45 protein-coding genes and 1 pseudogene (2 of these 46 cut by a window edge) are annotated in these 57,671 nt (G+C 73.3%); 23 read left to right on the forward strand and 23 right to left on the reverse strand.

Translation table 11 applies throughout. From position 1 onward, the window contains the following. Positions 1-951: the 3' portion of a citrate/2-methylcitrate synthase gene (locus LZG04_RS16490; RefSeq protein WP_233817846.1), read on the forward strand. 210 nt of this gene lie to the left of the window's left edge; the window shows 951 of its 1,161 coding nt (coding positions 211-1,161); its start codon lies beyond the left edge, outside the window; the stop codon is at positions 949-951. A 78-nt stretch (positions 952-1,029) separates the two neighbouring features. Beyond that, a complete protein-coding gene (locus LZG04_RS42570; RefSeq protein ID WP_233817848.1) occupies positions 1,030-1,749 on the forward strand; it encodes a VOC family protein in 720 nt (239 codons plus the stop codon). Here LZG04_RS42570 and LZG04_RS16500 read toward each other — a convergent pair. Then, positions 1,746-2,330, reverse strand: coding sequence for a helix-turn-helix domain-containing protein (locus LZG04_RS16500; RefSeq protein ID WP_233817850.1), 585 nt, complete (start codon positions 2,328-2,330; stop codon positions 1,746-1,748). The two genes, LZG04_RS42570 and LZG04_RS16500, sit on opposite strands and share 4 nt — an antisense overlap. 98 nt (positions 2,331-2,428) lie before the next feature. Here LZG04_RS16500 and LZG04_RS16505 point away from each other — a divergent pair, with 98 nt between their 5' ends. Further along, a complete protein-coding gene (locus tag LZG04_RS16505) occupies positions 2,429-3,037 on the forward strand; it encodes a trans-aconitate 2-methyltransferase (protein WP_233817852.1) in 609 nt (202 codons plus the stop codon). Positions 3,038-3,047: 10 nt separating this feature from the next. Here LZG04_RS16505 and LZG04_RS16510 read toward each other — a convergent pair whose 3' ends face one another. Continuing rightward, positions 3,048-3,365 carry a hypothetical protein gene (locus LZG04_RS16510; protein ID WP_233817854.1) on the reverse strand — a complete coding sequence of 106 codons (318 nt, stop codon included), beginning with the start codon at positions 3,363-3,365 and terminating at the stop codon, positions 3,048-3,050. A gap of 181 nt (positions 3,366-3,546) precedes the next feature. On the opposite strand from LZG04_RS16510, the gene LZG04_RS16515 reads away from it, so the two are divergent. Continuing rightward, positions 3,547-4,047 carry a universal stress protein gene (locus tag LZG04_RS16515; RefSeq protein WP_233817856.1) on the forward strand — a complete coding sequence of 167 codons (501 nt, stop codon included), beginning with the start codon at positions 3,547-3,549 and terminating at the stop codon, positions 4,045-4,047. A 12-nt stretch (positions 4,048-4,059) separates the two neighbouring features. Here LZG04_RS16515 and LZG04_RS16520 read toward each other — a convergent pair whose 3' ends face one another. After that, positions 4,060-5,238 (reverse strand): CdaR family transcriptional regulator, encoded by a 1,179-nt coding sequence (locus tag LZG04_RS16520; RefSeq protein ID WP_233817858.1) that lies wholly within the window; start codon positions 5,236-5,238, stop codon positions 4,060-4,062. Positions 5,239-5,527: 289 nt separating this feature from the next. Between LZG04_RS16520 and LZG04_RS16525 the strand changes: the two genes are divergently transcribed. Next, on the forward strand, positions 5,528-5,893 hold the full coding sequence (locus LZG04_RS16525; RefSeq protein ID WP_233817860.1) for a DUF5684 domain-containing protein: 366 nt from the start codon (positions 5,528-5,530) through the stop codon (positions 5,891-5,893). 64 nt (positions 5,894-5,957) lie between these two features. Here LZG04_RS16525 and LZG04_RS16530 read toward each other — a convergent pair whose 3' ends face one another. Continuing rightward, positions 5,958-6,977: a carbohydrate-binding protein gene (locus LZG04_RS16530; RefSeq protein ID WP_233817862.1), complete on the reverse strand. Its 1,020-nt coding sequence runs from the start codon at positions 6,975-6,977 to the stop codon at positions 5,958-5,960. 240 nt (positions 6,978-7,217) lie between these two features. Between LZG04_RS16530 and LZG04_RS16535 the strand changes: the two genes are divergently transcribed. Next, positions 7,218-8,018 carry a GNAT family N-acetyltransferase gene (locus LZG04_RS16535; protein ID WP_233817864.1) on the forward strand — a complete coding sequence of 267 codons (801 nt, stop codon included), beginning with the start codon at positions 7,218-7,220 and terminating at the stop codon, positions 8,016-8,018. Here the strand turns inward: LZG04_RS16535 and LZG04_RS16540 are convergent. Then, positions 8,008-8,373 (reverse strand): MerR family transcriptional regulator, encoded by a 366-nt coding sequence (locus tag LZG04_RS16540; protein WP_233817866.1) that lies wholly within the window; start codon positions 8,371-8,373, stop codon positions 8,008-8,010. The two genes, LZG04_RS16535 and LZG04_RS16540, sit on opposite strands and share 11 nt — an antisense overlap. A gap of 51 nt (positions 8,374-8,424) precedes the next feature. On the opposite strand from LZG04_RS16540, the gene LZG04_RS16545 reads away from it, so the two are divergent. Together LZG04_RS16545 and LZG04_RS16550 are read left to right on the forward strand one after the other, a co-directional pair. After that, positions 8,425-9,255, forward strand: a complete 831-nt coding sequence (locus tag LZG04_RS16545; RefSeq protein ID WP_233817868.1) for an NAD(P)-binding domain-containing protein — start codon at positions 8,425-8,427, stop codon at positions 9,253-9,255. Between the two features lie 9 nt (positions 9,256-9,264). Next, positions 9,265-9,582, forward strand: a pseudogene (locus LZG04_RS16550) (hypothetical protein); the annotation flags it as partial. A gap of 103 nt (positions 9,583-9,685) precedes the next feature. Here the strand turns inward: LZG04_RS16550 and LZG04_RS16555 are convergent. Continuing rightward, on the reverse strand, positions 9,686-11,962 hold the full coding sequence (locus tag LZG04_RS16555) for a hypothetical protein (RefSeq protein ID WP_233817870.1): 2,277 nt from the start codon (positions 11,960-11,962) through the stop codon (positions 9,686-9,688). A gap of 44 nt (positions 11,963-12,006) precedes the next feature. Beyond that, positions 12,007-21,129: a LamG-like jellyroll fold domain-containing protein gene (locus LZG04_RS16560; RefSeq protein ID WP_233817872.1), complete on the reverse strand. Its 9,123-nt coding sequence runs from the start codon at positions 21,127-21,129 to the stop codon at positions 12,007-12,009. Positions 21,130-21,260: 131 nt separating this feature from the next. Between LZG04_RS16560 and LZG04_RS16565 the strand changes: the two genes are divergently transcribed. Together LZG04_RS16565 and LZG04_RS16570 are read left to right on the forward strand one after the other, a co-directional pair. Beyond that, positions 21,261-21,854 (forward strand): cysteine hydrolase, encoded by a 594-nt coding sequence (locus LZG04_RS16565; protein ID WP_233817875.1) that lies wholly within the window; start codon positions 21,261-21,263, stop codon positions 21,852-21,854. A gap of 189 nt (positions 21,855-22,043) precedes the next feature. Further along, complete coding sequence (locus tag LZG04_RS16570; RefSeq protein WP_233817877.1) at positions 22,044-22,766, forward strand: hypothetical protein; 723 nt, start codon at positions 22,044-22,046, stop codon at positions 22,764-22,766. An 11-nt stretch (positions 22,767-22,777) separates the two neighbouring features. On the opposite strand, the gene LZG04_RS16575 is transcribed toward LZG04_RS16570, so the two are convergent. The 3 genes from LZG04_RS16575 to LZG04_RS16585 form a co-directional block, all read right to left on the reverse strand. After that, positions 22,778-23,044, reverse strand: coding sequence for a response regulator transcription factor (locus tag LZG04_RS16575; protein ID WP_233817879.1), 267 nt, complete (start codon positions 23,042-23,044; stop codon positions 22,778-22,780). Positions 23,045-23,142: 98 nt separating this feature from the next. Next, a complete protein-coding gene (locus tag LZG04_RS16580) occupies positions 23,143-24,093 on the reverse strand; it encodes an amidohydrolase family protein (protein ID WP_233817881.1) in 951 nt (316 codons plus the stop codon). Next, positions 24,093-24,512: a cupin domain-containing protein gene (locus tag LZG04_RS16585; protein ID WP_233817883.1), complete on the reverse strand. Its 420-nt coding sequence runs from the start codon at positions 24,510-24,512 to the stop codon at positions 24,093-24,095. Before LZG04_RS16585 ends, LZG04_RS16580 begins: the two co-directional genes overlap by 1 nt. 251 nt (positions 24,513-24,763) lie before the next feature. Between LZG04_RS16585 and LZG04_RS16590 the strand changes: the two genes are divergently transcribed. The 3 genes from LZG04_RS16590 to LZG04_RS16600 all read left to right on the forward strand — a co-directional run bounded on the left by LZG04_RS16590 (position 24,764) and on the right by LZG04_RS16600 (position 29,217). Then, complete coding sequence (locus tag LZG04_RS16590; protein WP_233817885.1) at positions 24,764-26,374, forward strand: FAD-binding oxidoreductase; 1,611 nt, start codon at positions 24,764-24,766, stop codon at positions 26,372-26,374. Positions 26,375-26,393: 19 nt separating this feature from the next. Continuing rightward, positions 26,394-27,626, forward strand: a complete 1,233-nt coding sequence (locus tag LZG04_RS16595) for a 3-hydroxybenzoate 6-monooxygenase (protein ID WP_233817887.1) — start codon at positions 26,394-26,396, stop codon at positions 27,624-27,626. Positions 27,627-28,044: 418 nt separating this feature from the next. Further along, on the forward strand, positions 28,045-29,217 hold the full coding sequence (locus LZG04_RS16600; protein WP_233817889.1) for a transposase: 1,173 nt from the start codon (positions 28,045-28,047) through the stop codon (positions 29,215-29,217). A 232-nt stretch (positions 29,218-29,449) separates the two neighbouring features. Here the strand turns inward: LZG04_RS16600 and LZG04_RS16605 are convergent, their stop codons facing one another. Next, a complete protein-coding gene (locus LZG04_RS16605; RefSeq protein ID WP_233817891.1) occupies positions 29,450-29,785 on the reverse strand; it encodes a helix-turn-helix transcriptional regulator in 336 nt (111 codons plus the stop codon). A gap of 135 nt (positions 29,786-29,920) precedes the next feature. Here LZG04_RS16605 and LZG04_RS16610 point away from each other — a divergent pair, with 135 nt between their 5' ends. The 6 genes from LZG04_RS16610 to LZG04_RS16635 all read left to right on the forward strand — a co-directional run bounded on the left by LZG04_RS16610 (position 29,921) and on the right by LZG04_RS16635 (position 38,063). Then, positions 29,921-31,342 (forward strand): MFS transporter, encoded by a 1,422-nt coding sequence (locus LZG04_RS16610; protein WP_233817894.1) that lies wholly within the window; start codon positions 29,921-29,923, stop codon positions 31,340-31,342. Positions 31,343-31,551: 209 nt separating this feature from the next. Continuing rightward, positions 31,552-32,730: a 3-deoxy-7-phosphoheptulonate synthase gene (locus LZG04_RS16615; RefSeq protein WP_233817896.1), complete on the forward strand. Its 1,179-nt coding sequence runs from the start codon at positions 31,552-31,554 to the stop codon at positions 32,728-32,730. 1 nt (position 32,731) lies between these two features. Then, a complete protein-coding gene (gene dhbA / locus LZG04_RS16620) occupies positions 32,732-33,487 on the forward strand; it encodes a 2,3-dihydro-2,3-dihydroxybenzoate dehydrogenase (RefSeq protein ID WP_233817898.1) in 756 nt (251 codons plus the stop codon). Between the two features lie 46 nt (positions 33,488-33,533). Then, on the forward strand, positions 33,534-34,184 hold the full coding sequence (locus LZG04_RS16625; protein ID WP_233817900.1) for an isochorismatase family protein: 651 nt from the start codon (positions 33,534-33,536) through the stop codon (positions 34,182-34,184). Then, the gene (locus LZG04_RS16630; protein WP_233817902.1) at positions 34,181-36,064 is read left to right on the forward strand and encodes an anthranilate synthase family protein; all 1,884 of its coding nucleotides are present in this window, start codon (positions 34,181-34,183) and stop codon (positions 36,062-36,064) included. Before LZG04_RS16625 ends, LZG04_RS16630 begins: the two co-directional genes overlap by 4 nt. A gap of 334 nt (positions 36,065-36,398) precedes the next feature. Further along, complete coding sequence (locus LZG04_RS16635; RefSeq protein WP_233817903.1) at positions 36,399-38,063, forward strand: FAD-binding protein; 1,665 nt, start codon at positions 36,399-36,401, stop codon at positions 38,061-38,063. A 41-nt stretch (positions 38,064-38,104) separates the two neighbouring features. Here LZG04_RS16635 and LZG04_RS16640 read toward each other — a convergent pair whose 3' ends face one another. The 4 genes from LZG04_RS16640 to LZG04_RS16655 all read right to left on the reverse strand — a co-directional run bounded on the left by LZG04_RS16640 (position 38,105) and on the right by LZG04_RS16655 (position 44,252). After that, positions 38,105-39,610, reverse strand: a complete 1,506-nt coding sequence (locus LZG04_RS16640; protein ID WP_233817906.1) for an FAD-dependent monooxygenase — start codon at positions 39,608-39,610, stop codon at positions 38,105-38,107. A 130-nt stretch (positions 39,611-39,740) separates the two neighbouring features. Then, entirely contained in the window at positions 39,741-41,459 is a 1,719-nt protein-coding gene (locus LZG04_RS16645; protein ID WP_233817908.1) for an ABC transporter ATP-binding protein, read from the reverse strand. After that, on the reverse strand, positions 41,456-43,258 hold the full coding sequence (locus LZG04_RS16650; RefSeq protein ID WP_233817910.1) for an ABC transporter ATP-binding protein: 1,803 nt from the start codon (positions 43,256-43,258) through the stop codon (positions 41,456-41,458). Before LZG04_RS16650 ends, LZG04_RS16645 begins: the two co-directional genes overlap by 4 nt. Next, positions 43,245-44,252: an alpha/beta hydrolase gene (locus LZG04_RS16655; RefSeq protein WP_233817912.1), complete on the reverse strand. Its 1,008-nt coding sequence runs from the start codon at positions 44,250-44,252 to the stop codon at positions 43,245-43,247. The genes LZG04_RS16650 and LZG04_RS16655 overlap by 14 nt, the downstream gene beginning before the upstream one ends. A gap of 69 nt (positions 44,253-44,321) precedes the next feature. Here LZG04_RS16655 and LZG04_RS16660 point away from each other — a divergent pair, with 69 nt between their 5' ends. Further along, entirely contained in the window at positions 44,322-44,882 is a 561-nt protein-coding gene (locus LZG04_RS16660; RefSeq protein WP_233817914.1) for a TetR/AcrR family transcriptional regulator, read from the forward strand. Between the two features lie 22 nt (positions 44,883-44,904). Here the strand turns inward: LZG04_RS16660 and LZG04_RS16665 are convergent, their stop codons facing one another. Beyond that, entirely contained in the window at positions 44,905-46,257 is a 1,353-nt protein-coding gene (locus LZG04_RS16665; protein ID WP_233817915.1) for a cytochrome P450, read from the reverse strand. Between the two features lie 373 nt (positions 46,258-46,630). Between LZG04_RS16665 and LZG04_RS16670 the strand changes: the two genes are divergently transcribed. The 3 genes from LZG04_RS16670 to LZG04_RS16680 are packed head-to-tail and all read left to right on the forward strand — an operon-like array spanning position 46,631 to position 51,380. After that, the gene (locus LZG04_RS16670; RefSeq protein ID WP_233817917.1) at positions 46,631-48,520 is read left to right on the forward strand and encodes an ABC transporter ATP-binding protein; all 1,890 of its coding nucleotides are present in this window, start codon (positions 46,631-46,633) and stop codon (positions 48,518-48,520) included. Then, entirely contained in the window at positions 48,517-50,304 is a 1,788-nt protein-coding gene (locus LZG04_RS16675; RefSeq protein ID WP_233817919.1) for an ABC transporter ATP-binding protein, read from the forward strand. The genes LZG04_RS16670 and LZG04_RS16675 overlap by 4 nt, the downstream gene beginning before the upstream one ends. After that, entirely contained in the window at positions 50,301-51,380 is a 1,080-nt protein-coding gene (locus LZG04_RS16680) for an alpha-hydroxy acid oxidase (RefSeq protein ID WP_233817921.1), read from the forward strand. The genes LZG04_RS16675 and LZG04_RS16680 overlap by 4 nt, the downstream gene beginning before the upstream one ends. Positions 51,381-51,383: 3 nt before the next feature. On the opposite strand, the gene LZG04_RS16685 is transcribed toward LZG04_RS16680, so the two are convergent. The 7 genes in view from LZG04_RS16685 to LZG04_RS16715 are tightly spaced (at most 11 nt apart) and all read right to left on the reverse strand, a layout consistent with a single transcriptional unit that may run on beyond the window. Further along, the gene (locus tag LZG04_RS16685; RefSeq protein WP_233817924.1) at positions 51,384-52,316 is read right to left on the reverse strand and encodes an alpha/beta hydrolase; all 933 of its coding nucleotides are present in this window, start codon (positions 52,314-52,316) and stop codon (positions 51,384-51,386) included. Next, positions 52,313-53,281, reverse strand: a complete 969-nt coding sequence (locus tag LZG04_RS16690) for an alpha-ketoacid dehydrogenase subunit beta (protein ID WP_233817926.1) — start codon at positions 53,279-53,281, stop codon at positions 52,313-52,315. The genes LZG04_RS16685 and LZG04_RS16690 overlap by 4 nt, the downstream gene beginning before the upstream one ends. Continuing rightward, positions 53,281-54,261 carry a thiamine pyrophosphate-dependent dehydrogenase E1 component subunit alpha gene (locus LZG04_RS16695; RefSeq protein WP_233817928.1) on the reverse strand — a complete coding sequence of 327 codons (981 nt, stop codon included), beginning with the start codon at positions 54,259-54,261 and terminating at the stop codon, positions 53,281-53,283. The genes LZG04_RS16690 and LZG04_RS16695 overlap by 1 nt, the downstream gene beginning before the upstream one ends. Positions 54,262-54,266: 5 nt before the next feature. Beyond that, positions 54,267-55,166: a phytanoyl-CoA dioxygenase family protein gene (locus LZG04_RS16700; RefSeq protein ID WP_233817930.1), complete on the reverse strand. Its 900-nt coding sequence runs from the start codon at positions 55,164-55,166 to the stop codon at positions 54,267-54,269. An 11-nt stretch (positions 55,167-55,177) separates the two neighbouring features. Next, complete coding sequence (gene hppD, locus LZG04_RS16705) at positions 55,178-56,266, reverse strand: 4-hydroxyphenylpyruvate dioxygenase (protein WP_233817932.1); 1,089 nt, start codon at positions 56,264-56,266, stop codon at positions 55,178-55,180. After that, positions 56,247-56,501, reverse strand: a complete 255-nt coding sequence (locus LZG04_RS16710) for a hypothetical protein (protein WP_233817934.1) — start codon at positions 56,499-56,501, stop codon at positions 56,247-56,249. Before LZG04_RS16710 ends, hppD begins: the two co-directional genes overlap by 20 nt. Further along, on the reverse strand, positions 56,498-57,671 hold the 3' portion of the coding sequence (locus tag LZG04_RS16715) for a class I adenylate-forming enzyme family protein (RefSeq protein WP_233817936.1). The gene runs 230 nt beyond the window's last position; 1,174 of the gene's 1,404 nt are visible here — the last part of the coding sequence; its start codon lies off the right edge, out of view — the gene reads right to left on this strand; its stop codon occupies positions 56,498-56,500. Before LZG04_RS16715 ends, LZG04_RS16710 begins: the two co-directional genes overlap by 4 nt.

Below are 57,671 nucleotides of genomic sequence, written 5' to 3' on the forward strand. Positions count from 1 at the left end.
CTGCGGCACGTGCCGGACGAGGTGCGCGAGGTGCTGCCCGCGATCGCCCGCGCCGGCGACCGGTTCACCCCGCTGGCCGGTCTGCGCACGGCGTTGTCGCTGCTCGCCGCCGCACGCGGGCTGCCGCCGGTGTGGGACGTGACGCCCGAGCGCCGTCGGGCCGACGCGTTGCTGGTCAGCGCCGTGACGCCGACCATCCTCGCGGCGCTGCACCGGTTGCGGGCCGGGCTGCCGCCGCTGGAGCCCCGCGCGGACCTGTCCGCGGCGGCGAACTGGCTGTACATGGTCACCGGCGAGGTGCCCGACGAGGCACGGGCCGCCGCCGTGCAGAGCTACCTGGTCTCCACCGTCGACCACGGGTTCAACGCCTCCACGTTCACCGCCCGGGTCGTCGCGTCCACCGGGTCGGACGTCGTCTCCGCGATCGCCGCGGCCGTCGGCGCGTTCGTCGGTCCGCTGCACGGCGGCGCGCCGGACCGCGCGCTCGACAGCCTGGACGAGATCGGCTCGCTCGACCGGGTCGACGCCTGGGTGCGGGACAAGGTGCGCTCCGGCGACCGCATCATGGGCTTCGGCCACGCGGTCTACCGCACCGAGGACCCGCGCGCCCGGATGCTGCGGGAGATCGCGCTCGACCTCGGTCGCCGCGGCTTCGACCCGGCGCTCGCCGAGTTCGCCACCACCGTCGAACGCCGGGTGGTGGAGGTCCTCGCCGAGCTGAAGCCCGGTCGCGAGCTGTACGCGAACGTCGAGTTCTACGCGGGCGTCGTGATGGAGCAGTGCGGCATACCCCGGTCGATGTTCACGCCGACGTTCGCCGCGAGCCGGGTCATCGGCTGGTCGGCCAACGTGCTGGAGCAGGCGGCCGGCGGCAAGGTGATCCGCCCGGCGGCCCGCTACGTCGGCCCGCCCGCGCCACGACCGCTGCCGGCGGCTGCGGTGCGGCGCTAATTCCTTTGCGCGACCGGCGTCCTCCTCCTAGCGTCCGCGCCGAGTCCGCGCCCGTGCGGGCGGAACGGGGGGTCGCCGGTGGCCAGTCAGCTCGTCGCGCTCTGCTTCGACGCGAACGACCCACCCGGCCTCGCGCGCTTCTGGGCCGGCCTCCTGGGCTGGGAGGTCGCCGAGAGCCCCGGGGACGGCGTCGAGCTCCGGCCGGACGACGACACGGGCTTCTCCCTGCGGTTCCTCCCGACCGACGAGCCCAAGGCCGGCAAGAACCAGGCGCACTTCGACCTGACCAGCGCATCCCCGGAGGACCAGCGGCAGACCGCGGCGCGAGCGCTGGACCTCGGCGCTCGGCACGTCGACGTCGGTCAGCGCCCGGAGGAGCCGCACGTCGTCCTGGCCGATCCGGAGGGCAACGAGTTCTGCGTCATCGAGCCGGGCAACGACTTCCTGGCCGAGTGCGGCTTCGTCGGCGCGCTGGCGTGCGACGGGTCGCGGGAGGTCGGGTACTTCTGGGCTGAGGCGCTCGGGTGGCCGTTGGTCTGGGACCGGGACCAGGAGACCGCGATCCGCTCGCCGCACGGCGGCCCGAAGATCACCTGGGGCGGGCCGCCGGTGCCGCCGAAGGTCGGGAGGAACCGGCTGCGCTTCGACCTCGTGCCGGTGGACGGCGACCAGGGGGCCGAGGTCGACCGCCTGGTCTCACTCGGCGCGACCCGCCTGGACGTCGACCGGGACGAGGCCGGCCGGGTGGTCCTGGCCGATCCGGACGGCAACGAGTTCCACGTGCTGCCCCGGCGTTAGGGCGGCGTCACGGCCCTGATGTGGGCGCGTTCGCCCTGCCTGCCGACGAGGCTGAGGAACTCGACGGGGCCCGCTGCGGTGGCGCCGAACCAGTGCGGGGTGCGGGTGTCGAACTCCGCCGCCTCGCCGGGGCGCAGGCGCAGGTCCTGCTCGCCGAGGACCAGGCGCAGCGTGCCGTTGAGGACGTAGACCCAGTCGTGGCCCTCGTGGGTGCGCAGGTCGGGCGCGCGGTCGTCGTCGCCGGTCCGCAGGACGAACTTGTACGCCTGGATGCCGCCGGGTCTGCGGGTCAGCGGCAGGACGGTCGCGCCGTCGCCGCACGCGATGGGGCGCAGGTTGATCCGAGGGTCGCCGGTCGGCGGCGCGCCGACGAGTTCGTCGAGGGTGACGCCGTGCACGCGGGCCAGCGGCAGCAGCTGCTCCAGCGTGGGGCGGCGCAGGCCCGCTTCGAGCCGGGAGAGCGTGCTGGTGGAGATGCCGGTTTCCGCCGCCAGCTCGGCGAGCGTGATCTCGCGGCGCTGCCGCAGGTGCTTCAACCTCGGGCCGACGGCGTCGAGCGTGCGGTCCGCGTGCTCGTCCATCCGGCCAGTTTGCCATTCGGCAAGAAGTTTTGCGGTTCCGCGTCGTGCGGGGTCACCATCGGCGGCGACCCACCGCGACGACGAAGGAGCAGGTCACGATGGCCGGATTCGACCAGGACTACTGGGAGCGGCACTGGCGTGAGGCGCACCACGGCGGCCACACGGCCACCGGCGCACCCAACCCGCACCTGGTCGCCGAGGTCGGCGACCTGGAGCCGGGCACCGCGTTGGACGCCGGGTGCGGCACGGGCGCGGAGGCCGCCTGGCTCGCGTCACGCGGCTGGCGGGTCACCGCGGCCGACATCTCCGCCGAAGTCCTCGCCCGCGCCGCCGAGCGCGCCACCACCGACGTGCGGTGGGTCGAAGCGGACCTGACCACCTGGCGGCCGGACACCTCTTTCGACCTCGTCACGACGCACTACGCGCACCCGGCGATGCCGCAGCTCGCGTTCTACGGCCGGATCTCCGAGTGGGTGTCCCCCGGCGGCACGCTGGTGATCGTCGGGCACCTGCACACCGCGAACGCCACCGGCCACGAGCACCACCCGCCCGCCGAGGCATCGGTGACCCTCGCCGACATCACGGCGGTGCTGGACCCCGCGCACTGGCGGATCGTCACCGCCGAAGAACACCGCCGCACGCTCGACCACGACGGCCGGTCGACCCCCTTGCACGACGTCGTCGTCCGCGCCACCCGCCGTCCGTGACGGCACCGCGTCACCCGGTCGGTCCCTGGTCGTCGCCCAGCCTCAGCGACCTCAGGAACGCCACGGCGGCCCGGTGGGCGGGCCCATCCGGTGGCACGACCTCCAGCAGGGCCACCAGCTCGAGCAGGCGGTCCTTGTCCACGGCCGCGAAGTACCGCACCAGGTAGGCGTTCCACCGGCTGTCCAGGTGCAACAGCACGCCACCGCTGCCGAGCACGTCGTCGACCAGCACCGGCGGACCGTCGTGCTCCTGGATGCTCCAGGCCGGCAGCGGCGCCACCAGGCGCCGGAACCGGTCGACCATCCGCTCGTACTCACGCCGATCCACACGTCACCCCTGACCACCGGGAACACCGCACCACCCGCTTCGCCAGCGGGTCCGGCGGTCGGGGAAGGACCGCAGCGCGATCGTCGCACACGCGTTCGAATCCCGGTCAAGTGGACTGAGCGGCGCGGCCGGGAGCCCGTCCCGGGCTGCGATCGTGGGCCGGCGGCGGGAAGGTGGTCGGGTGGACGCCCCGGATCACGAGGAGCGCCGGCTGAGGTTGCCCGTCGGTGGCGACGAGCGCGGCGGTGCGCCGGTCCTCGTGGTCGGGTTCGACGGTCAGGCGGCGAGCCTGGCCGCGTTGCGCACGGCCGCCGACCTGGCACGTCGCCTCGGCGCGGACCTGCACGTGGTGCACGGCGTGGACGTGCGGGACTACCCGATCGACTCCGACGCCGCGGTGGAGGTGTGGGAGGGCCACGCGCGCGAGGCGCTCGAACACCTGCTCGTCCTGGTCCGCGAGGCGTTGGCGCGGCACCCCGGCAGGTGGACCTACCACGCCTGGAACGGCGAGCCGGTGCGGCTGCTGGTCACCGTGGCCGACGAGCAGGACGCCTTGATGATCGTGGTGGGCACGCACCGGCACCGGCCGCTGAGCCGGATGGTGCGGCGCTCGGTCAGCCGCGGCCTGCCTCGGGCCGCCCACCGGCCCGTGCTGCTGGTCGCCGACCCCGCCGACCGGTGACCACCCCGGGCGTCAGTCGGCGGACGACGGCCAGTCCAGCAGCTTCGCGCCGAGCACGGCCACGTGCAGCGACAGCGCCTGGGCGTGGTCCTCGACGTGGTAGCCGGTGAGCTCGGCGACCCGCTGGAGGCGGTAGGTCACCGTGCGGACGCCCAGGTGCAGCTCGCGCGCGCAGGCCGCCGCGACCTGCCCGTTGGCGAAGTAGGACGCGAGGGTGTCCAGCAGCGGCCCGGGCCCGCCCCGCGCGCCGCGCAACGGTTCGAGGACGACCGACACCAGGTTCTCCAACGCGGCGCGGTCGCGCAGCAGCACCCGGTACACCAGCAGGTCGACGGCCTTGTGCAGGCGACCGGGCAGGCCCAGCCGCTCGGCGATGTCCAGGGCGTGCCTGGCCTGCTCGAACGACCGCACGACGCCGCCGGGGCCGGAGTGGGCGCGACCGAGCCCGACCCGCCAGGCGGAGTCCGGCCCCAGCGCCGCCGCGACCTGGCGCACGAACTCGTCCGGCACGTCGGTCATCGCCTCGGGCGCGACGCAGACGAGCAGGCCCTCCTTGGTGGTGACCAGCACGTCGCGGGAGTCCAGGCGCAGGCCCAGCGACGTCTCCACCGCGCGGAACACCGCGCCGCCGTCGACCACCGGGTGCGCGGAGCGGACGGCCGCCACGACGTTGCTGCCGGCCAGCCGGAGCCCGAACCGCTCGGCCCGCTCGGCGAGCTGCCCGAGGTTGCGCCCGTCGAGCAGGTCGTCGACGAACTCGCGGCGGAACGACTCCTCCTGGCGCACCGACCAGCGCTGCGCCTCCTCGTAACCCTCCGCGATCGCCGTGACGGCGGCGTCGGCGGCTTTGAACACCGCCTCCCCCGCGGCGCGCACGGCGTCGGCCCCGGTCGCCCGCCGCACCCCGGACAACGACCGCCACGCCAACCAGGTGGCGCTCAGGTGCAGGTCGATCACCCCGTGCAGGGACACGCCCCGCTCGGCCGCGCGAGCGCCCACCTCGCGCCGGACCCTCAGCCGGTCCGGCCGCAACGGCTGCCTCGTCGTGCTGACCTCGTCCAGCTCCGCGAGGTACCCGTCGAGGAGGTCGGCGGGCACCCCCTGCGCGTCGGCGCTGGCCCGTTCCGCGATCCCGGCCAACGGGTTCGCGCCGTCCTCGGGTGCGGGAGCCGCCCGCCTGGTTCGTGCCATGGCCGTGAGTCTGACAACCGCCGGGGCACCGGCCACGACCGAGTGCCGCACGGGCGGTCGTGGTGGTGCTCGGTGGGGGGCGGGTGAGGCACGTCCACATCGGACGGAACCCGGGCTGCCCGTGCCGGTGACCGGGCAGGCACTGGATTGATCTCGAACAGCTCACGAAAAGGTCAACCGGACGCCGCCCGCGCACGCGGACTGGGAAAGTCCCGCGCTGCGACCGGCAGGGGAACCCCGATGCGTGCGATGAGCGCCCGCACCCCGCCGGTTGCCGGAAGGAACCGCGGTGAACCAGACCGACTCGTCCCTCTTCGTCGTCCCCGCCCTCATCGGCGCGGCGATCGGGATCTTCATGATCGTGGCCCTGTGGAAGGTCTTCACGAAGGCGGGCCGGCCCGGCTGGGCGGCGATCATCCCCATCTACAACCTGTACGTCCAGCTCAAGATCGTGGGCCGCCCGGGCTGGTGGCTGATCCTGTTCATCATCCCGTTCGTCAACATCGTCGTCTCGTTGATCGTCGCGATCGACCTGGCGAAGTCGTTCGGGAAGGGCGCCGGGTTCGGCGTCGTCGGCCTCTGGCTGTTCGGGATCATCGGCTACCCGGTGCTGGCCTTCGGCAGCGCCACCTACCGCGGTCCCGCGGCGGCCTGACCGCCGCGCGCGGCCGGGCGTCCTCCGTGCGAGGAAGCCCGGCCGCGCGGACCGGTCGCGGTGATCAGTGGGAGACCTGCCAGTGGCTGTTGGCCGTCTGCAGGGTGAACGACAGACCGTAGCAGCCGAAGTCCGCGCTGGACACGCTGCCCGGTGGCGTCACCGACGAGTTGCCCGGGGTCAGCGGCGTCCACGTGCCGTTGACCTTGATCTGCAGGTTGGCGGCGTGGAACTGGGTGCCGTAGGTCTCGGTGCAGTAGTAGCCCTCGCCGGTGGCGGGGTTGTAGTCGGTGTAGACCTCGAACATGCTCCAGCCGCCGTGCGGGTCGACCAGCTTGCTGGTGTCGGCGCTGGTGAACAGCGCGTCCCAGGTCGAGGTCGTGTAGTTGTACAGGTAAGCGGTCCACGAGTTGGTCACGGCGTTGGTCTGCACGTCCAGCACGGTGTAGGCGGGCAGGCCCTGGAACGTCGTGGTGTACGTGCTCAGGAACGACGAGTTGATCCAGGCCACGGCGGCGAAGCCGGGCGAGGCGGCGCACCAGTCCCACGCGCCGACGCCGTTGCCGCCCTGCCAGTAGAACGTGGTGACCTCGATGCACGTCTTGCCGCTCGGGACGAGCGTCGGCGCGTACACCACGTCGGGGTTCCCGGACGGGATGCTGATGCCGGGGTTGATGGTGTGGGTGGCCTGGGCGCCGTCGGAGACGACGGTCGGGAACGCGCCCCAGACGGTGTGCAGCGAACCGCTCCACGGCGGGAGCGGCACCGAGGACGATGCCTGCCGGCGTGTTTGGGCCGCCTTGAAGTCCTCGCCCCGCTTGAGGACCTGCTCGCCGAGCTTCGCGCCGGCCGCCGCCTTCGCCGCCTCACCGCGTAAAGCCGGCACCGACTTCCCGCTGATCGGCGAGTCCGGCGTGGGCGGGGTGACCTTGCCCGGCCGGGTGACCCGGCCCGGCTGGTCGGCCGCGACCGCCGCCGCGGGCACGGCCGGGGCCAGCAACGCGCCGGCGGCCAGCAGCGCGATCGCGGCCCGGCGGAGCCGGGAGCGGCGCGGGACAACAGGTGGGAGCGGTGATGACGGCACAGCCGTTTCCTTTCGACACAAGGGATCTGCCCACCGCGGACGAAGAAGGACCACGCGAACGACACGTGCCGTGTCCCCCCAGGACGTCGCGGTGATCCCAGACTGCTCCTCCCCCGCGATCACGGCTATACGACGACCGGCTGACGCGGTTGTGTCCAACGCCATACGTGATCATGTCCTCTGCGGGGCCCCGAACCCCCTCGCTAAAGTGCCGGAATTCCCTCAGGACAAGGAGACCCGATGACGGACCTCTCGGCCTCGGTCGAATCGGTGGAGCAGCTCGCACTGGTCTGGCGGGGCATGGTGCTCGACCGCGATCCGGACGCCGACGTGCGGGACCTGCCGGGCATCGCGGTCCGCTGGGCCGACTGCCGGTTCGCGTTCTGGAACTGCGTCACGCTGACCGACGTCGGCGCGGACGCCGAGCTGCTCGGGCAGCGCCTGGCCCAGGTCGCGGAGATCATGCGCGCGAAGCGGCAGCCGGGGTTCCTGTGGCTCTTCGAGGACCTCCTGGCCGAGGACGCCCGCGCCGGGCTGGCGGAAGCCGCCGAACGCGCGGGACTCCAGCACGCCTTCCCCGGCACGGGCATGGCGGGCGACCTGCTGCCGCTGGACGAGCCGACCCACCCCGACCTGACGTTCGCGCGCGTGACGACCGACGAGCAGCTGCTGGCCTACGCGGACCTCAACTCGCGCGCTTACGGCTTCCCGCTGGAGGACGGCCGCGACGGCATCGCCGGCTCCACCCTGTGGAAGCAGGACGTGCACGCCTACCTGGGCTTGCGCGACGGCGTGCCGGTGACGTGCGCGGCGTCGGTCGAGGCGGGCGGCAGGCTGTTCGTCGCGCTCGTCGCCACCGACCCGGCCTGGCAGGGCAAGGGGTACGGCGAGGCCGTGACGCGCAAAGCCCTGCACGAGGGCGGTCGGGCCACCGGTCTGACCCGCGCCACGCTGCACGCCACCCCCGCCGGTGCGCCCGTGTACCTGCGGATCGGCTTCGAGCCGAACTCCACGGTGCACTTCTACGGCCTCAAGGGCTGAGGCGGGGCACCTCGGCGGCGAGGATCGCGTCGAGGTTGGCACGGGTGGCTTCGAGCTCGTCGATGGCCTCGCCGATCCGGTCGCGGTGCTCGACCAGCGCGGCGACCAGCTCCGGGCAGGTCGGGGCGAGCAGGCCGTCGTCGTCCACCATGCACGGCAGGGCCTGGGCGATCTGCGCGACGCCCAGGCCCGCGGCCAGCAGCACGCGGATGCGGCGCACCGCCGGGACGTCCGCGTCGCGGTACACGCGGTAGCCGCTCGGGCGGCGTTCGGGGCGCAGCAGGCCCTGTTCCTCGTAGTAGCGCAACGCGCGTTCGCTGACGCCCGTCCGCCGCGACAGTTCCCCGATCCGCATCCACGTCCCGCCTTGACTTTGACGTCAACGTCAAGGTTTAGCTTAGCCGGCATGACACCTGTGACCGTCCTCGGACTCGGCCCGATGGGGCGGGCGGCGGCGACCGCGTTCGCCGCCGCCGGCCACCCCACCACCGTGTGGAACCGCACGCCCGGCAAGGGGGACGACCTCGACGCCGAGGTGGCCGGCACGGCCGCCGAAGCGATCGCCGCCGGCCCCCTGGTCGTCGTGTGCGTGCTGGACTACGAAGCCGTGCGATCGATCCTCGACGCCGACGCGCTGAAGGGCCGCACGCTGGTCAACCTCACCGGCGGCTCGCCCGCCCAAGCCCGCGCGATGGCCGCGTGGGCGGTGGAGCACGGCATCGACTACCTCGACGGCGTGATCCTCAACGGCGTGGTCGGCGGCCCGGAGGCGGCTCTGCTGTACAGCGGGCCGGACGAGGTCTACCGGGCGCACCGGTCGACGTTGGCCGCGCTGGGCGAGAACGGCCGTCACGTCGGCGTGGACCCGGGGCGGGCGGCCGCGTTCAACGTGTCCCTGCTCGACCTGTTCTGGACGTCGATGTTCGGGGTCGTGCACGCGTTCCGACTGGCCGCCGCGCAGGACATCGCCGCCGCCGACCTCCGCGACCAGGCGAAGCTCATGGCCGGCCTGCTGCCCGAGCTGGTCGACGTGGTCGCCGAGCACATCGCCGCGGACCGCTTCCCCGGTGACGCCTCCACGATCACCTCGGCGGCCGCGATCCTGACCGACGTCGTCGACACCGTGCGGGCGCACGGCCTGGACGACGGCGTGCTCGACGCCGGGCTGGCCGCCGTGCGCCGGGCGGTCGAGGCCGGGCACGGCGCGGAGGGCTTCTCCCGACTGGCCGTGCTCTAGCTCCGGGCGGAGAACCCGAAGTCGGTGGACGAGCTGATCGACGCGCCGGCCGCCCGGTCCGCCGCCGCGCAGCGCATGACGAACTCGATGTCGGAGCAGCAGCGCCAGGAGCTGTCGGCGCTGTCGCAGCAGGCTTTCGGCGACTCCGGCGTCGGCGCGCGGTTGTCGCAGTCGGACGCCTTGTTGCAAGGGCAGCGGCCGGGCGAGGACTGGAACGGCTCGGCGCGGTTGCGCGGCAACAACCCGCTGGGGCTGGGCGAGGGCGCGCGGGCGATGGCGGACCTGGCCGAACTGGACGCGCCGGCCGAGCAGCTCGCGCAGTCCTGGGGTCGCCTGGGCATCCGCCGCCGCTTCACCGGAACCGGCTCAGTACAGCCGACCCGGTCACCGTCCACCCGGCGGGCAGGCCCGCCGGGTGGACGTGGCCGCGTTATCGGGGAGCCGCCAGCACGGTCGGTTCGCCGAACGTCGCCAGGCCCGGCACGCCCCGCCGGTCGTAGACGACGACGGTGCCGTTGGGCGTGCGGTAGGTGATCGTCCACAGTGGCGTGCTGCCGTTGTCCACCGTCGTCGTGGTCGGGTCGGTGGCCGACGCCAGGTCCGGGGTGTTGACCGGCGACCAGTCGCCGAACACGCCCGAGCCCGAGGTGGTCTCGAAGCTCGCGTGCACGATGCCGTCCGCGGCCCGGGCGACGACCGCCGTGCGACCCAGCTGGGGGTCGAGGACGGCCGACGGCGCACCGTCCGCGACGAGCGTGCCGACCGCGTCCCACTCCGCCGGGAACACGCCGGTCGTGTCCTGGACCTTCGTGGTGACGGTGCCGTCGCCGGACGTGGCGAACACGCGCAGCCGGTAGCCGGGGTACACCACGACCGATGGGGTGCCCCGGCCCGTGCCGCCCAGGCCGGTCCACGCGGTGGTGGTGCCGTCGGTGCGGTACAGCAGGGTGCCGACGGTGCCGTCGCTCGCCCGGCCGAACACCTGGACGCCGTCGCGGACCCGCACGGCGACCGGCGTGCCGGTGAGGTTCACGTCGCCGAGGTTGCGCCACGCCGATCCGCCGTGCACCCACAGCTTGCCGTCCACGTCGGCGGCGAACAGGGCGGTCGAGCCGTTGTCGAGGGTGACGGCGGTGGGTGCGGCGGCCAGGGAGCCGCCGAGGTCCGACCAGCCGGTCCAGGTGGCCGCGCGGGGCGCGGTCTGGCCGCTGGACCACACGTCGCCGCCGTCGGTGTACTGGGCGAACACGGCCAGCGAGCCGTCGGGCCTCGCGTTGAGCGCCGGACGTCCGGTGAACGCCTCGTTGCCCGAGATCACGGTGTACTGGACGGTGCTGAAGTTGTCCAGGTTCTCCTGGTGGCCGATGACCACGCGGCCGATGTTGTCGACGTAGGCGTACTCCAGCGCGCCGACGAGCTGCCCGCCGGTGGCCGGGGCCTGCACGACGGCGACGGGCGTGTCGGGCACGACCGGGAGCACCGGCTGGGGTTCGGCGAACCAGCCCTCCAGGTCGATGTAGACGGTGATGGCGCTGGTGCTGATGTTGCGGACGCGGACCTTGCCGTCCGTGCCGGGCTTGATGACGGTGGACGACCGGTGCGCCGAGCCGGCCGCGAACTGGGTCAGCGTCGCGGCCGGTTCGGCGGTGCCGGTGCCCCACGCGCGCAGCGTGCCGGCGACGGTGCTGCCCGCCGCTTCCAGGCTCAGCGCCGCGCCCGCGATACCGCGCGTCGGCAGGCCGTTGGTGCCGCCGACGGGGAGGTCGATCGAGGAGGCGGCGGCGATCTGACCCGCGTAGAGCCGGGCGGTGACCGGTCGCAGGCCCGCGCCCGCGGTGGACGTCTTGGTCGCGTAGCCCATCAGGTCGATGACCAGGTGCGCGGCACCACCGCCCTTGTTGGTGACGGTCACCTTGCCGTCCGCACCGAGCGTGATGGCCGCGCCGGAGGCGTTGTTGATGCCGTTCTCGTAGTTCATCAGGGACTGGACGCCGGTCGTGCCGGACGCGGTGGCCTGGAAGTAGCCCGCCGCGGCCGGCGGGGACAGCGTGATCTGGGCGAACACGGCCGCCGCGCCCACCGGCACACCGGCGGTGGCCAGGCTGATGGTGCGGCTGGCGCCGGCCGGGATCGCGCCCGCCGTGATGCCGAGGCCCGTGTTGGTGTTGATCACGCGGCTCGGGGCGACCGGGACGAACCCGCCGTTGGTCGTGCCGGTGCCGGTGGTGAAGTAGCCGTGCACCTCCACCAGCAGGTGCGTGGTGCCGGCGTTGTTGTACACCGAGACCTTGCCGTTCGCGCCCGGCCGCACGATCGCGCCGTTGGACAGCGTCTGCGTCGCCATCACGTTGACCATCGCCACGCCGGGCATGGTGGTGCCGTCCGGCCACGCCTTCAGGTAGGTGTTGGCGGTCGGCCCGATGGCCACGATCCGCAGGTACAGGGCGCTGACGCCGGTGGTCGGGATGCCGCCGACCCCCAGCACCGGGAACGTGGTGACGCTGCGCGCGCCCCGCGTGCCGCCGGCCGCGCCGACGCCCGTGCGCGTGTCGAGCACGGACCTGGCGGCGGTGAACGGCACGTAGTCGCCGCCCCGGCCCGCCGCGTCGGCGTGCGCGGCCGGTGTTGCGGGCACGACGGCCAGTGCCAGCGCCACGAGCGCGGCGACGAGCACCGCGACCCCTCGACGCGACTCCACTGTGGACATTGCTCTCCCTCTCCTGCCGGCGCCGCCGCTTCCGGGCGTCACCGCTATGAACCTTCCGGGCAGCCGATGAGGCACTTCGAGTTCGACACCGAGAAGCCCGCGTCGACGCCGCCCTTGCTGGGCACGCCCACGGACACGCCCGCTTCGTAGGCGTACTCCTGCCAGTCGGGCAGGGTGTGCGACGTGCCGCCGGCGGGCATGACCCACCAGCGCTGCGCGGTGGCCGTCCACCCGATCGACGGGCCGACCGCGAAGCCGTTGATGTCCTCCTTGGTGGGGTTGGCCTTGTTCAGCCAGCCGCCGCGCACGCCCAGCCCGACACCCGGCGTGGACACGCCCGCGCCGGTGCCGCCCGACACCTGGCCGTGGCTGGTGACGGTGAGGCTGACGCCGACCGAGTCGCCGAACGGCAGCGGGCCCCACTTCTTGGCCGCCGAGAGGTCGATCGTGATGTAGTCGGGCGCGGTGTCACCGCCGACCAGGCTGAGCGGCGCGCTGCCCAGCACGCCCCGCCAGGCGCAGTTGAACGCGCCGTCGCACGGCAGGGACTGGAACACCGGCATCTCCGCGATCACCCGTGCGCTCCCCACGATGCCCTCACCGGGCGCGCGTGCCGCCGCGGTGGCCGCCTTGACCAGGTCCCGGGCCACCCGAGCCACGCCGGACGGGTCACCGCGGAAGACGCCGACGACGGCGGCCGGCACGTGCGCGACGGCCGACACCAGCGGTTTCACCACCGACATCACCGGCTTGAGCGCGGCGGCGACGATCTTCACCGGGACCGTCTTCGCGACCCGCTCGATGACCTCGCGGGCGATGCGGCTGACCTTCTCCCGCGCGGCCTTGCGCGCCTTCTCCAGGCGCCGCCGGGTCTGCTCGACCAGTTCCCGCGCGCGTTCGGCCTTCTCCTTCGCGTCGCGGATCATCCGCCTGCCGCGTTCCTCGGCTTTCCTGATCAGCCCGCCGACACCGCGGCGCACCTTGTCGATCCCGCCCTTGAACCGCGTCCACTGGCGACCGGCCCACGAACGGGCGCTGCGCCACTTCTTGGAGACCCACCGCTTGGCGCTGTCGAACTTGCGCTTGCCCCACGCCTTGGCCTTGTTGAAGAGCTGCTTGCCCTTGTTCACCAGGCCGGTGACGTGCTTGACCGCGCTCTTGAACATGCGCTTGCCGAAGTCCTCCAGCCGCCGCAGGCCCGACGAGCCGAAGTTTCCGATGCCGCGGACGGCGTCGCTCGCCCGCTCCACGGTGGAGCCGACGAACTCGCCCACCTTCTTGCAGATGCCGCAGGAGAACTTGGGCCAGTGGCCGTCGGGGTCCTCGTTGCCCAACGGGTCGGCCGCGCCGTAGGTGTACCGGTTGGCCAGCACCGAGTCGCCCTGGTCGTAGTCGAGGGCGTCGCGGGACAGGAAGGTGCCGGTCTCGGGCGAGTACCACCGCGCGCCCATGTCGACGTCCCCGGTGTCGGGGTCGGTCCAGTCGCCCTGGAAGCCCAGGTTGCCGGTGTCGCCGGTGGCGGCCAGCACCTTGCCGAACGGGTCGTAGGTGGTGGTGTCGGTCAGCCGCGGCAGCGCCAGGTCGGCCGCCAGGAACGCGCCGACCACGTCCCCGTGCTCGTCGCCGAGCGCGATCCGGTCGCCGACGGCCAGCAGGTCGTCGGACGGGCCGCGGGCGTACTTCTCCACGCCGTCGGACACGGGCTCGTCGGACAGCCCGGCATAGGTGAACCGGCCGGTCCCCCGTTGCACGAGCCGGTCCAGCGCGTCGTAGGCGTAGGTGCGGCTGCCCGCGCGGACGAGCTGGTCGAACGCGTCGAACTCGTAGGTGACGTCACCGCGCGAGGCCAGCGTGCCGCGCGGGGTGTAGGTGTGGGCGCGGTCGCCGTCGTGGACCAGCCGGTTGCGCTCGTCGTAGGTGGCGGTCTTGCCGCCGGCCCGGACCCGGTTGCCGGCGGCGTCCCAGGCGTAGTCGACGGTGCCGGTCGGGCTGGTCCACGCCGTGAGGCGGCCCGCGAGGTCGTAGCGGTAGGTCTGCTCGCCCGCGGCCGTGGTCTTGCCGGTCAGCCGGTCGTTGTCGTCGTAGCGGTAGGTGACGGCCGAGACGGTCTGGTTCCCGGCGTTGCGCAGCACGTCGGAGGCGACGCGGCCCAGCTCGTCGAACCCGTAGGTCCGCACCCGGCCGCTCCCGTAGTCCACCGCGGACAGTCGGCCCGCGGTGTCGTAGGCGTAGCGCTGGGTGGTGCCGGTCAGGCCGTCGGTGACGGTGGACAGCCTGCCCCGGCTGTAGCCGAACGTGGACGTGCCCGCCGCGTCGGTGCGGCTGGTCGGGCGGCCGTCGGCGTCGTAGGCGAAGTCGGCGTCGCCGGACGGGCCGCGCGCGGCGAGCAGGTTGCCGCGGTCGTCGTAGGTGAACGTGTTGTCGCCGTCCGGGCCGCCCGCCAGGACGGGCCGGTCCAGCGCGTCGTAGGCGCGGGTGCGGGTCGGGGTCGGCACGGACGCGCCGGTGCCGGAGCGGGTGGTCGGGCGGCCCGCCGCGTCGTAGCCGACCTCGGTGGCCACGCCGCCGGGCGCGGCCATCCGCACGAGGTTGCCGCCCAGGTCGTAGGTGGCGGTCCAGCTCCGGTCGGCCGGGGCGGGGTGCGCGGTGGTCGACGGCTCGATCAGCGACTCGACCAGGCCCAGCGCGTTGAAGGTGAAGACGGTGGAGTTGCCCCGGCCGTCGGTGTAGCGGGTGCGGCGGCCGGCGGCGTCGTAGCCGAACGAGGTGGTGATGGACCCCGTGGCCGACACCGGCTCGACCTGGCGCACCAGGCGGTCGTCCGCGTCGTACTCGAACGTCGCCGTCACACCCAGGGCGTCGGTGGAGGACGTCCGGTTGCCCTCCAGGTCGTAGGTGTGCCGCTGGGCGCGGATCGTGGCGCCGTCGGGGCGCAGGTCGGCCTGCGCGACCAGCCGACCGGCGGTGTCGTAGGTGCTCTGCGACGTGCGGCCGGTCGCGTCGGACTGCCGCACGAGCCGGCCGCTCGCGTCGTAGCCTTGGTGGGTCACCACACCGGCCGGGTCGGTCGTGCGGGTCACGCGGCCCACCGAGTCGTACGCGGTCAACGTCACCGCGCCGGTGGGGCTCTGCTCGCGCACCACGTTGCCGGCGTCGTCGTAGGTGAACCGGGACACCAGGTTGTCGGCCACGGGACGGCGTTCGACCTGCGTGCTCGTCACGCGCCGGTCCAGGTCGTCGTAGGTGGCGCGGGTCTGGCCGCCCAGCGGGTCGGTGCCGGTCAGCTCCTGCCCGGTGCGGGTGTAGGTGTGCCGCCACACCGCGCGGTCGTCGTCGCTCGTCATCGGCCGGTCGACCGCGACGAGCCGGTTGAGCTGGTCGTAGGTGTGGCGCACGGAGTGGCCACGCGGGTCGGTGACCTCCACGACGTTGCCGAGCGCGTCGTAACGGGTGCGGGTCGTGGGCGTGGCGGTGTCGGTGGCGCCGGGCGCGCGGTAGCCGGGTTCGGAGGCGGTGACCTGGCGGCCGAGCCGGTCGTGGGCGAACCGCCGCACCTGGCCCACCTCGTCGGCGGACGCGACCTGCTGCCCGAACGCGTCGTAGCCGGTCCGGGTGGTCGGTCGGACGACCCCGGGCGTGCCGCCGGAGCTCTCGGCGCGCACCGGTGGCGAGGTCTGCACGACCTCGCGGCCCAGCTCGTCGTAGGTGGTGTTCGTGGTGAACGCCGCCGGGTCGGCGCCGGGCGCGTTGCCGCGGGGCGAGGTCTCGGCGACCTGGTGGCCGCGCTGGTCGTACCCGGCGGTGGTGATCATGGTGGTGCCGCCGGCCGTGACGGTCTCGCGGACGGCGTTGCCGGCGTCGTCGTAGGCGTAGTCGACGACCTCGGGTGCGGTGGACATCGGCCACGGCACGTTGGACGCCTTGCCCGACCGGCTGACCCGCGTCACGTTGCCGCCCGCGTCGTAGGCGGTGACCGTGGTCAGCGCCAGGCCGTCCGGGTCCTGCACCACTGCGGTGCGGTTGCCGGAACGGTCGTAGGCGGCGGTCGTGGTGGACGTGCCGTCGCCGGACACCGTCCGCGTCACGTTGCCCGCGGCGTCGTAGGTGTTCTCCTTGAGCACGTAGTCGCGCGTGCTGCCGTCGGGGTTGTGGAAGTTCTTCAGCACCACCTTGTGCGGCCGGTCGTCGCCGAAGTAGGTGAACTCCACGCGACGGCCCATCGCGTCGGTCTCGCTCGCCTTGCGGCCGGCGAAGTCGTAGGAGTAAGACCGCAGCACCAGGTAGTCGCCCGTCAGCCCGCCCTCGGCGTCGCCGCGGTAGTCGCGCAACCGGACCTCGGCGATCGCGTTGCGGGCGGTGTAGGCGAAGTCGTAGCGGTTGCCGCCCGCGTCGGTGGAGGACACGACGTTGCCGAAGCGGTCGTAGTCCCGGGTGGTCTCGCCGCCCTCGGCGTCGGTGACCCGGACCGGTCGCCCGGCCTCGTCGTAGGCGGTGAGGGTGGTGCGGGCCGGCCCGCCGCCGAGCACGTCGGTCTCCTCGACCTTGGTCCGGTTGCCGTCGGCGTCGTAGGTGACGGTGACCTGCCGCTGGTGCTTCGTGCCGTCCACGACGTTCGTCGTCACGGGCTCGGTCACGCGGGTCTGCCGCGACAGGGCGTCGTAGCCGTAGGTGGTGGTGACGCCGGCCGGGAACGTGTCGGAGACCTCCGTCTCGGTGGTCAGCCGGCCCAGCACGTCGTAGGAGTAGTTGGTGACCAGCCCGGACGGCGTGGTCAGGCGGGCCAGGTCGCCGTTGGCGTAGTAGGCGTACCGCGTGGTCTTGCCGCGCGCGTCCGTCGTCGTCAGCGGCAGGCCGGCCGGCACGATGCCGCCGCCCACGGCCGGTTCCGCGCCGTTGGTGTAGGTGTTGCGGACCGTCGAGCCGTCCGGCTCGGTCTGCGTGGCCACCTCCCCGGTCGCGGTGTAGGTGTAGGACGTGCGGTAGGTCGGGTCGGTGGCGTCGGCCGACCGCGCGTCGCGGGTCTCCGCCGGCTGGTCGGCCCTCGGGTCCGCCGCGCCGCCCGCCGGGTAGGCGGTGTGGCTGGTGTGGCACTCGCCGGCGCGGCGGCAGGTCTTGGTGGAGGTGGCGTTGCCGCGCTCGTCGTAGGTCATGGTGACCGCGTCGCCGTTCTCGTTGGTGACGACGGCCAGGTTGCCGCTCGCGTCGTACTGGTAGGAGCGGATCGCCATGCCGTCGACGGGGTGCCGCACGAACACCGGCCCGCCCGCGTCACCGGGGATCACGGTGCAGAACTTCGGGTCGTTCGGGTCCGGTGCGCTGCACTGCTCCACCGGTTCGGGCTCGGGCGCGGGTCGGTCCTCGTCGCGCAGCTCCAGGCCCAGCGGCGTGCCGGTCCGCAGCGGCTTGCCGGTGAGGCCGTCGAACTCGTACAGCGCGGGCCGGTTGCCCGGGTCCAGCACCTGCACGCCGCGGCGCAGGTCGGCGTCGCCGCCGTAGACCACGGGCGGCCCGATCTTCCAAAGGCCGCCGTCGCGGTCGGTGTAGGTCGCGACCCGGTCGAGGTTCACGTCGTAGGTGGCGCGGGAGGACACCGCGCCGCTCGGCCGGGTCACCGAGGCGAGCTGGTCGGCGGCCGTCGTGCCCTGCCGGTGGTGCGTCGCCACCGCGGTGGGGCCCAACGGGTGCGAGTAGACCGCGACCTCGTCCAGCGAACCGCTGAACGACCGCTGACCCGCCGTGCCCCACGCGGGCCACGACCCCGGCGTGCTGACCGACGCGGCGCCGACCTGGTTGAACGTCAGCAGCGCGTGGTCCAGCGCCACGCCGGTCGCCCTGGCCACCTGAGCACCGTCCAGGTACAGCGTCTGCGTCGTGCCCATCAGCGACAGCACGACGTGGTGCCAGCGGCCGTCGTTGACGGTGTTCGGCGAGGTCAGCGGGGCGATCGAGGTCGCGCCGAACTGGCCGCGCAGCTTGCCGTCCACGCCGACGTACAGCACCGGGACCCCTCGACCCGGTGCGGTGCCGAACGCCTTGTCCTGGTAGCCCAGCAGCGGGCCGCCGGTGCCGGTGGTGTTGGCCTTGAACCACAGCTCGACCGCGCCGTCGCGGCTCTTCTTCAGCAGGCCCTTCGGCAGGTCCAGCCGCGAGGTCGTGCCGTTGAACGACGCCGCCGTGCCGGTCGCGCCCGCCAACGCGCCCGCCGTGCCCAACGCCGCGTTGACGTAGGACCCGGCGTCCTCGCCCAGGTTGGCCGAGACCTCGCTGCCCGCGGCCGTGCCCTGCGCCTCCCCCAGCCGCCAGTACGACTCCGGCAGCGAGTCCAGCACGGCGCTGCGGTAGTGCGACCCGGTGCTGTAGGCGTACTTGGTGCACAGGCCGCCGGGCGCGCACGCCTGGGTCAGCACGTCCCCGGTGTAGCTGTAGGTCCAGGTGGTGTTCGCGTCGGTGGTGACGGCGGTGATGTGCCCGCCGGTCCAGGTGAACCGCAGCGAGCGGCCCGCGGTGTTGCTCTGGCTGTTGGACACCTGCGCCTTGGCCGGCTTGCCGTCCGCCGAGTTGTAGGTGAGCACCACCGAGCGGCCCGCGCTGTCGGTGGTGCGGCTGAGCAGGCCGGCCGCGGTGAACAGGTGCACCGTGCCCGACCGGTCGGCCAGCTTCCAGCCGCCCGCCTCCTGCGTCAGCGCCGCCACCCGGCCCGACGGCGGGGCGTAGGTGCCGTCGGGGTTGCGGCCGAACCGCACCGCCTGGCCGTCGGGGAAGGTGACCACGACGTTGCCCGTGCCGTCGTCGTCCGGGGTCAGGCGCATGTCGAAGCGGCTGGTCCAGCCCGCGCCGAACACGCCGTCGCGACGCGGGTCGAGGCTGTTGTAGGTGCGCACCACGTTCAGCTCGGGCCCCGCGGTGGCCACCGTCGCGTCCACCGCGACGTTCGACACGCCGCCGGTCTGCGGCTCGAACTCCTGCTCGTCCGACGCGCCGGCCGCGCGCGAGGTCAGCTCCGGCTGCGGCACGTCCGCGTCCAGACCGGACTGCGGTGACGCCACCTCGTTGCCCGCGTCGCGCACGATGACCCGCCACGCGTAGCTCCTGCCCCAGAAAAGCTTGCCGTCCGGGACGGTCCACTGCGGACCGGGCTGGAAGCCCGAGGTGAAGCACAGCTTCGGGTCGTCGGCCCGGCACACCTCGAAGTTGAAGCTCAACGACGACCCGGGCGGCGCGTCGACGTCCAGCGCGCGGCCCCACAGCAGGGGCGTCAGCGTGGGCGTGCGGTAGCCGTTCGGCGGGTGCAGCTCCTGCACGACCGGCGCGAGGTCGTGCACGTCCAGCGCCAGCCGCGCCGGCGGCACCTGGTGGTCGGTGAACACCACACCACCGGTGCGGACCATGGTGAAGTCCAGGAAGTACGAACCGGGCGGCAGCGCCTTGACCGTCGCGTCGAGCGTGGCCTTCGCGCCCCGCGCCACCGTGCCCGGCAGTGATGCCGCCCGCTGCTGGCCGACCGCCGCACCGGTCTTCGCGTCGTACGCCCGGTACGCCAGGTAGTAGTCCGCCGGCGCCCACGCCTGCGCGCTCTTGTTCGTCACGGTGACCTTGACCTTGCCGTCCTGGTTCTGCAGCACGGGCGGGGCGGGCACCGGATCGGGGATGGCGTACTCGGCGTTGTAAGGGCTGTGCGTGACGAACAACCGGGGCGGGTTCGCCGTGCCGGTGCCGGTGAACCGCTTGCCCGACAACGCGTCCGACACGTCCGCGCGCAGCGACAGGCCGTTGTTCGCGGCCGTGCCGTCCACCCAACCCTGCACCAGCTTCGTGCCGTCACCGCCGAGGTCGAACACCTCGGCCGCCGCCGGGCACTGCGACGACGGCTGGCCCGTCGCCACGTAGCCGTGCGCGAAGGACCGGCTCGCCAACGACGCGCCCACGGCCGGGCCGGGGTAGCTGTAGGAGCCGGTGGCCGTCCACGCCTGCGTCACCGGGTGCACCGTCACGGGCCGGGCGCGGCACGAGTTGGCGTCGAACTCCACCACCTGCACCTGCGCGCCGAACACCACGTGGTCGCGCAGCCGGTCCACCAGGCTGCCGAACCGCACGTAGGAGGCCGTCGACACGCCGGCCACCTGCCCGACCCGCAGCTCCGACCCGCCCGCGACCGAGGTCGAACCGCGCACCGACATCGCCGCGTCCGCCGCGCCGCTGTCCACCGGCAACGCCACCGTGGGGTCGACCTCGACCGGGAACACCCGCGCCGGGTCGTCCAGCCACGCCTGGTCCAGCGAGACCTCCAGCACACCGTCCACCAGCGCGTACGTGACACCGCGGGACACCGCGCCGGCCGCGTCCACCATGTCGCCGGGTGGCACCACGGCGTGGACGACGTCACCGTCGGACAGCACGAGGGTCTGGCCGTCGAGCTCGGCCCGCAGGTTGCGCAGGGTCAGCGGGAAGCCGAACGCGCGGGTCGCCTTCGCGTCCTTGACGACCAGGGTTTCCTTCAGCCCGCCGGGTCGCGCCTGGAGCAGCAGGTCGACGCCGGGTCGGGCATCGGGGTAGCGGACCCGGTCGTGCTCGGCCCGGCCGGGTTGCGGGGAGGCGTCGCGCAGGCGGTAGCCGAACGTGTGCCGGGCGTCCAGCTCGACCCGCTGCTCGCCGTCCGCGTGCGGGGCCAGCGTCAGCGCGACGGTGTTGGTGGTGTTCCGCCAGCCGTCGTCGGTGCTGGCCAGCGTGGTGTCGATCGGCTCGAACGCGCCGGCGGGGGTCCGGTAGTTGACCGGGGCGGCGGAGAACTCGGTGGTCTCGGTGCCGTCGGTGTTGGTGTAGACCCGCTCGTGCGGGCCCCGCGCGTCCACCCGCTCGCGGCTGGTGGCCCGGTCGAAGCCGGTGCGCGCGGCGGTCGGCCCGGTGGTCACCGACGCGGTGTTCGCCGGTGGCGGCGGCGCCTGCACGCGGGGGTGCTCGCCGCGGTGCGACCGGGGCAGCGTCCGGTTGACCGCACCCGGCTCCAGGTGCGGCCGACCGGCCGCCGACCCCCACCGCTGCTCCGGCGCCGCGTTCGCCCGCGTGGGGAACACCGGCCCGCCGGGCCCCGCCACGTCACCCGCGGCGTACCCGGCCACCAGCAGCGCCAGCAGCGCGAACACGCACGCACGGACTCGGTTCCGCCTCACGGGCCCCTCCCACCGGGCCAGTCCTCGCCGTACACCGACCTCCGGTGTCCCCCCGGACTGCCCCAGGCCCGACGACCGTAGGAACGGCCTCTAACAACTCCCTAATCGACGGCCGGGCACAATCGGCGGCCATGAGCCTCGATCCACAGCGGGCAGCGGTGCTGGCGCTGCACTGGCAGGTCAACGTCATCAAGCCGGAGGGCTTCTTCGGCCCGATGCTCGCCGAGCCGGTGGCCCGCAGCGGCGTCGTCGACCGGGCGGTCCGCTTCCACGCCGAAGCGGGCGTCCCGGTGTTCTTCACCCGGTTCACCATCCCCGAGGGCGAGGGCGGGCTGGTGCGCAACACCGGGTTCATGCGGGCGGTCGGCGAGGCGCAGGAGGCGTTCCGGCCGGACGCGCCCGGCGCGCGGCTGATCCCGGAGATGGCCGACGGCGCGGTGGCCGTGGTCGACAACCAGAAGCTCTCCGGCCTGGCCGGGAACGACCTGGCCGCCCGGCTCTCGGCGCGGGGCGTCGACACGCTGCTGCTGACCGGCGTGGCCACCAACCTGACCGTCGAGCAGACCGCCCGCCACGCCACCGACCTCGGCTTCACCGTGCACGTGGTCAGCGACTGCGTGACCGCCGCCGACGACGCGGCGCACACCGCCTCGCTGGCGAACCTGGAGCTGACCACCGCGGGCTGCCTGACCTCCGAGGAGGTGCTGGCACGGCTGCGGTCGTGAGCGTGGTCCGGGTGGCCGTGGACGATCTTCCGCCCGTCCACAAAGGACGGATGCCGCTCGTCGGTTTCCTCATTCCCGCCTCCGCGGCACGGCGGACCGGTACCGTCGGCACGGCGTGACCGGAGATTCGGGAGGCACAGCCATGCACCGACCGCCAGCGATCCGCTCCACCGAACCGGAGGTCGTCTCGTGAGCACCGGGAAGACCACCCGCCGCCGGCTGCTCACCGCGGGCGCGGTCGCGGTCGGCTCCACGTTGTTGACCGCGCCGGAGGCGTTCGCCGACGGCTACGGCTCCGGCGCGCTGGGCCCGTGGGAGAACCTGTCCAAGGCGATCTCGACCCTCACCCAGATCCGGCCGGTGCTCGACACCGACGGGCTGTTCATGTTCGGCGACAGCATCTCCGTGCAGGACGGCTACTCGCTGGCCCAGCGGCTGAACAGCCGGACCGGCGACGTCATCGCCGTGCACAACTGGTCCGGCCGCCCGACCGCACCCGCCGTCGACGCGCTGGCGCAGTGGGCCCAGACCTACGGCCTGCCCGGCCGGATCCTCATGGCCACCGGGTCCAACGACATCTTCACCCCACCGGCGTTCGCCGCCCAGGTCGACCGCACGATGGGCATCGTCGGCCCGACCCGCACGGTGTACTGGGTGAACGTGCAGGTCGCCCGCACCAGCCAGACCGCCGCCGTGCAGCTGGCCGACCAGCGCAACAGCGCGTGGATCAACCTCCAGCTCGCCGACGCCCAGCGCAGGCACCCGAACCTGCGCATCATCCGCTGGGCCGAGTTCCTGGCCGCGAAGCCGACCCGGCTCACGGCCTACCTGCGCGACGGCGTCCACACCACCGAACCGCTGGGCCAGGACGCCCGCAACGAGCTCATCGTGCAGACGATCGAGGCGGGCTGACGCCGACCGGGTCAGGCGTCGACGCGGGCCGGCGCGGCGTGGTCGCGGGAGAGGACCGCCCTGGTCAGCTCCACGCGGCTGCGCACGCGCAGCTTGCCGAACACCCGGCGCAGGTGGGTGTCGACGGTGTGCGGGGAGATGGCCAACCGGCGGGCCACCGCGCGGTTGGTCAGCCCCTGCACGACCAGCGTCGCGACCCGCGCCTCGGCGGGCGTGAGGCTGGTCCAGCCTCCCCCGTCGGCCCGGTCGAGCGTGATCGGTTCCAGCGTGTTCGACATCCGAGTCCCCCCTGGTGGCTGAACGGCCTGGTGCCACTGTGTGCCGGGGCGGCTCGACGGGTCAACGAACCGGTCGCCAGTTCGTGAGGACGCCGGGATTAAGTCACAATCCGCGTCCGCAAGGCCGGGAACAGGTCCAACGCGTTGCCGCCCGCGATGCGCGACCGCTGCGCGCTGGTCCACCCCGGGTGACCGGTGAAGCCGCCCACGTTCTCCTCGGTGTGCCAGTCCGGCATGAACGGGTAGTCGCTGCCGAACAGCACGTGGTCCGCGCCGGCCAGCTCGGTCAACGCGGGCAGCGCGTACGGGGTGGCCGACATGGCGATGTCGTAGTGCAGGCGGCGCAGCGAGGCGAGCACGTCCACGGGCGGCTTGCCGCGCAGGTAGGAGCCGATCGTCGGGCCGTAGGTGAGCCGCTTGGCCAGGAACGGCAGCGCGCCGCCCGCGTGCGACAGGATCAGCCGCAGGTCGGGCAGCCGGTCGAGCAGGCCGCTGAACAGCAGGCTCACCGCGGTGCGGGTGGTCTCGAAGGTGAACTCGTACAGCGACGGAGGCAGGCCGAAGGTGGCCAGGTCGCGCGCGGGCGGCGCGGCCGGGTGCACGTGGACCACGATGCCGCGGTCGGCGATCTCCGCGAACAGCGGCTCGAACTCCGGCGCGCCCAGGTACTCGCCGCCGTAGCTGGTGAGCATGTTGACCCCGTCGAGGCCGAGCTGGTCCACCGCGTAGGACAGCTCGTCCTTGGCGGCGGCGACGTCCGGCAGGGGCAGCACGGCGAACGCGCCGAACCGGGTCGGGTGCGCCGCGACCAGCTCGGCGAAGTACTCGTTGACCTGCCTGGCCAGCGCGGGCGCGGCGGCGGCGCCGGCGAACGTGACGCCGGGCGCGGTGATCGACAGCAGCGCGGCGGTGATGCCGTTGCGGTCCATCACCTCCAGGCTCGCGCCCGGTTCCCACTCGGGGTAGTCGACACCGGGGATCGGGTCGATGCCGCGCAACGCGTCCCGGTACACCGGGGGGATGGCGTGGTGGTGCACGTCGATGAGCATCAGATGTACTCCTCCCCGTACTTCGGCGCGAGCCTGATCGCGTTCTCCCGGTCGACCAGGTACTGCTCCGGCGGTGGCGGCGGTGCGCCGTCGTCGGCCGAGACGCCCATTTCCAGGAAGAACCGCTCCTTGCCGGCGGGCAGGAACATCAGCAGCATTCGGCAGTCCGCCTCGAACGCGTTGGTGAACGAATGGGTGACGCCACGCGGCACGTAGATGAACGCGCCGGGCTCGGCGATCACGGTCTCCTCGCCGGTGAACAGCTCCAGGCGGCCGTCGATCACGTAGAACAACTCGTCCTCGTGGTAGTGGATGTGCTTGGGCGGCCCACCGCCCGCGGGCACGACGGCCTCCACCAACCCGAACGCCGGGCCCGTGTTGTGCAGACCCGACTTCAGCGTGTACCGATCGCCGAACACCCACCTGCTCGGCCCTGCCCCGGGTGGCACGTGCACCGCGGCCTTGAGCTGATCCGACGTGAAACTCACCGTGCTCCCATCGCGTTGGGTCACCGACGACCCCACAGTGCCCGCTGCCGCACCGACCGCGAATCACGAGAACACGTGATGCCGCACGGCCCGCGGACCTGGTGATACTCGACGCCTCCCAGGACGAGAGGCCCCTAGAGAACATGTCTGAAGCAACTGGGCGTGACTTATCCCGCAGGCGCGTGCTGGCGGGTTCGGCGACCGCCGCACTGGCCGGAGCGTTGTCCGGCACGGTGGCCGGAGCACTCGCCACCGGCGGCGTCGCGACGGCGGACGAGATCTCCAGCCGCATCGCCAGACCGACCGTGACGCCGGACGACCCGCGGTACGGGCAGCTGATCACCGGCAACAACTCCCGGTGGACGGCACGGCCGGAGGCGGTCCAACTGGTCGGCAGCACGGGTGACGTGGTGGCCGCGGTGCAGGGCGCGGTGCGGGCGGGCAAGCGGATCTCCATCCGCGGCGGCGGGCACTGCTTCGAGGACTTCGTGTACCACCCCGAGGTGCAGGTGGTCATCGACATGTCCCGCATGGACCGCGTGTACTGGGATCCCGCGGTCGGCGCGTTCGCGGTCGAGGGCGGCGCGCTGCTGCTCGACGTCTACGACCGCCTGTTCAAGGAGTGGGGCGTGACGCTGCCCGGCGGCATGTGCTACTCGGTGGGCATCGGCGGCCACGTCAGCGGCGGCGGGTACGGCCTGCTGTCGCGGGTGCACGGCCTGACCGTGGACCACCTGCACGCGATCGAGGTCGTCACGGTCGACCGGTACGGCGTGGCCCGGGCCGTCGTCGCGACGCGCGACCCGAGCGACCCCAACCACGACCTGTGGTGGGCCAACACCGGTGGCGGCGGCGGCAACTTCGGCGTCATCACCCGCTACTGGTTCCGCTCGCCGGGCGCGACGAGCACCAACCCGTCCGAGCTGCTGGTCAAGCCGCCGGCGGAGGTGCTGGTCAGCGTCGTGCAGTTCCCGTGGAGCTCGATCGACCAGCCGACGTTCACCCGGCTCGTGCACAACTACGGCGCGTGGCACGAGGCCAACGGCGCGCCCGGTGGGCCCAACATCGGCCTGAGCAGCTTCTTCTCCCTCTACCACCGCTCCAACGGCAACGTGGTGATGCTGACCGTGCAGGACGCCTCGGTGCCGAACGCGGACGCGTCGCTGCGGGACTACCTGAACGCCGTCACGGCGGGCACCTCCGTGGTCCCGACGCCGCCGTCGCCGCCGCGCCGGCTGCCGTGGTTGGCCGCCACGCGCCTGCTGGGCACCGGCAACCCGGTGTTGACCAACCCGACGTTGCGGGGCGCGCACAAGTCGACCTACATGCGCAAGAACTTCCCCGCAGCGCACATCGCCGCGCTGTACAAGCACCTCACGCGCGCCGACTACGCGAACCCGAACGCGATGGTGACGATGCTGTCGTTCGGCGGCAACATCAACCGGGTGCGCGAGGACGCGACCGCGAACGGCCAGCGGGACTCCACGTTCAAGCTGCTGTACCAGGTGTTCTGGACCGAGCAGGCGGAGGACGCGCGGCACATCGGGTGGTTGCGCGACCTCTACCGGGAGGTCTACGCCGACACCGGTGGCGTGCCGGTGTCCAACGCGGTCACCGACGGCTGCTACGTCAACTACCCGGACGGCGACCTGCGCGACCCGCAGCAGAACACGTCGGGCGTGCCGTGGTCCACGTTGTACTACAAGGGCAACTACCCGCGGTTGCAGCGGGTCAAGGCCAGGTGGGACCCGCGCAACGTGTTCCGCCACTCCCAGTCGATCGAACTGCCCTGACGCCGGGCGCGGAGGAACGATGTCACGCGTGATCATCGCCGGTGGCGGCATCGGCGGCCTGGCCGCCGCGCTCGCCGTGGCCGACCGGGGCCGACCCGTCGTGGTCCTGGAACGCCGGTCGGAGTTCACCGAGCTGGGCGCGGGCATCCAGTTGGCGCCCAACGCGTTCCTCGCGCTGGACCGGTTGGGCGTCGCCCCGGCGGTGCTCGACCGGGCCGTGCACGTCGACGCCCTGCGCTTCATGGACGCGGTGACCGGCGAGCAGGTCGCCGCGATGCCGGTGCTCGGCGAGTACCGCGCCCGCTTCGGGAACCCGTACGCGGTCGTGCACCGCAACGACCTGTACGCCCCGCTGCTGGCGCGGTGCCGCGCGCACCCCGACGTGGAGCTGCGGACCGACAGCCCCGTGGTCGGCTACGAGCAGGACGAGGGCGGCGTCACGGCGGTGCTGGCCGACGGCGGGCGGGTGCGCGGCGTCGGCCTGGTCGGCGCGGACGGGCTGCGCTCGGCGGTGCGGGCGCAACTCGTCGGCGACGGCGAGCCGCGGGTGTCCGGGCACACGATCTACCGCTCGGTCATCCCGATGGAGTCGGTGCCGGTCGAGCTGCGGTCGGACTCGGTGACGCTGTGGGCCGGGCCGCGCTGGCACTTCGTGCACTACCCGATCGACGGCGGACGTTCGCTCAACGTGGCCATCACCCGCGACAACGGCGCGACCGAAGCCGTCGTGGGCGTGCCGGTGCCGCACGAGCGGGTGCTCGCCGAGTTCGCCGACGCCGCCCCGGTGATCCGGGCGTTGTTGGCGCTCGGGCGGGACTGGCGCAGCTGGGTGCTGTGCGACCGCGACCCGACCGACCGGTGGTCCGACGGCCGGGTGGTGCTGCTCGGCGACGCGGCGCACCCGATGTTGCAGTACGCGGCGCAGGGAGCGTGCATGGCGTTGGAGGACGCGGTGCACCTCGGTGAGCTGGTGGCGCGGGCCGAACCGGCCGCCGCGTTCGCCGCGTTCGCCGAGGACCGGCGCGACCGCACGGCCGCCGCGCAACTCGTGGCCAGGGCCATGGGCACGCGGCTGTACCACCCGCGGGGCGCGGAGGCCGAACGGCGCAACGCGATGCTCGGCGGGTGGTCGACCGAAGAGCTGCACGAGAAGGTGGCCTGGCTGCACGGCGCCACCCGGTTCGGTTCTGCCGAAGGCATACCCGAATCAATCCTGCCGCGGTCGCGGCGCGTCGGGGCGGCCGCCGGGTAAAAGGCCGGTCGGCCGCGCGATGGTACCCGCGCGCGGCCGACCGCATCATTACGAAGGAATATTCCACGCCACGTTCCCGGACCCTTGCTCTATTTGCCGGGGATTGACTCCACCCCACCGCCGCACAATTCCAGTGACGTCGCGGACATTGGCCAATTCCCCGCGGCCGTGGCATCATGAGCCACATCGACCGGTGGACCGGCACAGGGGGCAGGTCAACGCTGGGAGAACCGCTTACCTGAACACGGTTCCGCACCGGTCTGTGGATCGAGCGCGGCGCGTGGCCGTCGGGGGACGGCCTCACATTGTTGGCGCGCAACGCCACCACGCACGTCGGGGGAAGCGTCGACCGGGGCCACTGGCGCCCGGACGGCGCGCCTCTAACAGGTCGTCAACGCCGCTGTGGGGAGCCGAGAAAATGAGCGATGCGCACTTAACGAGACAAGCGGAGCTGGACTGGGAGTGGCTGGCCGAGGACGCGGCGGAGTTGTGCCAGCGGGTGTTCGCGTCGTTGGCCAGGCGCAGCCAGCGCCGCGCCGGCGAGCTGTACGTGCGGGGGCTGCTCGCCGCCGAGGGCCGCAAGTCGATGCGCAACCTCGCGTCCCAGTTCGGCAGGCCGGCGACCGAGCAGCGGCTGCACCACTTCGTCAGCAACTCGCCGTGGGACTGGCAGCAGGTGCGGCGGGCGTTGGCCGAGCACCTGGACCGCACGGTGAAGCCGATCGCCTGGGTGGTGGACTCGATGGCGATCACCAAGTCCGGCCGGCACTCCGTCGGGGTGCAGAGCGCCTTCGTGCAGCGGCTGGGCCGGGTGGCCAACAGCCAGCACGCCTACGGCGTCTGGTTGGCCTCCGAGCACATGAGCTACCCCGTCAACTGGCGGCTGGCGCTGCCCGACAGCTGGCTCAACGACCCGGTCCGCAGGCGGCAGGCCGCGATCCCCGAGCACCTGTCCTCGACCACGCCCGGCTCGTGCAAGCTCAACGCGGCGCTGGAGGTGGCCGACGGCTGGGACGTCCAGCCGCGCCCGCTGGTGCTGGACGCGCGGGAGGCCGACGCGGAGACGATGATCGCCGAGCTGCGGGTGCGCGGCGTGTCGTTCGTGATGCGCGTGGACGCGTCGCTGAACGTGGTGGCCGACCTGGCCGACAACCGGCGGGTCCGCACGGCGCTGCGGTCGTTGCGACCCGCGCTGCACCCGTTGCGGCGTCCCGTGGTGCTCGACCCGTCGCAGCGGTTCCGGCTGTGCGCGACCATGGACGTCACGATGCCGGGTGACACCACGCGGTCGGACCGCCTGGTGCTGCTGGCGGTGTGGCAGCAGGACGGCAACCAGTTGCCGCAGCTGTGGCTGACGGACCTGACCGACACGTCGAGCCCGGCGCTGCTGCGGCTGACCCGCCAGCTCGACCGGGTCCGCCAGGACGTGGCGGAGGTCAGCTCCCAGGTCGGGATAGAGGACTTCACCGGCCGGTCGTTCGCGGGCTGGCACCGGCACATCACGCTGGTGTCGGTGGCGCACGCGATCCTGATGCCGGCCAACGCGGACTTCCGCCTGCCCGAGCTGCTGCTCGCCGGCCGATCGTCCTAGGCGGTGCCCGGTGAACCGCCATCGGAGCCGGGGATGGTGAGTTCGGCCCGCGGAACCGCTTGAGCCGGTTGGAGGAACCGGTGGTCGCCCGCCGCGCGAGCCCAGGTCTTCGCGGCGGGTGACCCGGTCCCGGCGGTCGACCCGCCACAACCCACCGGACACCCTGCTCGCCGGCCGGTTGTCCTGGCCGCGCCCTGAGCGGTGTCACCTGCGGGTGCGGCCGCCCGGCGCGTCAGCGGGTCTCGGCCGGCTCGGCGGCGTCGGCGGGCGTGTACGACGCCAGGATCACGTCGATCAGGCCGGGGAACCGGGCGTCGAGGTCCTCGCGCCGCAACGACAGCAGCAGCGTCCGGCCCGAGGCCCGCTGGTTGATCACGCCGCTCTCCCGCAGCACGCGCCAGTGGTGGGTCAGCGTCGACTTCGACACGCCGTCCACGATGGCCCCGCAGGGGTACTCCCCGCCCTCCGCGAGCACTTGGAGCACGTTCATCCGCAGCGGGTGGCCCAGCGCGGTGAGCACGGCCTCCAGCCGGATCTGGTCCCGGGTCGGGTGGTGGGGTTCGGACACGTTCCCGAGTGTACGCGTACATACGAAATGACAAACCCTGGCGAGCGGTTTGACAGCGGGGCGTAACTGTACGACGATCCACGTACATTCCCACTGTACGTGAACTGACGTACGGTGCCACGACCAAGGAGCGCCATGCCCCCCGCCCCGCCCCAGGCTCGACGGCTCGGCCCCGCCCTGCTGCTGCTCGGGTTCGCGCAGCTCATCATCACCGTGGACTTCAACATCGTCTACGTCGCGCTGCCGGAGATCGGTGACGCCCTCGGGTTCAGCGCCCAGACCTTGCAATGGGTGATCAGCGCGTACGCCGTCGCGTTCGGCGGCCTGCTCGTGCTCGGCGGTCGGGCAGCCGACCTGCTGGGCAGGCGCCGGATGTTCGTGCTGGCGTTGACCGTCTACGCGGTCGCCTCCCTCATCGGCGGCCTCGCACCCAACACCGGCGTGATGATCGCGGCGCGCGCCCTCCAGGGCCTGGGCGGCGCGTTGCTGTTCCCGGCCACCCTGTCGCTGGTCAACACCATGTTCGCGGAGGGCAAGGAGCGCAACCGGGCCCTCGCGGTGTGGAGCGCCTGCGGCGCCAGCGGCCTGTGTCTGGGCTCGTTGCTCGGCGGCCTGCTCACCGACGCGTTCGGCTGGACGTCGGTGTTCTACGTCAACGTGCCGCTGGCCGGCGTCGCCGCGCTGGTCGCGTTCGCGCTCATCCCCCGCGACCCGGCCCGCGAGCGGAACCGCACCTTCGACCTGCCCGGCGCGATCACCGCGACGCTGGGCGTGACGCTGCTGGTGTTCGTCCTCGTGCAGGGCCCGGAGTCCGGCTGGGCGTCGCCGGAGATCCTGATCAGCCTGGTGCTCTCGATCGTGCTGCTGGTGGCGTTCGCGATCATCGAGGGCCGCAGCCGCGACCCGCTGATGCCGCTGCGCCTGTTCACCAACCGCAGCCTGAGCACGGCCATGTCGATCGCGTTCGTCTTCGGCGCGACCTACAGCACCGTGCCGTACTTCCTGACCGTCTTCTTCCAGACCGTGCACGGCTACAACGCGTTGCAGACGGGCCTGGCGTTCCTGGTGCCCGCGGTGCTGATCGCGGTCGGCACGCAGATCAGCGGCCGGATGGCGGGCAAGGTCGACATGCGGGTCATCCTGATCCTGGGCATGTCGATCGGCATCGTCGGCACCGCCGCCATCGCGTACGGCATGAGCAACGCGGGCGGCTCCTACCTCGCCGTGCTGCCCGGCTTCGCGCTCTACGGCATCGGCCAGGGCATCACGTGGACCGGCATGTGGATCGCGGCCGCCTCCGGTGTCGCGGGCGGCGAGCAGGGCGTGGCGTCGGCCATGACGTCCACCGCGATGCAGGTCGGCACCGCCGTCGGCCTCGCCGTGCTGGTGGCCATCGCCAACCCCGGCGCGATCGGCTTCACCACCGACACGCTCCAGTCCGCGGTGTACGTCGCCGCGATCGGCATCGTGCTCGGCATCCTGGTGAGCTTCGCGCTGCGCAAGCAGCGGGCGGAGACGACCGTCGTGCCCGCGGAGGCGGTGACCGTCACCGACTGACACCGCGCACCACACGCGCGTCCTGCCGAGGAGCGGGCCCCCACGGGGCTCGCTCCTCGCTGCTGCGCGGGGTGGCGCGATGCGCGGCACGGGTAGCGAATTCCCAAGTACCGCAACAGTTTGACACAATCGCGGCATCCGTGACGAACTGGACCGCCGTTCCGCCCCGTTCCCCTCGCCCACCACTCGCGCTCCACCAGGCTCGGGGCATGGACTTGATGGATCGTGTGGGAGCACTGCCGGGCGACGAGGTCCGGCGTCGGAGATCGCTGCCGGCCGCGCACCAACCGGCCTGGGACGCGGAGGCGGCCGCCGAGGTGGCCGAGCAACTGGCCGGGCGGCCCGGTCTGGTCGACGTGGAGGAAGTGCTGCGGCTGGGCGCGCTGCTGGCCGAGGTGGCGCAGGGCCGCGCCCAGGTCCTGCAGGCGGGTGACTGCGCCGAGGACCCGACCGAGTGCAATCCGGGCGACCTGGCCCGCAAGGTCGGCCTGTTGGACGCGGTCGCGGGCATGATGACGGTCAACGCGGGCCTGCCGGTGATCCGCGTCGGCCGGTTCGCGGGCCAGTTCGCCAAGCCGAGGTCGAACCCGGTCGAGCGGGTCAACGGCGTCGAGATGCCCGTGTACGCCGGGCACATGGTCAACAGCCCGGAGCCGGACCCCGCGCTGCGGCGGCCGGACCCGGACCGGATGCTCACCTGCTACGCCGCTTCCCGGTCGGCGCTGGCGTTCCTGCGCGACCGCACGAGCGACCCCGTGTGGTCGAGCCACGAGGCGCTGGTGCTGGACTACGAGCTGGCGATGCTGCGCCGCGACGCCGACGGCCGCACCGTGCTCAGCTCCACCCACTGGCCGTGGATCGGGGAGCGCACCCGCCGACCCGACGGCGCGCACGTGGACCTGCTGGCGTCGGTGGTGAACCCGGTGGCGTGCAAGGTCGGCCCGAAGGCGTCGGTGGAGGACCTGCTGGCGGTGTGCGCCAAGCTCGACCCCCACCGCGCGCCCGGCAGGCTGACGCTGATCTCCCGGATGGGCGCCGACGCGGTGGCCGACCGGTTGCCCGCCCTGGTCGCCGCCGTGCGGGCGCAGGGGCACCCGGCGATCTGGCTGTGCGACCCGATGCACGCCAACACCGTGACCAACGGCGAGGGGCTCAAGACCCGCCTGCTGACCGCGGTCACCCGCGAGGTGCGGTCGTTCCGGGACGCGGTCGTCGGCGCGCACGGCGTCGCGGGCGGCCTGCACCTGGAGACCACGCCGGACGGCGTCACGGAGTGCGCGGCCGACGAGACCCGGCTGGCCGGGGTCGGGGCCAAGTACACGACGCTGTGCGACCCGCGGCTCAACCCGGAGCAAGCCGTCGCGGTCGCCGCGGTCTGGGGGAAGTGACGTGTTCCACGACAACACGGCCCTGGTCACGGGCGCGGCGGGCGGCATAGGCGCGGCGGTCGTGCGCGCGCTGGTCGAGCAGGGCGTGTCGGTCGCCGCGGTCGACGTGACGCCGGACGGCCTGGCGAAGCTGGGGCACGAGCTGGTCACCCCGTTCGTCGCCGACGTGACCGACGGCGCGGCGGTCACCGCGCTGGTCGCGGAGGTCGAGGACCGGTTGGGCCCGATCGGCGCGCTGGTCAACGCGGCGGGCGTGCTGCGGACGGGCCGGGCGCACCTGCTGACCGACGAGGACTGGGCGACCACGTTCGCGGTCAACACCACCGGCGTGTTCCACACGTGCCGCGCGGTGGCGGCGCGCATGATCGCCCGGCGCGGCGGGTCGATCGTGACCGTGGCGTCCAACGCGGCGGGCATCGCGCGGATGGACATGGCGGCCTACGCGGCGTCCAAGGCGGCCGCGACCAGCTTCACCCGGTGCCTCGGCCTGGAGCTGGCCGAGCACGGCATCCGGTGCAACGTCGTCGCGCCCGGCTCGACCCACACCCCCATGCTGACCGGCCTGTGGGACGAGGGCGACGCGGTCCGCGCGTCGGTCGAGGGCGTGCCCTCGGCGTTCCGCACGGGCATCCCGCTCGGCCGGGTGGCGCAGCCGTCCGACGTGGCCGACGCGGTGCTGTACGTGCTGTCCGACCGGGCGTCCCACATCACCATGCAGACGCTCACCGTCGACGGTGGCGCCGCGCTCGGCGCGTGACCGTGCCGCCGTCATCCGTTGCCCGGCGAGGAAGGTAACCCACGCGATGCCCATCCCCACGATCGAGCCCTACCCCATGCCCACCGGGGCCGGGTCGCCCGACAGCCCGCTGCGGTGGGTGGCCGACCCGGCACGGGCCATCCTGCTGATCCACGACATGCAGCGCTACTTCGTCGCGCCCTTCGAGGCGGGCGGCGAGCCGCTGGTCACCCTCGTGGCCAACATCGCCGCGCTGCGCGAGCGGTGCGCCGCGCTCGACGTGCCGGTCGCCTACACCGCGCAGCCGGGCAGCATGACCCCGGAGCAGCGCGGCCTGCTCAACGACGTCTGGGGCCCCGGCATGACGGTGGCCGAGGAGGACCGCGCGGTGGTGGACGAGCTCGCGCCGGCCGAGGGCGACGCGGTGTTCACCAAGTGGCGCTACAGCGCGTTCTTCAACTCCGGGCTGCGGGACTTCATGCGGGAACGGGGGCGCGACCAGATCGTCGTGTGCGGTGTCTACGCGCACGTCGGCGTGCTCATGACGTGCCTGGACGCGTTCACCTTCGACATCCAGCCGTTCCTGGTGACCGACGCGGTCGCGGACTTCTCCGAGGCCTACCACCGGATGGCCGTCACCTACGCCGCCGAGCGGTGCGCGCTGACCGCGCCCACCAAGGAGGTCCTGCGGATGCTGTCGACGGGAGCCGACTCGTGATCGACACCGGGTTGCTGGACCGGGTCCTGGCGGGCGACGAGGGCGCGTACGCCCTGCTGCACCGGCCGAAGTCGACCGGGTCGGCGCAGGTCGAGGTGTTCGCGGGCGAGTTCGCCGAGCACGAGCGGCTCGCCGAGCTGTCCGCCCACCACGGGCAGGTGCTGGCGCTCCTGCCGTACCGGCAGATCACCGAGCGCGGCTTCGCGTGCGTGGACGACGGTTCGCCGCTGCTCGCGATGGCGGTGTCCGAACGGGCCGCGGTGCCGTTGGACGCCATGCTGGACCGGTTGCCGGACGCGCCCATCGAGCTGACCGGCGGGCACTTCGACCTCGACGACGACGGGTACGCCGATCTCGTCCGCGCCGTGCTGGCGAACGAGATCGGGCACGGTGTCGGGGCGAACTTCGTGGTCAAGCGGTCGTTCCTGGTCGACATCGCCGACTACTCCCCCGCGACCGCGCTGACCCTGTTCCGCCGGCTGGTGGCCCGCGAGCTGGGCGCGTACTGGACGTTCCTGGTGCACACGGGCACGCGCACGTTCGTCGGCGCGAGCCCCGAGCGGCACGTCACCCTCGACCGGGGCCGGGCCGTGATGAACCCGATCAGCGGCACCTACCGGTACCCGTCGACCGGCCCGGAGCTGGACGGCGTGCTGCGGTTCCTGGCCGACCCCAAGGAGGTCGACGAGCTGCACATGGTGCTGGACGAGGAGCTGAAGATGATGGCCCGGGTCTGCGACACGGGCGGTCGCGTCATCGGCCCGTTCCTCAAGGAGATGGGCAGCCTCGCGCACACCGAGTACCTGATCGAGGGCTCCACCGCGATGGACGCGGGTGACGTGCTGCGGGAGACGCTGCTCGCGCCGACCGTGACCGGCAGCCCGTTGGAGAGCGCCTGCGAGGTGATCAGCCGCTACGAGCCCGCCGGGCGCGGCTACTACAGCGGTGTGGTGGCGCTGCTCGGGCACGACCCGTCCGGCGGTCGGACGATCGACTCGGCGATCCTGATCCGCACCGCCGACATCGACGCCTCGGGCCGGGTGGCGATCGGCGTCGGCGCCACGTTGGTGCGGCACTCCGACCCGGCGTCCGAGGTGGCCGAGACGCGGGTGAAGGCGGCGGGCCTGCTGGCCGCGCTGACCGGGTCGCCGTCGCCGTCGGTGGTCGCGTCGGACGGTGGCGCGCTGGGCACGGACCGGCGGGTGGTGGACGCGCTGGCGCGGCGCAACGAGCCGCTGGCCCGGTTCTGGTCGGAGCCGGTGGGGCGACGCGCCCGGCCGCGGCCGGGGTTCGCGGGCAGGCGGGTGCTGGTGGTCGACGCCGAGGACACGTTCACGGCGATGATCGACCTGCAACTGCGGTCGCTCGGGCTGGACGTGGCGGTGCGGCGGTTCGACGTCGAGCACACGTTCGACGGCGCGGACCTGGTGGTGCTGGGGCCCGGTCCCGGTGACCCGCGCGACCGGGCGCACCCGAAGATCGCGCACCTGGGTGACGCGGTGCGGCGGCTGCTGCGCGACCGGCAGCCGTTCCTGGCGGTGTGCCTGAGCCACCAGGTGCTCAGCGACCACCTCGGCCTGCCCCTGGTCCGCCGGGACGTGCCGCACCAGGGCGTGCAGCTGGAGATCGACCTGTTCGGCCGCGGCAGGCACGTGGGGTTCTACAACACCTTCGCCTCCCACCACGACGACCGCCCGCTGTCGTGGGCCGGCGACACCGTCGAGGTCAGCCGCGACCCGGTGACGGGTCAGGTGCACGCGCTGCGGGGCCCGCGGTTCGCCTCCACCCAGTTCCACCCGGAGTCGATCCTGACCCGCGACGGCCCGGACATCCTGGCCGACCTGGTCGCGCCGCTGGTGACGGCGGCGGTGCCGAGGTGACGCGCGTTCCGGTGGACGGTGACGGGATCGGGATGAGCCGGTGGCCTCGGCCGGCGAAGGCTGTCGAGGGCAACGCGCGGAATCGACCGAGCCGCAGCGGTGTCGGGTCGACCACCCGGGAACGACCGCGATCCGCGCCGACGACCCGTGGCCGCATTGAGGGCGGTCGGCGAGCCCCCAACGGCCGTGCCGAGGCGAAGCGCCAGGGAGGAACCGCCATCCAGCCGACAGCCATCCCCGGCCTCAACGAGCGCAATCAGCGAGCCCTCGACGACCGTGCGGAGGCGACGGATCGCGGGCGGTGCGCGTTTCGGCGGATGGTGAGGGAGGCGTGATGAGCCAGGACGGCGGTGGGATCAGCCGGCGGCGGTTGTTGGCGGCGACGGGGGCGATCGGGGTGGCCGCGGCGGCGGTGCCCGGGGTGGCGGTGGCGCAGGCGGATCCGGTCGGGCGGTTCGGGGCCGTGACGGTCGGGCCCGGCGACCCGCGGTACGCCGACCTCGTGGTCGGGTTGGACCGGCGGTGGGTGGGGCGGCCCGAGTCGGTTCGGGTGGTGTCCTCGCCGCGGCAGGCGCTCGACGTGGTGCAGGAGGCGGTGAGCGGGCGCAAGCGGCTCACGGTGCGCGGTGGCGGGCACTGCTACGAGGACTTCGTGTTCAACGACGAGGTGGAGGTGGTGCTCGACCTGTCGGAGATGACGTCGGTGGCCTTCGACCCCGTGCACCGGGCGTTCGCGGTGGAGGCCGGCGCCACGCTGCTGGACGTGTACGAGCTGCTGTACAAGACCTGGGGCGTCACGATCCCCGCCGGTCAGTGCTACTCGGTCGGCGTCGGCGGGCACGTCGCCGGCGGCGGGTGGGGGCTGCTGTGCCGCCGCGACGGCCTGGTGGTCGACCACCTGTACGCGGTGGAGGTCGTCGTCGTGGACGCGGCCGGCCGGGCCCTGCTCGTGATGGCCACCCGGGAACCGGACGACCCCCACCACGACCTGTGGTGGGCGCACACCGGCGGTGGCGGCGGGACGTTCGGGGTGGTCACCCGGTACCTGTTCCGCTCGCCCGGCGCGCGGTCGGCCGACCCGGCGCGCATCCTGCCGAGGCCACCGGCCGAGCTGCTGCTCAGCGCGGTCGCGTGGCCGTGGGAGGGGATGACCGAGGCGGTGTTCGGCAGGCTGGTCCGCAACTGGACCGGGTGGCACGCCGCCAACGCCGCACCCGGCGGCCGGTACGCGGGGCTGTGCAGCTTCCTGCTGCTCAACCAGCGCGCCACCGGCGAGATCGGCCTGTTCACCGTGTTCGACGGCAGCGGAGCGGACGCCGAGGAGCTGCTGTCCCGCTTCGTCGCCGACGTCACGCAGGGCGTGGACGTGCCGCACAGCGCCCTCACCCGGCCGTCCGGCGAGCACGGCCCGCTGGAGCGCTACGCCGAGCCGAAGCGGTGGAGCTGGCTGACCGCGACCCGCCACCTGGGCACGATGCACCCGCGGATGCTGGACCCGACCCTGCGCGGCGACCACAAGTCGGCCTACCACCGCACCGGGTTCACCGACGCGCAGGTGGCGACGCTGTACCGCAACCTCGACGGCCGCGACGGGTTCGCCAACCCGTTCGCCCAGGCGATGCTGACGTCCTCGGGCGGGCAGGTCAACGCGGTCGGCCGCACCGACACCGCGAACGTGCACCGCGACAGCGCGTTCAAGCTGCACATCCAGACGAGCTGGAGCGAGCCGTCCGACGACGACGCGAACGTGTCGTGGGCACGGCGCTTCTTCGCCGAGCTGTACGCCCGGACCGGCAAGGTGCCGGTGCCGGACGAGCGGACCGACGGCTGCGTGCTGAACTACCCCGACACCGATCTCGGCGACGACGCGCACAACGCGTCCGGTGTGCCGTGGCACGCGTTGTACTGGGGCGAGAACTACCCCCGGCTGCAACGGGTGAAGGCGGCGTACGACCCCGCGGACTTCTTCCGCCACCGGCAATCGGTCCGCCTGCCCTGACCGGCGCGTGGCGGGCACCCGGCGCGGGTGCCCGCCACGCGTCACGCCGGTGCGCCGAACCAGGTGCGCAACGCCTCGTCGAGGGTGTCCTGGTCGCTCGCCAACCCCGAGCCGCTCCACGCGATGTAGCCGTCGGGGCGGACCAGCAGCGTCGGCGCGGACGGCACGTCGTCGCAGTCGGCCACGACCACGTCCACCCGGTCCCGCCACGGCGCGGCGATCCGGCGCAGCGGTTCGCGGTCGGCCAGGTCCAGCAGCACCGGGCGGCCGGAGCGCAGCAGCTCGGCCAGGGTCGCCGCCTCCGCGCCCACCTTGAGCTGGAGGTCGGGCACGAACAGCCCGGCGAGCTGGTCACCGGGCAGGCCGGTGTCGTAGCGCACGTCCACGCCGGTGATCATGCCCGCCAGGAAGTCGTTGACCTGTGGCAGTTGCATGAGCTCCACGAACAGCTCGCGCAGCGCGTCGACCCGCTTGTCGGGCAGCATCAGGCCGACCTGGGCGCGCACGTTGTAGAGCACGCGCGCGGCCACCGGGTGCCGTTCGGCGTGGTAGGTGTCCAGCAGCCCGTCCGGTGCCCAGCCCCGCACCTGCGCGGCGAGCTTCCAGCCGAGGTTGACCGCGTCCTGCAGGCCCAGGTTGACGCCCTGGCCGCCGGCCGGGAAGTGCACGTGCGCGGCGTCGCCCGCGACCAGCACCCGGCCGCGCCGGTAGGTCTCGGCCTGCAACGCGGCGTCGGTGAAGCGGGTGAGCCAGCGCGGCTGGTCCATCGGCACGGGACGGCCCGCGATGCGCTCCACCTCGCCGCGCAGTTCCTCCAGCGTCACGGGCGCCGTCCGGTCCGGGCGGGACAGGGCCGCGTCGCGGAAGTCGTAGGTGCACACCCGGCTGTGGCCGAACGGGTTGGTCCAGAACAAGGTCCAGCCCCGTTCGGTGCGCTGCCAGCCGACCGGCGCGCTGCCCGGGTCGAGCAGGCGGACGTCGCCCATGAGCGCGGCGACGGTGCCGGGGGTGCCGACGAACTCGATGCCGGCCAGCTTGCGCACCGCGCTGCGCGCGCCGTCGCAGCCGACCACCCAGTCGGCGGTGACCTGCCGGGTCGCGCCGCCGGTCGAGCGGACGTCGAGCACGACCCGGTCGCCCAGGTCGGCCAGCCCCACGACCTCGCTGTCGCGCTCGATCACCGCGCTCAGCGCCTCGGCCCGACGGGCGAACACCTGCTCGGCGTAGGCCTGCGGGCTGCCCACGATCACCGGCCCCTCGTCCACGACGCGGCCGATGTCCAGGTTGAACAGGCCGGCGAAGTGGAACGTCACCGACCGGTCGCGGTGGCGCACCGCCTTGTGCGGTCCGGGTTGCACGGCGTCGAGCAGCCCGCGCCGGTGCAGGGTCTCCGCGGTGCGGGCGTGCAGCGTGCCGGCCTTGGACTCGCCGGTCGGCTCGGGCAACCGCTCCAGCACGACGGTCCGCACGCCGTGCATCGCCAGTTCCACCGCGAGCAGCATGCCCACCGGTCCGCCGCCCGCGACGGCCACGTCGTAGTGGGTCACGACCGGCCGCCCGCGCACCGGACGCGCCGCATGTCTCTGTTCCGCCGATCGCCCGCGTGGGAAGGCATCGTCGTCTCCTCAGGGTCGCACTCGGTCATGATTGTACGACCATACACGTACATACGTAGTTTCAGGCGCGATCGCTCCCCTCCGCCACCGAGATGGCCTCGAACTCGGCGTAACGGCCGCCGCGGCGCAGCAGGTCGTCCGGCGCGCCCTCCTCCACGACGCGGCCGGCGTCGAGGAATACGACCCGATCCGTGCGTCGGACGGTCCTCATGCGGTGCGCCACCATCACCACCGTCCGGCCCGCCATCAGGCGGGCCACGCCGTCGTGGACGGCGGCCTCGTTCACCGGGTCCAGCGCCGAGGTCACCTCGTCCAGCAGCACGATCGGCGCGTCCTTCAGCAACGCCCGCGCGATGGAGACCCGTTGGCGCTCACCGCCCGAGAGCAGCGCGCCGCCCTCGCCGACGTGGGTGGCCCATCCGGCGGGCAGCCGCTCGACCACCTCGTCCAGCCGTGCCGCGACGGCGGCCGCACGCACCTCGGCGTCGCTCGCGTCGGCACGGCCCAGCCGCACGTTCTCCTCGATCGTGCCGTCGAAGAGGTAGACGTGCTGGAACACGAAGGCGATCCGCGACATCAGCACCTCGGGGTCGATGTCGCGCACGTCCACGCCGCCCACCCGCACCGCGCCCGCGTCCACGTCGTAGAACCGGGCGAGCAGGTGCAACAGCGTGCTCTTGCCCGCGCCCGACGGTCCGACGACCGCCAGCCGCTGCCCCGGCGGCACGGACAGCGTCACGCCGTCGAGCACCGTGCGGTCGCCGTGCCGGAAGGTGACGGCGTGCAGCTCCAGCCCGTGGTGCGCCGGCCGGACCGGGTCGCGGGGCTCGGGCAGCGGCTCGGCCCGCAGCACCGCGTCCAGCCTGGCCAGCTCGAACCGCGCGGCGCGCAGCTTGCCGCCGAGGTCGGACAACGACAGCAGCGGGTCGGCGCAACGGGCCGCCAGCACCAGGATCGCGAGGAGCTCGGCCGCGCCGACGTCACCGCCGAGTGCGAGGTGGGACCCCAGCGCCAGCACCGCGGTGAACGCCGCCTGCACCGCGAACGCCAGGCCCACCACACCGGGCAGCGCCGACCGCACGGTGCGGCGTGACGCGCGTTCGACGTCGCGCAGCGAGTCGTCCAGCAACCCGAAGCGCTCGGCGGTCCGGCCGCCCGCGCGCAGCACGGGCTGTGCCTGGAGGTACTCGATGACCCGGTCGGCGGCCTCGTGGTCGCGTTCGGCCCGTTCGGCGTCGGCGGCGGCCGTGGACCGTGCCGTCCACGCCTGGACCACCGCCACGAGCGGCGCGGCGACCAGCGCGGCCAGGCCGAGCCGCCAGTCGAACGCGAGCATCACGGCGACGATCGTCAGCGGTGCCACGCACGCCGAGGTGAACGGCCCCAGCAGGTGCGCGATCACGCTCATCGCCCGCAACACACCGTGGCCCGCCAGGACCGCCACCTCACCGACCCGGCCGGCGCCGAACCAGCCGACGGGCAGCCGGGCCAGGTGGTCGCCGAGCCGGTGGTACGTGCCGCGCAACAACGTGGTGCCGGCGCGGAACCCGGACAGGTCGCTGACGTAACGCAGCACCGCGTAGACCGCGACGGCCGCGCCGAACGCGCCCAGCCACGGCCACGCGTCCCGAGGTGTGTTGCCGAGCAACGCCCCGAGCACGGGCACGAGCAGCGCGTAGGACAGCCCTTCGGCCACCGCGGTCGTCGTCATCAGGGCGACGGTGCGGCGCACCGGCCGGGCGTGGTCGTGCCCCAGCACGCGGAGCAGCAGTCGGATCATCGCGGTCGGTCTCCAAGCCGTGTGCGGTCGGCGGTCGCGGCCGACCGGTGGGAGTGCCAGAGCGCGGCGAACTTCCCGTTGCGGGCCAGCAGTTCGGTGGGTGTGCCGTGCTCGGCGATCGACCCGTCCTCCAGCACCACGACCGTGTCGGCGGCGGCGATCGTCTCCAGGCGGTGGGCGATGACCAGGACCGTGCGGCCCTCGGTCGGCAGGGCGCGGCGCACCGCCTGCTCGGTCCGCGGGTCGGCGAACGCGGTCGCCTCGTCCAGCACGAGCACGGGTGTGTCGGCCAGCAGCGCGCGGGCGATCGCGATCCGCTGCGCCTCGCCGCCGGACAGGCCGGCGTCCTCGCCGATCACCGAGTCGTAGCCGCGCGGCAACTGGAGGATCCGGTCGTGGATGTTGGCCAACTCGGCGGCGCGGACCACGTCGGCGCGGTCGGCGTGCGGCACGGCCAGCGCGATGTTGTCGGCGACCGAGGCGCGCAGCAGGGAGGTGCCCTGGAAGACGAAGGACACCGCCCGGTACAGCTCGCGGCTGTCGATCTCACGCAGGTCGACCCCGCCGAGCAGGACCGACCCGTCGGTGGGGTCGAAGAACCGCGGCAGCAGTCGGACCAGCGTGGACTTCCCGCTGCCGGAGGGGCCGACGAGCGCGGTGACCGTGCCCGGTTCGAGCACGAGGTCGATGCCGCGCAGCACCTCGTGACCGGGTTCGTAGCCGAACCGGACGCCGCGCAGCTCCACCCGGTGCCCCCGCGGCGCGACCGGCCGTGCGGGCTCGGGCAGTGACGGCACGGCGAGCACGTCCCGGATCCGGCCGACCGCGCGCCGGGCGGCCCGCACGTCGTCGAAGCCGTGGCCCAGCGCCGCCACGGGAGCGGTCAGCCCGAGGCCGAGCAGCACGAACGGCAGCAGGTCGGCCGGGGCCAGGCCGCCGGACGTGATCAGCACCGCGCCACCGACCAGCACGACCAGCAGCACGAACGGCGGCGACAGCACCAGCTGCATGCCGGCGGCGATCACGGACATCCCGCGCACCCAGCGGTGGAACGCGCCGACGAAGTCGTCCAAGGCCGTGCGGAACCGACCGTGTGCGCGCCGCGTGCCGCCGAACGCCTTCACCACGGCGATGCCCTGCACGAATTCGACGGCCGAGCTGGAGATCCGCGCCATGGCCGCGTCGAACTCCCGCTGCTCGCGCAACCGGGCCGGGGTCGTCATCAGCGGGACCAGCGCCACCGCCGACACCACCGGGACCAGGGTGATCAGCGTGAGCCGCCAGTCGATCGCGGCCAGGTAGACCAGCGACACCAACGGCACCACGAACGCGGTGACGAGCTCGCCGGGCGTGTGCGCGATGAACGGGTGCACCGCGCTCACGTCCTCGCCCACCACTTTCGCCAACTCACCGGTCCGCCGCCGGGAGAACCAGCCGATCGGCACCCGGCCCAGCCGCGCGGCCAGCGCCCGGCGCAACGCCAGTTGCACCCGACCGTCCAAGACGTGCCCGACACCGGCCGCCGCACCGGTGAACAACAGCCGGGCGAACAACCCCACCGCGCCAACCACCACGACCAGGCGAACGTGCCCGTGGTCGACCGGCCCGGGTGACAGCACCGCACGCCCCAACTCGACCACCGCCAACAACGGCCCCAACCCCGCGACCGCCCCGACCACCTGAAGCACCGCGACAACCACGAACGCACCCACGAACGGCCGCACCGCGCCGGAGTCACCGGACGGCGGCACGCGCCGCTCGGGTGGGGTCGGCTCCGCCACGAACTCAACGACGGTCATCGCGCTCCCCTGCCCGCACCACCGCTGCCGGAGCGAAGTGGTCGCGCAGGAACCCGGTGATCTGCCCACGCGCGACCTTCGCCTGTCGCACCAGGCCCGGCATGCTGAGGAAGCCGTGCGGCGCGCCACGGTGCTCGGCGAGCCGCACGGGCGTTCCGGACTCGCGCAGCCGCTCGACGTAGCGGCGACCGTGGTCGGCGACCGGGTCGAGGGTGGGGACCACCACGAGCGCCGGGGCCAGGTCGCCCAGGTCGTCGGCGTGCAGCGGGGAGAGGGCATGGGGGTCCGTTCCCGGCGGGACGGCGAGCCGGTGGAACAGGCGCATCTGCGCGGCGGTCAGGGTCGGGCTGTGGGCGTGCCGCGCCATCGAGGCGCACGCGAACCCGGCGTCGGTCACGTCGGTGACCGGGTTGACCAGCACCTGCGCCCGCACGGGCAGGCCGGCGTCCCTGGCCCGGATCGCGGTCACCGCGGTGATCAGGCCGCCGGTGCTCTCGCCGAACACCGCCACCCGCGTCGGGTCGACCCGCCAGCCCGGCGCGTGCCGCACGACGTGGCGCAGCACGTCCCAGCCGTCGTCGACACCGGCCGTCAGCGGGGTGTCCGGGGCGAGCAGGCGGTGCTCGACCGAGACGACGAGCGCGGGCAGCCGGGCGGCGAGGTGGCTGTTGACCCAGTCCGACTGCGTCGCCGTGCCCACGAAGCCGCCGCCGTGCACGTGCAGGACCAGCGGCAGGTCGCCGCTGCGGTGCGCCGGCCGGGACACCCGGACCGGGAGCACGCGGTCGGGCAGGGTGACGTCGCGCCACCCGATCTCGGCGTCGCCGTCCGGGAAGCCGGTGACGACCCGGATCAGCCGCGACGACCGCTTGCGGTTCTCCGCGTCGCGGAAGGCGGTCAACTCCCGTGCCGTCAGCGCCGACCAGTCCCGTTCCTTCGCCAGGGCGCTGAGCAGCCGGACCCCCAGCGGCGCGCGCTCCACCTCGTTGTCCACATCCCCCTCCAGAGTTTCGCTACCGTTGGTATCGATACCGATCGTAGCGCAACTCGATATCGTGGGGCCATGACCACCTCCGCCAGACCACCCGGCCGCCCGCGCGCCGGCATCGACGCCGTGGTCTTCGCCGCCACGCTGAACACCGTCCACGAGCTGGGCTACGCGGGCGCGACGATGGATCGCATCGCGGCGGCGGCGGGCGTCGCGAAGACGACGATCTACCGGCGCTGGCCGTCGAAGGGCGCGTTGATCACCGACTGCCTGGTCGACGCGTTCGGCCCGCTGCCGCCGATGGAGGGCGACCCGGCCGAGTACCTGGCCGCCGCCATCCGGCTGGCCGCGACGAGGATCGCCGAGCCGGGGGTGGGCGCGGCGTTCGCGGGCGTCTTCGTGGACGCGGTCAGCGACGCCGGCCTGCGCGAGATCCTGTCGACCCGGTTGCAGGCGCCGTACCTGCGCGCGATCCAGGACGCGCTCGGCGAGCCGGAGGACCGGATCCTGCTGTTCATCGACATCACCGTCGGCACCCTGCTGCACCGGATGGGCATGACGGGCGCGCCGATGGTCGAGTCCGACGTCACCGAGCTGACCCGGATGATCCTGCGCCACTTCACCGATCCGGCCTAGCCGGACGGGGCTCGACGCCCGGTCAGCTCCCCGGATCGCGGCGGAAGGCCCGCATCCGCAGCCTCTTCGGCCGGATCACGGCGGCCGCGGCGGGTCGGACCTCCTCCTCGCCCGGCACGTGCGCCAGCCGCCACCGGGCCACGATCGACGCCAGCGCCAACGTCGCCTCCATGAGGCTGAACCGGTCGCCGATGCACTTGCGCGCGCCGTTGGCGAACGGCACGAACGCGTGGCGCGCGGGCTTGCGGGCCGGGTCCCAGCGGTCGGGGTCGAAGCGGTGCGGGTCCGGGTAGAGGCGGGCGTCGTGGTGGATCGGGTACGGGCTGTAGGCCACGACCGTGCCCGCGGGCAGCCGGTGGCCGCCGAGCTCGGTGTCCGCGGTGACCACGCGGGTGAGGACGTAGACCGGTGAACGAAGGCGCAGCGTCTCGGTGACGACGCGCCCGGTCAGCTCCAGCGCGGGCACGTCGTCGGGCAGCGCCGTCCGCCCGGCCAGGACGGCGTCGACCTCGGCGTGCAGCCGGCGTTCCACGTCGGGGTGGCGGGCGATCAGGTGCAGCGCCCACGTGAGCGTGACGGCGGTCGTCTCGCTGCCCGCGAGGTGGAACGTGAGCATCTGGTCCACGACCTCGTGGTCGGACAGCGTCCGGTCCGCGCCGGTGGACTCCTCGTCGTAGCCCGCCAAGAGCGCCGACAGCAGGTCTCCCCGGTCGCCGCCTTCACGCCGCCTGGCCGCGACGATCGTTTCGATCGTCCGCCTGATCCGGGTGTGCGCCCGCTCGAAGCGCACGTTCACCGGCAGCGGCAGCCTGGTGAAGGCGCGGGGCATCATCATCCGCGGCAGGATGTCGGTGGCGAGCACGTCCGCGTCCTCCTGCGACTGCTTGAGCTGCGCGGGCGAGAGCGTGTCGGAGAACATGGTCGCGGTGAGCACGTTGGTGGTGAGCATGGCCATCTCCGCGGGCACGTCGAGCACCTGACCGTCGTGCCACGCGTCGACCCGGTCGGTGATCTGCGCGGCCATCGCGCGCCCGTACGCGTCGAACCGGCCGACGTGGAACGCGGGTTGCAGCAGCCGCCGCTGCCTGCGGTGCTCGTGGTGCGGGCAGGTGGACAGGTTGTTGCCCACCACGTCGCGCACCCGTTCGGTGAACGGCCCGCCCTTGTCGAACGTGCGGTCGTCGCGGAACACCTGCTGCGCCAACTCGGCGTCGCAGACCAGGACCGCCTTGACCGGTCCGAACGCGATGCGCACCAGCGGACCCCGGTCGGCCAGCGAGCCGAGGAAGCCCAACGGGTCGCGCATCATCGGCCAGGCGTGCCCGACGAGCGGCAGCCGTCCTCGTGCCGTGGGGATCTTCGGTGCTCGGTCCACGCCGACGCTCCTCCCGTGCCTCACCCCATCGTGGCCGCTGCGCCGCCGCGCGTCGACTGCGGTGAGCCGATCCGTCGCGTTCACACCCGATCGCGCACCCATTCGACCACTGGGACCAATGGCCGAAAATGTTGCGCGACGCACTCGTGCGGGGTCGCGCAACGACTTCCTTGATGCTGCTCACGCCCGTGTGCTTTGATTCCTGGAGCCGAGGCGCCGGCACCCGTCACATCCGTGCACCGCCGTGTTTCCCGCTCATTCGACCCCGTTGCGGCGAAAGCGCGGCAATGCCCTTTCCGCCGATTCGGGAGCGCCATTGACGACCGGAACACCCGAGGTTCGCGGCACGTGGTCGCACTGGGTGGAGGAGGCGGTGCGACCGCGATTGCGGATCGTGCGGTTGATGCCGTCCGGCGGCATCGGCCTGATCGCTTTCCTGGCCGCCCTCAACGTCGTGCTCGGCCTGTTGCCGGTGGCGTTCGTGGTCGCGACGAGCGTGCTGGTGGGCGAGGTGCCCGCCGCGGTCGGCGGCGGGGTCGGCAGCGCGGCGTGGGACCGGCTCACCGCGATCTTCCTGCTGGCCGCCGCCGCGTTCCTGCTCACCCAGCTGCTCACCCCGGTGAACAACGCGGTGGGGCAGCGGTTGCGACGACGGGTGGACAGCGCGTTGCGCGACGAGGCGATGGCGTTGATGCTGCGCCCGGTCGGCATCGGCCCGTTGGAGGACCAGCGCACGCTGGACGAGCTGAGCGAGGCCGTGCGCGCGTTCGACCGGGAGTGGGGCACGCCGGGGCAGGCGTGCGTCGGCGTGCTCGGGTTGGTCGCGCGCTACACGCGCCTGCTGACCCTGGTCGTGGTCATCGGGCTCGCGATCGCCTGGCCGGCGGGGCTGGCGGTGGGCGCGGCGGTGCTGGCGTTCCGCTACGGCCAGCGCGGCGGGCTGCGCAAATACTCGCGGGTGTGGCGGCAGGTCGTGGGCAAGCAGCGCGAGGTCGCCTACCTGCACGAGGTCACGATGACCGACGTGGCGGCGAAGGAGATCCGGGTGTTCGGCCTCAGCGGCTGGCTGGCCGATCGCTACGTGGCGGCGTGGGAGGCCGTGCGCGACGCGTACGAACGGGCGCGCCGTCGCGTCTACCTCCGGCCGTACCTGGTGCTGACCTCGTTGGGCCTGCTGCTGGCGGGCGGCGCGATGGTGCACGCCGCCCAGCTCGCCGCGACCGGCCGGGTGGGCCTGACCGCGTTGGCGCTGGGCGTGCAGGCGGTCGCGCTGGCGATCGCGCTGGGCGGCTACTACCCCGAGGCCGACACCAGCACGCAGTACGCGATGCTCGCGTTGACCGCCTTGCAGCGGTTGCGCGACCGGTTGGGCGAACTGGACGCCCACCAACCGCCGCCCGGTCGCGCACCGGTGCCCGCGGGCACGCCGACCTCGGCGTTGACGTTCGACCACGTCGGCTTCCACTACCCCGGCTCGGACCGGACCGTGCTCGACGGCATCGAGCTGGTCCTGGCCGCCGGGCGCTGCACGGCCGTGGTCGGCGTGAACGGCGCGGGCAAGACGACCTTGGTGAAGCTGCTGGCGCGGCTGTACGAGCCGACCTCGGGCGCGGTGCGCGCCGACGGCGTGGACATCGCCGAGTTCGACCCGGTGCGGTGGCGCCGCCAGGTCGGGGTGATCTTCCAGGACTTCGTGCGCTACGAGCTGACCGCGGCGGAGAACATCGCGCTCGGCGCGCCGCACGTGCCGGTCGACCGGGACGCGGTGCTGCGCGCCGCCGAACGCGCCGGGATCGCCGAAGCGCTGCTCGCCCTGCCCGACGGGCTGGACACGCCGCTGTCGCGCGCCTACCCCGGCGGCACGGACCTGTCCGGCGGCCAGTGGCAGCGGGTCGCCATCGCCCGCGCGCTCTACGCGCTGGCGGCGGGCGCCACGGTGCTGGTGCTGGACGAGCCGACCGCGGCGCTGGACGTGCGCGCCGAGGTCGCGTTCTTCGACCGGTTCGTGGAGCTGACGCGCGGTGTCACGTCGCTGCTCATCTCGCACCGGTTCTCCAGCGTCCGCCGCGCGGACCACATCGTGGTGGTGGACGGCGGGCGCGTGGTGGAGCGCGGCTCGCACGACGAGCTGATCGCGGCGGGCGGGCACTACGCGCGGCTGTTCGCGTTGCAGGCGCAGCGGTTCGCGCACGGGCTGGACGCCGAGGGCGACGGCGTGGTGGACGACGACGCGGTGGACGCGACACGGGAGGTCAGCCGGTGATCGAGATCGTCCGCGGCGGCTGGGAGCTGTTCGTCATCGCCTGGCAGGAGAGCCGCTACCGGCTGGCGCTGTCGGTCGTGCTCATGATCGCCCAGGCCGCCGCGATGCCGCTGGCCGCGCCCGCGCTGGCCGCGTTGACCGACTCGGCGCTGGCCGGTGACGTCCGGGGCGCGAGCGTCGCCGCGGTGTTCGTCGTGGTCGCGGTGATCGCGGCGCTGACCGCCGGCCACTTCGCGCACATCTTCTACTTCGAGCTGGGCGACCGGGCCGTGCCGCGCCTGGAGCGCGAGCTGATCGAGATGACCAACGGCTCGCCCGGGCTGGAGCACCACGAACGGCCCGAGTACGCAGACAAGCTGCAAGTGCTGCGCCAGGAGCTGCACCGGGCCGCGTGGGGTTCGATGGAGTCCCTGCTCAACAGCCTGGGCCTGCTCGTCGCCATCTCGATCACCGCGGTCCTGCTGGCCCGGCTCAACCCGCTGCTGTTGCTGCTGCCGCTGGCCGCGGTGCCTCCGCTGCTGCTGGGGCGGCGGGCGGAGACGATCGTGAACGCCGCCCGCGAGCGGTCCGCGCCGCCGTCACGGCACGCCAAGCACCTGTTCGGCCTGGCGGCGAGCCCCGCGTCGGCCAAGGAGCTGCGCGTCAGCGGGCTGGAGTCGGAGATGCGGTCGCGCCAGCGGCGTGCCTGGGACGACGCGTCGGACGAGCTGTGGCACGGCGAGCGGCGCGCGGTGCTGCTGCGCGCCGCCGGTCAGCTGTTGTTCGCCGTGGCCTACGTGCTGGGCACGCTGCTGGTGCTGCGCGACGCCGTGGCGGGCAGCCGCAGCGTCGGCGACGTGCTGCTCGTGCTCACCCTGGCCTCCCAGGTGAACCAGCAGGTGACCTCGGCCGTGACCGCGTTGCAGGAGATGCAGCGCACCGGGCGGGTGATGGCGAACCTGCGCTGGATCCGCGGGCTGCTGGCTCGGCAGGCCCCGCCGCCGCCCGACCGGGACGTGCCCGAGCGCCTGCGGCACGGCATCGAGCTGCGCGGCGTCTCGTTCACCTACCCCGGCACGGACCGGCCGGTGATCGCCGACGTCGACCTGACCCTGCCCGCGGGCGGCACGGTCGCGTTCGTCGGCGAGAACGGCGCCGGGAAGACGACCCTGGTCAAGCTGCTGTGCCGGTTCTACCCGGCCACCACCGGCGTGATCACCCTCGACGGCGCGGACCTCACGCGGTTCCCGGTGGACGCCTGGCGCAGCCGCATCGCGGCCGGGTTCCAGGACTTCGCCCGCTTCGAGCTGCTGGCCCGGGAGAGCGTCGGCGTCGGCGAGCTGGCCGACGTCGGGTCGCCGGACGCCGTGCGCGCCGCGTTGCACCGGGCCCGCGCCGAGGACGTGCTGGACCGCCTCGAGGACGGCATGGAGACCCAGCTCGGCAAGTCCTACGCCGACGGCGCGGAGCTGTCCGGCGGCCAGTGGCAGAAGCTCGCGCTCGGCCGCGCCATGATGCGCGCGGAGCCGCTGCTGCTCGTGCTGGACGAACCCACCTCGGCGCTGGACGCCCAGGCCGAGCACCGGTTGTTCGAGCGGTACGCGGCCGGCGCGCGGGAGGTCGGCAGGCGCACCGGCGCGATCACCGTGCTGGTCTCGCACCGGTTCTCCACGGTCCGGATGGCCGACCTGATCGTCGTGGTGGCCGACGGGCGGGTGCGGGAGCACGGTTCGCACGAGGAGCTGATGGCCGCCGACGGCCTGTACGCCGAGCTGTACGCGATGCAAGCGGCGGCCTACGCGTGAGCGGGTCGTTGCCCGGCGTGTGGTCGGTGGCCGACGTGGAGCGGCTGGCCGCCGAGCGGTTGGCCCCGGACGTGTGGGACTACATCGCGGGGGGCAGCGGCGACGAGGTGACGCTGGCGGCCAACCGGGCCGCGTTCGACCGGGTCGCCGTCGTGCCGCGCAGCCTGGTGGACGTCTCCGCCTGCGACACCGGGTGCGACCTGTTCGGCGTCCGCTCGGCGCTGCCCCTGGCCGTCGCGCCGATGGCCTACCAGCGGTTGGTCCACGACGGCGGTGAGCTCGCCGCCGCGTCCGCCGCCGCGGCGGCCGGTGTCCCGTACGTGGTGAGCACGCTGAGCTCCGAGCCGATCGAGGACGTGGCGGGCGTGGGCGGCACGACGTGGTTCCAGCTGTACTGGCTGCGGGACCGGGAGGTGGTCGGGGCCCTGCTGCGCCGGGCGGAGGACGCGGGGTGCCGCGCGGTCGTGCTCACCGTGGACGTGCCGGTGCTCGGCAGGCGGCTGCGGGACCTGCGCAACGGGTTCGCCCTGCCGTCCTGGGTCAAGCCGGTGAACACCGACGGCGACGTGGGCGAGCGCGTGCCCGGCGACTCGGTGATCGCCCGGCACACCAGCGCGGTGTTCGACCCGTCGTTGAGCTGGCGCGACCTGGCGTGGGTCCGGGCCCGCACCCGGCTCCCGCTGGTGGTCAAGGGAATTCTGGACCCGGCGGACGCGGCGCGGGCCGTCGACCTCGGCGCGGACGGCGTGGTCGTGTCCAACCACGGCGGGCGGCAGCTCGACGGCGCGGTGCCCAGCGTGGTCGCGCTGCCCGAGGTGGTCGCCGCGGTGGGCGGTCGGTGCCCGGTGCTGCTGGACAGCGGTGTGCGCACCGGGGTGGACGTGCTGCGGGCGCTGGCGCTCGGCGCGGCGGCGGTGCTGGTCGGCAGGCCGGTGCTGTGGGGTCTGGGCGCGGGCGGCGAGCCCGGTGTGACGGCGGTGCTCGACGTGCTGCGCGAGGAGTTCGGGACGGCGATGCGGTTGGCGGGGTGCCCGGACGTGGCGTCGGTGCGCGGCCTCACCGCGTCGGTGCGGTGAGGCTCACCGGGTGAACCGCTCGCGCAGGAAGGCCGCGACCTCGGCCCGTGCCTCGCGGGCCGCGTCCACCACGCCCGACATGGCGAAGAAGCCGTGCGCCACCCCGGTGTAGCGGGTCGCGACCACGGGCACGCCGGCCTCGCGCAGGCGTTCGGCGTACCGCTCCCCCTCGTCGCGCAACGGGTCGCGCTCGGCCGTGATCACGAGCGCCGGCGGCAGGCCCGACAGGTCCTCGGCCAGCAGCGGTGACGCCAACGGGTCGCGGCCGTCGGCGGGGTCGGCCAGGTAGTGACCCCAGTACCAGGCGACGGACCGCCGGTTGAACGCCGCCGGGTCGTCGTTCTCCCGCATGGACGCGGTGTCGCCGCGGTGGTCGGTGTTGGGGTAGACCAGCACCTGGGCGACCAGCCCGCGCCCGCGGCGGTCGAGGGCCACGACCGCGGCGAGGTTGCCGCCCGCGCTGTCACCGGCCACGGCGATCCGGTCGGGGTCGACGCCGAGGTCGGCGGCGTGCTCGGCGATCCACGTCACGGCCGTGCGGCAGTCGTCGACGGCGGCCGGGAACTTGTGCTCCGGCGCGAGGCGGTAGCCGACGGTGATCACCTGGCAGGGCACCGCGTTGGCCAGGGCGCGGCAGATCTCGTCGGAGGTCTCGACGCTGCCCAGCGCCCACCCGCCGCCGAAGAAGTAGACGACGGTGGGCAGCGGCTCGGCGGTGTCGACCGGCCGGTAGACCCGGACCGGCAGGTCGCCGCCCGGTCCGGGCAGGCTCCGGTCGCTGACGTGCCGCACCGGCTCCCCCGCGCCGGCCGCCGCGCGGATCGCCGCGAGGTCGGCCGCCCGGGCTTGTTCCACCGACATCGTGTAGAGCGGTCGGACGACGTCCTCCGGTGACGGCGGTCGCGGGTCGAGCGGCATGCGGACCTCCCCGGTCACTGCTTGAGCACCTTCGTGATCGCGGCCGCCAGCTGGGCGCGATCGGGTTGCACCGCGTGGTCCAGCGCCAGGGCGAACGGCACCACGGCGCCGTCCGGCCTGGTCACCCGCACGGGCGGGGAGACCAGGTCGAACCGCTCGGCCGCGGTGGCGACGACCTCGGCGGCGAGGCCGCACATGCGGTTGGAGTCGTCCACCACGACCAGCCGGCCGGTCCTCGCCACCGAGGCGGCCAGCCCGTCCCAGTCGAACGGGTACACCGTGCGCGGGTCGAAGACCTCGACCGACACCTCGTCGGCCAGCTCCTCGGCGACCGCCAGCGCGTCGTGCACGAGGTGCCCGATCGCGACGACCGTGACGTCCTGGCCCTCCCGGTGCACCCGCCCCACGCCCAGCGGCACCGGGCCCAGCCCTTCGTGGTCGACGTCGACGCGCTTGCCCAGTGCCGCGGCGGGGGCGAACACCACCACCGGGTCGTCGTCGCGGATGGCGCTGGTCAGCAGGCCGTAGGCGTCCTCGGGCGTGGCCGGGACCGCCGTCTTCACCCCGGCGTGGGCGAACAGGGCGTACGGGTGGTCGGAGTGCTGCCCGGCCCACCCCGTCTTCGACCCCGAGCCGGGCACCAGGTAGGTCACCGGCACGCGGGCCTGGCCGCCGGTCATCAGCGAGAACTTGTGCGCCTGGTTGACGATCTGCTCGAACGCGAGGTACAGCAGCGCCGGTATCTGGAACTCGATCACCGGCCGCCGACCGCTCAGCGCCGCGCCCGTGGCGAAGCTGGTGAACGCCTGCTCCGACAACGGGGTGTCCAGCACCCGGTCCGGCCCGAACCGCTTGAACAGCCCGGCGGTCACGTTCGAGACCGCCACGCGGACGTCCTCGCCGAGCACGAACACCGCCGGGTCGCGGGCCAGCTCGTCGCCCAGCGCCCGGTTGAGCGCCTTCTGGTAGGACAGCCAGGGCATCAGCCACCACCGCCCGGACGGGCGCGCATCCCGGTGGCGTAGAGGTGGTCGAGCGCACCGACCGGGTCCGGGTGCGGGCTGCCGAGCGCGAACGCGACGGCCGCGTCCACAGTGTACTCGACTTCCGCGTCGACCCGCTCGCGGTCCTCATCGGACAGCCGGTCGCCCTGGATCGTCACCGGATCCCTCTCGCGTCCACTGCGGACCTCGTCGTCGGCGCGGTAGCGCACCCGCGCCTTGTGCTCCCACGTGTGGTGCGCGTCGAACCGGTAGGTCAGGCACTCGACCAGCGACGGCCCGCCGCCCGCACGGGCCCGGTCCACCGCCTCGCGCGCCGCGTCGAGCACCGCCCGCGGGTCCATCCCGTCCACCGTCGCCGACGGGATGCCGAACGCCGCGCCGCGTCCGGTGATCGTGCCCGCCACCGCGTCGGAGACGGTCAGGGTCGTCGCGTAACCGTTGTTCTCGCAGACGAACAGCACCGGCAGCCGCCACAGGGCGGCGAGGTTCAACGCTTCCAGCAGCACGCCCTGGTTGACCGCGCCGTCGCCGAAGAAGCTCACCGCGACCCGGTCGCCGCCCTCCTGCCGAGCCGCCCAGGCCGCGCCCGCGGCGATCGCGCCGTTCGCGCCGACGATCGCGTTCGCGCCCAGGATGCCCAGCGCGAAGTCCGCCGCGTGCATCGACCCGCCGCGGCCCCGGTTGAGCCCCGTGGCGCGGCCGGCCAGTTCGGCGAGCGTGCGGCCGGGGTCCGCGCCCTTGGCGAGCACGTGACCGTGCCCCCGGTGGGTGCTGGTGATCACGTCGTCCACGCGCAGCGCCGCGCACACCCCGGCGGCGATCGCCTCCTGGCCGGTGTAGGGGTGGATGCCGCCGACGATGTCGCCGGAGCGGACGAGCTCGACCGCCCGCTCCTCGAACCGGCGGATCAGTCGCACCGTCCGGTACAGGCCCACGTCGGAGCCGGGCGCGTGTGCCACCGCGGTCAGGAGCGCCACACCGGCGGGCAGAACTCCGGGTCGGCGTAGTCCGGTTTGCCGTCCGGGGTGCGGCGCACCAGGAAGTCGTGGTTGTAGAAGGCGAGGTCGCCGTCGGACAGGGGGAACTCGCGGTAGGCGTTGTCGCCGTCCTGCAGGTGCAGCGAGATCGCCTGGCGCGGCCGGGTGGAGCGGTTCGGCCCGCTGCCGTGGTAGGTCCGGCAGTGGTGGAAGCTCATGTGCCCCTTGGGGATGATCATCGGGATCTTCGTGACCCGGGTGCCGTTGTGCGCCGCGTTGACCTCGAGCAGGTTCTCCAGGTGGTCGCGGTCGCGCTCGGCGAAGTGCTTGGTGGCGCTGTCGTCGGAGCCGACTTCCTCCCACAGGTGGCTGCCGTCGACCATCGTGATCGTGCCCAGCTCCTCGTCGCAGTCGTGGAACGGGATGAACGCGGTGAGCATCCGGTCCGACGAGGACGATGACCAGTAGTGCTTGTCGAAGTGCCAGGGCACGACGTTGGACGGCTCCTCGGCGATCGGCGGCTTGTAGATCAGGGTCGACTGGAACACCCGGATCTCGGCGGCCTGCGCCAGCCGGGCGGCCACCGCGCCGATCAACGGCTTGAGCAGCGCCTTGGCGATCCCGTCGCTCTCGTAGTGCACGTAGTCGTTGTGGCGCTGGACGTTGCCGTGCTCGGGCGTCCAGTAGGCCAGCCGGGGCGGGCGCGTCGGCAGCCGCCTGCTGCGCTCCCCCGCGTAGTAGCGGTCGACCGCCGCGGTCAGCTCGTCGACCTCGCTGTCGGAGAACAGCTTCTTCGACAGGTACCAGCCGTGCTCGGCGAAGAACCGGACGTCGTCGTCGGACGGGAGCAGGGCGCGTTCCTGCTCGGTCAGCGTGAACTCGTTCACCGCGGTCTCCCTCACGTGGCCGTCGTGCCGGACAGTTCGCCCTGCTTCGCCTCGTACAGCGCCTTGATGTTCCCGCTGCCGAAGGTCAACGCGCCCCGCCGCTCGATGATCTCCAGGAACAGCGTGCGGCGCACGTGCATGGACTCGGTGAAGATCTGGAGCAGCTGACCCCAGTGGTCGCGGTCGACCAGCACGCCGAGCCGGCGCAGCTCGTCCAGCGGCGCGTCCAGGTGGCCCACGCGGTCCTCGAGCGTGTCGTAGTAGGCGCCGGGCGTGCCGAGGAACCGCACGCCCATGTCGCCGAGCGTGCTCACCGCCTTGACGATGTCGTCGGTGCCGAACGCGACGTGCTGCACGCCCGCGCCCGCGTGCCAGGTCAGGAAGTTGTCGATCTGGCCGGGTTGGCGGTCGGGGTCGGGCTCGATCAACGTGTAGGTGACGTGCCCGGACGGGCTCTGCACCACCTTCGAGAACATGCCCTGCCCGCCGACCTCGACGTACTCCTCGAAGATCTGCTCGAACCCGAACACCTCGACGTAGTAGCGGGCGGTCGGGGCGAGGCCGCCGACCGGCACGCAGATCGCCAGGTGGTCGATCGCGCGCAGCAGCTTGCCGTCGGTGCCCGGCCCGGGCTCGGTCACCTCGATCGCGCCGGGCAGGAACTCGCGCGGCGAGCCGTGCCGCTCGACCAGCCGGTGCGTCACGTCGGAGAACCCGGACACCTCGGCCACGACCACCCGCGCGTCCGTCGCGCCGGGCGCCGACGACACGTGCTCGCGGGGCGGCGACACCGGTTGGGCGCCGCGTTCGGTGAGGGTCCGGTAGGCGGCCGCGGCGTCGTCCACGCCGATGCCGACGACGGCCACGCCGTCGCCGTGGCGGCGCACGTACTCGGTCGCCGGGTGGTCGGGGACCAGGCCGGTGGTCAGGACGACCTGGATGTCGCCCTGCCGCAGCAGCAACGAGCGCCGCCCGGCGAGCCCGGTCTCGGGACCGCCCTGGCCGCACACCTCGAACCCGAAGGCCGTGCAGAGGTAGAACGCGGTCTGCCTCGCGTCACCGACGTACATCTCGATGTGGTCAATCCCGGAAATGTTCATCAGGCATCCCGATCACTTCCCGGAGCACGTCAGCGGCTCCCGAGACGGTGGTCATGCGGCCGTACTGGCCGCTGTCGAGTTCCATGCGCACGCCGTAGCGCTGTTCCACCTGGTGCACCAGCCAGGCCAGTTCCATCGACTCGATCAGCTCGGGGACGTCGTGCGCCGGTCGCCCGTCGAGGCTCGCGAGCATCGCCAGGATGTCGTCCCGGTCCGGTGGGTTCTCGGCGCTCACCGCGCCACCGCCTGGCGCAGCACCGAGCGGTCGCGGACCAGCTTGCCGGTGGTGGTGCGCGGCAACGCGTCGAGGACGTGCAGGCGGCGTGGTCTCTTGTAGGCGGCCAGCCGCGTGGCCAGGGCCGCTTGGACCGACGCCGCCGTCGCGGGCGCGTCGAGCTGGGCGTAGGCCGTGATGACGTCGTCGTGCAGCACGACGGCCGCCACCACGCCGGGCAGTTCGGCCAGCGTCGCCTCGACCTCGGTCAGGTCGACCTTCAGGCCGCCGACCGACACCTGGGAGTCGAGGCGCCCCTTGACGGTGACCAGCCCGGTGGCCGGGTCCACCGTGCCCGCGTCCCTCGTGCGCAGCCAGCCGTCCGCCCACCGGTCCGGGTCGGACAGGCCGACGTACGGCGACTCGGGCCGGCTCACGAGCAGCTCGCCGTCGCGTTCGACCACCGCCAGGCCGGGGGCCGGGGTGAGCGCGGGCCGGTGCTCGCCGAACAGGTCGGTGGCGATCACGCCGACCTCGGTCATGCCCCACATGTTGCCCAGCGGCACGCCGTACTTGCCGGTGAAGGCGGCGGCGGTCGCAGCGGGGACAGCCTCGCCGCCGGTGGTCATCCGCTTGAGCTGCGGCAGGGTCGGCGGGTCCACGACGGAGGCGAGCAGTCCGATGTGGAACGGCACGCCGAGCACGGTCGCCGGGGTGGGCTCGGCCGCGACCGCGTCCAGGACGCTGTCGCCGGTGAGCCGGTCGGGCGGTCTGATCTGCACGCCGGCGTGCAGGCCGTACAGCAGCGCGCCCACCAGGCCCAGCACGTGCACCATCGAGGCCAGCACCACGATCCGCTCGCCCGGCAGCGGCACGCCGTCGATCCGGGTGTACCGCTCGACCTCGGCGACCAGGTCGGCGGCGGTGCGGCCGATCACCTTGGACGGTCCGGTGGAGCCGGAGCTGAACTGGATCACGGCGTGCGGCGTCGCGGCCGGTCGGCCGTCGCGCGCCGTCACCTGCTCCTCCACCTCGGCGAACGCGCTGAGCGGGCCGCTGGTGACCCGTCCGGGTTCGACCACGACCTGCGGCGCGAGCCTGCGCAGCGCCAGGTCGACCTCGAACGCGGTGAGCCGGTGGTCGAGCAGGCTCACCTGGGCCCCGATGCGCCACCCGGCGAGCAGGTTCGCC

Origin of the sequence: Saccharothrix sp. S26 (genome assembly GCF_021390395.1) — a bacterium.
Classification (GTDB): domain Bacteria; phylum Actinomycetota; class Actinomycetes; order Mycobacteriales; family Pseudonocardiaceae; genus Actinosynnema.

Bases quoted from the DNA above. Each gene is read 5' to 3' on its own strand.
- LZG04_RS16595 (WP_233817887.1), top strand. From the start codon at position 26,394: ATGTCACGCGTGATCATCGCCGGTGGCGGCATCGGCGGCCTGGCCGCC.
- LZG04_RS16615 (WP_233817896.1), top strand. From the start codon at position 31,552: ATGGACTTGATGGATCGTGTGGGAGCACTGCCGGGCGACGAGGTCCGG.
- LZG04_RS16610 (WP_233817894.1), top strand. From the start codon at position 29,921: ATGCCCCCCGCCCCGCCCCAGGCTCGACGGCTCGGCCCCGCCCTGCTG.
- LZG04_RS16645 (WP_233817908.1), bottom strand. From the start codon at position 41,459: ATGATCCGACTGCTGCTCCGCGTGCTGGGGCACGACCACGCCCGGCCG.
- LZG04_RS16575 (WP_233817879.1), bottom strand. From the start codon at position 23,044: ATGTCGAACACGCTGGAACCGATCACGCTCGACCGGGCCGACGGGGGA.
- LZG04_RS16635 (WP_233817903.1), top strand. From the start codon at position 36,399: ATGAGCCAGGACGGCGGTGGGATCAGCCGGCGGCGGTTGTTGGCGGCG.
- LZG04_RS16690 (WP_233817926.1), bottom strand. From the start codon at position 53,281: ATGCCCTGGCTGTCCTACCAGAAGGCGCTCAACCGGGCGCTGGGCGAC.
- LZG04_RS16650 (WP_233817910.1), bottom strand. From the start codon at position 43,258: ATGACCGTCGTTGAGTTCGTGGCGGAGCCGACCCCACCCGAGCGGCGC.
- hppD (WP_233817932.1), bottom strand. From the start codon at position 56,266: ATGAACATTTCCGGGATTGACCACATCGAGATGTACGTCGGTGACGCG.
- LZG04_RS16540 (WP_233817866.1), bottom strand. From the start codon at position 8,373: ATGCGGATCGGGGAACTGTCGCGGCGGACGGGCGTCAGCGAACGCGCG.
- LZG04_RS16555 (WP_233817870.1), bottom strand. From the start codon at position 11,962: ATGTCCACAGTGGAGTCGCGTCGAGGGGTCGCGGTGCTCGTCGCCGCG.
- LZG04_RS16500 (WP_233817850.1), bottom strand. From the start codon at position 2,330: ATGGACGAGCACGCGGACCGCACGCTCGACGCCGTCGGCCCGAGGTTG.
- LZG04_RS16535 (WP_233817864.1), top strand. From the start codon at position 7,218: ATGACGGACCTCTCGGCCTCGGTCGAATCGGTGGAGCAGCTCGCACTG.
- LZG04_RS16580 (WP_233817881.1), bottom strand. From the start codon at position 24,093: ATGCTCATCGACGTGCACCACCACGCCATCCCCCCGGTGTACCGGGAC.
- LZG04_RS16600 (WP_233817889.1), top strand. From the start codon at position 28,045: ATGAGCGATGCGCACTTAACGAGACAAGCGGAGCTGGACTGGGAGTGG.
- LZG04_RS16505 (WP_233817852.1), top strand. From the start codon at position 2,429: ATGGCCGGATTCGACCAGGACTACTGGGAGCGGCACTGGCGTGAGGCG.
- LZG04_RS16565 (WP_233817875.1), top strand. From the start codon at position 21,261: ATGAGCCTCGATCCACAGCGGGCAGCGGTGCTGGCGCTGCACTGGCAG.
- LZG04_RS16660 (WP_233817914.1), top strand. From the start codon at position 44,322: ATGACCACCTCCGCCAGACCACCCGGCCGCCCGCGCGCCGGCATCGAC.
- LZG04_RS16545 (WP_233817868.1), top strand. From the start codon at position 8,425: ATGACACCTGTGACCGTCCTCGGACTCGGCCCGATGGGGCGGGCGGCG.
- LZG04_RS16520 (WP_233817858.1), bottom strand. From the start codon at position 5,238: ATGGCACGAACCAGGCGGGCGGCTCCCGCACCCGAGGACGGCGCGAAC.
- LZG04_RS16625 (WP_233817900.1), top strand. From the start codon at position 33,534: ATGCCCATCCCCACGATCGAGCCCTACCCCATGCCCACCGGGGCCGGG.